We start from the raw sequence: 55,908 nt of genomic DNA, 5'->3' as shown, positions 1-55,908 counted from the left end.
TATTGCTGGTGCCGCGCCAATCGGTTGCCCGCTCCGCATAGGTGAACTGGTCCAGATAATACCCGTTTTCCCGCTCAGCGAGGGCCTGCGCTTCCTGATAGATCGCTGCAGGATCATCAACGAAGTGAATATGCCCGCCATGCTCGCGGATAGCCTCGACCTTGCTTGCGCTGGTCGACCGCGGCAGCACCGCATAAAACTTCAGCCCGAGCAAACGCGCATAATAGGCTTCGCTGACTGCCGTGGAGCCCGACGACGCCTCGACCAGGACCGTATCGGGCCCGATAAGGCCATTGCAGATGCCGTAAACGATCAAAGACTGCGCCAGCCGGTGCTTCAGGCTTCCGGTCGGATGCGCCGATTCGTCCTTGAAATAAAACTCGATCCCCTCAAAGCCCGACAGCGGGAGCGCAATCAACCGAGTGTCCGACGACCGCCCGCCCTCAGCCTCAAGAGTCTCCACCGCCCGCCTGACCCACAACCGGTCCGTTTCTACAATGACGTCGCTCAACGCAATATCCTTCTTATTTATCTCCTAAAGTTAGCATACCATCCTATTTTGTCCATACATCTTAGGTTGCAAGCATTTTGGCCTGCACAGGTCCGGGCGAACATGAGGGTTTGACGGCGCACAAAGGCGCAGCCGGGATGCCTTGGGCAGCACGGGGTGACACGGACGGAGCGTGCGTTCAGGCGGGCATGATCCAGACGGTGCCCGTCCGGGGATTGCGGGTCAGCGTCGCATCGATACGGAACACGTCGGCGAGATTTTCTTCCGACAGAACCGATTCCGGCGTCCCGCAGGCCTGCATCTGCCCATTGTGCAACAGGCAAAGCCGGTCACAGAACATCGCGGCAAGGTTGAGATCGTGCAGCGCGGCGATGACGGTGATGCCCAGATTGCGCACAAAGCGCAGCAGGTTGATCTGGTGGTGGATATCAAGGTGGTTGGTGGGCTCATCGAGCACGAGAATCGAGGGCTGCTGCACAAGGGCGCGGGCCACCAGCACTCTCTGGCGCTCCCCGCCCGACAGCGACCGGAATAACCGGTCCGCAAACGGCTCCAGTTGCAACAGCGCCAGAGCGGCAGCGATCAGCCGCCGATCGTGATCGTTATCCGGCTCCAGCAGCCGTTTATGCGCCGACCGGCCCATGGCGATGACATCGTGGACCGTGAGCGGAAAGTCTGCCGGCATATCCTGAAGCACGGCACCCACCTGCCTTGCGCCCCAACTCGCCGACCGCTTCCAGATGTCTTCATCGTTGATCAGGACCCGCCCCGCGCTGGGGCGGTTGGTGCGATAGATAGTGCGCAGCAGGCTCGACTTGCCCGCACCATTGGGGCCGAGCAGGCCGATCATCTCGCCGGGCGCAACCTCCAGGGAAATGTCCCGCACGAGCGTCTTGCCATTGACCGCATAGCTCACCCGGTCGAGCGTCAGGGTTCCGGGCTGTATCTGTGTCATGCGGGGTGCCCCTGCCCTTTGGCATCGCGTCGCAGCAGCCAGATAAAGAACGGGCCGCCGACCAGCGCGGTTATGATCCCGACCGGCAGTTCGAGGGGCGAGATCACCGCACGCGCGATGAGATCGGCGGCAATGGCAAAGCAGGCCCCCACCAGAGCCACCGTCGGCAGGCCGCGCCGATGATCCGCTCCAACCAGAAAGCGGACGATATGGGGCACGATCAACCCGATAAACCCGATCACCCCGGATACCGCCACCATCATCCCGGTTAATGCCGCGGTCAGAATGAACATCGACTGGCGGAACCGGTGCACATCGAGGCCCAGCGCTGTCGCGCTCTCGTCCCCGGCCATGAGCAGGTTGAGCCTGCGCGCCTGAAACAGCATGATCCCCAATCCGATCACCATGGCCGACACCGGCAACGGCAGCAGCTTCCATTGCGCCGAGGCAAACCCGCCCAAGGTCCAGAACAAGACCCGCGATGCAAGCTGGGGGTCGGGCGAAGTGAGGACCAGGAGGCTGGTCAATGCACTGAGCACGGCGCTCATGGCGATGCCGGCCAGCACCAACCGGGTCGGCGTGATATGTCCACCCGCCCGCGCCACCCAGAACACGATCATCAAGGTGACAAGGGCCCCCACAAAGGCAGAAATATAAAGCGTGAACGCCCCAAATCCGATCAGCCCCCACCGCATGACAATGACCGCCCCGGTCGAAGCGCCATTGGAAACCCCCAGAATGCTTGGCCCGGCGAGCGGGTTTCGGACGATCGCCTGGATGGTCATGCCCGTGGCTGCGAGCGTTGCACCAACGGCAGCGGCCAGGAGCACACGCGGCAAGCGCGTCTGGATGATGATGGTTTCGTAAACGTGCCGCCAGGTGACGGGAATGAGTTCGTGCCCGGTCACCCAGTTGATCAGCACACCCATGGCCGTGGGAGCGGGAACCGAGACCGACCCGAACATCAGTCCCAGAACCGCGAGAAACACCAGCAACACGGTGAGCAGGACAAGGACCACGCCATAGGGCAGCTTCGCCTCGCTGGCCTTTGGCGGCCGCGATGGCGTATCGATCCCTTCGGCCGGAGCTGAGGACGCCGATCGCAGCAGAACCAGAAGCTCGCCGTGATCGCGCCGATCCGAAATGTCCGGCCGAAGGTCATGCATATGGGTTACTCCGCAAACGCGTCGGGATGGAACGCCTTGGCAAAGGCTTCAACCGCATCGAGCGTGCTCGGGCCGGGCTGTCCCTGCACCGAATTGATCAGGATGAAGCGATCGTTGACGATAGCCGGCACATTGGCGATGGCCGGTGTAGCCTTGAGGGTATCGACCCGCGCCTGCCCCAGTTCCGTATCGGGATCTTCCACCAGCTGCCCGCTGGCCGTTCCCGAATAGAAAACAACGATGTATTCGGGCTCACGTTCGGCGATTTGTTCCCAGCTCACCTGACCATAGCGGTTGGCGACTTCGGCAAAGATATTCTCGCCGCCCGCCGCCGCCACGGCCTGGGACATCAGGGTGTTGCCCAGAACGGCATTGGGCGTGGTGTCGCCGCCATTATAGATAAAGACCGGGATCGGCTCGCGCCCGTCGATGGTCTGCGCAACGTCATCCAGACGCGCCTGCAAATCCCCGATCACCTCATGGCCCTTTTCCGTCACGCCGAAAATATCGGCAACCGACTGGATCTCCGCAAAAAGCTCAGAAAACCCGAAAGCCCCGAGGTTGCAGCCTTCGACGTTCAGCCGCGTCTTCATGCCCAGATCGTGAAGCTGATCGCGGGTGTGGCGCGATTCACTGAACCCATCCGGATATCCCGCATAGACGAAATCGGCTTCGACTTCGATCAGCTCTTCGGTGGTGGCAACCAACGGCGAGATGATGGGGATCTGGGCATAGGCCTCTTCATACTGGGGGCTGATCTTGAGATTGGCCATGTATGACGTCCCCGCCATCCGCTCATCCAGCCCCAGCGCAAGCATCAACTCGGTGGCGTTGTTGGACAGGGTAACGGCGCGCTCCGGTGCCGCGTCATAGGTGGTCACCACCCCGCAATTGTCGTCGACATACGGGAAGTGGCCATCTTGAGAGACGGCAGGCGCGCTCGCAAGCAGGCTTGCCGACACTGCGGCCAGAACAAAAGGCGTGGCGTTTCGTAAAAGTCTCACCGGGATATCTCCGTTTTGGGTGAAAGGGCGGGCAAAGCGTGAAGGGCGGGCAGCGCGTCAAGTCCGAACAGCGTGGCCATTGCGTCGGCCCGCTCCTCTGCAATTTCGCCATTGCAGTTGAAAATCAGCCTGATGCTGTCGATGCCTGTCCGATCCCGAAGGGCCGTCAGCTGATCGATGCAATCCCGCGCGTCTCCGGCGATCATCTGCTCGGACAGGAACACGTCCCGATCGATCGGCATGACGGTTGCAGGATCGCGATGTTGTGCGCGGGCATAGCGCAACCGGCGTTCGTAGAGCCGGGGTAGCAATTCATCCACCGCCCTGAGCGCAGCACCGCGCGTCTCCCCGATCATCACATAGCGCGAGATGGAAAAATCCGCCGGATACGGACCGCCTGCCCGTCCGGCCAGGTCATCATAGGTCCGCAACTGCCGCACCTCGTTGGGCTCCAGGCTGAGCAGCAGGGGCATGTCGTTTTCCACGGCGATCGCCACCGTTTCCGGCGTCGATCCGGCGATGTAAACCGGAATGCTGTCGCCCTCGGCCAGCATGGGCCCGACCGCCACCGAAGACGGCGGCCAGACGCTGTCTTGCGGCACCGACGTGGGTTGCCGCCACGCCGACAGCATCACATCCAGCGATTGCCCGAAGCGATCGCGGGTTTCCTCCGCCGGGATACCCAGCGCCTGCAAGGTTGTCGGATGGGTCCCCCGGCCAACGCCGAGGTCAAACCGCCCCCCGCTCTGGGCATGCAGTTGCGCCGCCTGTTCGGCGAGCAGGAACGGATGGTAGAGCGGCAGCACCACAATCGACGTTCCCACCCGTATCCGCTCGGTTCGAGCCAGAATGGCCGAGGCAAGCAGCAGGGTGGAGGGATACGGATCGGGCGGTTGCTGAAAATGGAACTCGTTGAACCACATGCCGTCATAGCCAAGCGCATCCATGCGGCAGCAAAAATCCATGACGGCGCGATGATCCAGAACTTTTGATCCCCGCGTGAAACCGGCAATATCAACGCGCATCGACGCCCCCGCAGCCCTCTCGCACCAGTGTCTTGCCGAGGATCGCTTGAACTGCCTCGGCGATAAATTTTTCGCGCGATGACGCTATCCAGCCGCCCGCCCGAAAACCTGCACGAAGTTTCAGGTTTTCTGCATGTTCCTGTGGCGAGATGCTGTTTGGGCGACGGGCTTGCGCGATTTTTCCCGCACAAAGCCAGCCGCTCTCCCCGCCAAAACCCTGGCGGTCCAAGCACTTCGAGCTGACTTGAAAAGAACTTTCAGGCCGCATGAACCCCTACAACCCAGGAATGGGATGCAGAGACGGTCCGGCGCCTGCGAAGAGATCGCATAATCATATCCTGCCCCGCCGGAACACCTCGTCCGGCTTCATGGTGTGTGCCTGGGCAGGTCTCCTGGCTCGCGGCTCATAACGCGTTTACCGTCTTCCCGAATGAGTGTTCAGTGACGTGGTGGCAAAACGCTTGCCGCTTACAGTTGCGAGGGCAGCCACGGCATTGGCCCCTAATGGGTCGTCCGCACCGTGTTCCCTTTTAATCCGCACTTCACTTGGCGGAACCAAAGCAGGTTCCTGATCGCATATGCCGGAAGGGTTCTCAACCCCAATCTGCCAATCGCACGCGCCCGACCCGTTTTCAAAGGGCCGGTTTCAATTGAGCCGTTCACATTGGGCGTCGCCAATGTCAGGATCGGCCGGCAGAATATTTGCGAGCGAGGACAGCCCGATGCGCACCGACAGCCCCCAGCCATTCGAGGCCGACCATGCACGGTCCTACGCAGACAGAACCCCCAGCCTCGTCCCTGGCTTTGCCGACCTCCATCGCATGACCTCAATGCTGCTGGCAGAGCACGTACCCCCGAAAGGCCGTGTTCTGGTCCTTGGCGCGGGCGGCGGCCTGGAGCTCAGGGCCCTCGCCGACGATCATCCCCACTGGACGTTCGACGGCGTCGATCCCTCAGCTGACATGCTGCGCGCAGCGCAACAGATCGCAGGACCGCATTCTGCGCGCATACACCTCCACCAGGGCTATATCGACACCGCCCCGGAAGGGCCGTTCGATGGCGGCGTCTGCCTGCTGACCCTTCATTTCGTCCCGCGTGAGCACCGCTTGCACACCCTGCGCGAGATCCATCGCCGCCTGGCCCCGGGAGCCCCGTTCGCCGTCGCCCATATCAGCTTTCCCCAGGCCGAGCCCTATCGCTCGATCTGGGCCGCCCGGCATGTCGCCTTTGCCGGGATGGACAAGGCCAGGACCAACGACGCCATCGCGGCCATCAAGACCAGACTGTCCATTCTTTCACCAGAAGAAGACGAAGTGATGCTGCGCGAGGCCGGGTTCACCGATGTCAGCCTGTTTTACGCAGGCCTGAGCTTCAGGGGCTGGATTGGCTACGCCTGATCGTTGAATGCGGACAGATGCGGCATGCGCTCGGGCGTTACAAGGCCGGGCCGCAGACCGTCGAGCACGGCTGCGACGAAGGCGTTTACGGCAGCGGTTACAGCCGTCCCGCCGAGCGGAGTAACAGTGCAACCAGTTCAGCCTGTCGCGTTGTCCCTGTCTTCTGGAAGATATTGCGCACGTGAAAGGCCACAGTGGTCCGGGAAATCCCGAAATCCTTGGCAATCAACCGCAATGACCGGCCTTCGCTCAACGCCCGAGCCACGCGCATCTCGGCCCCCGTCAGCCCGAACCCGGAAGCTTCGTCATCAATGCCGGTACCGGAGGCAGGCGATGATGATCGCAAGCGCTTTATCTGGCGCAAGCGCGCATGAATCGTGACCAGCAGGAGGTCGTAGTCAATCGGCTTGACCAGATAGTCGTCTGCTCCGAGACGCTTGCCCTCGACGATTTCGCGGGGGTCACCGAGCGCCGACAGGAACACGAAGGGGATATCGGCATGATCCGAACCCTTTGCCTGCACCGCGTTCAATATCTCGTACCCATTGAGCCCCGGCATGGAAATGTCGCACAGGATCAGGTCGGGACGGTTCATATGCAGCAGATCAAGAGCTTCCTCGCCATTGCAGGCCTCAATAACCACATACCCGCCTTCGGCGAGTTCATCGGCAATGTCCCGGCGCAGATCTGCTTCATCCTCGACGCACAGAATGACGGGTGCGGTTCCACGAGGCATGGCGGCTTCCATCATGCCGGCACCGCGCGGACAGAGGATGATCGACTGTCCATCTCAACCGCGTCCGGCTGCGGGAGGATCAGAGTGAAGGTGATCCGATCATCGCTGCTGTGGCTCAGTTGCACATCTCCATGCTGCATCCGCGCGAGCGCTCTGGCCATATAGAGGCCGATACCGATGCCGGGATGACCTTCGGCGTTTTGGCCGCGAAAATAGCGTTCGAATACAGCATTGCATTCGGCCTTCGAAGCAATCCTCCCATGATTGGTGACTGCGCATTCGACCCTTTCGCCATTTACCGCGACGACAACAGCAATCGCTGTTCGCGGCGGTGAGTATTTCACGGCGTTGGACACAAGATTGACAAGAATGTTTTCCGCATGAATCGGGTCGCACAGCGCGATCGCGGACCCTGGTTGGGGACGTTCGACCGCAATCCGCCGCTCAGGCATTTGCTCGCCCTGCCGGGCACAGATGTCGGCGGCCAGTTGACCGAGATCGCAAGGCTGACTGCGGATTTCGATCTGGCCGGCATCGAGGCGGGCAGCGTCGAGTGTGCTTTCGACAAGCCTGACCAGGCGGGCGATCGCCTCGCGGGCTTTGCTGCCCCGTTCCTGCACTTCCATCGGCGCCAGCCTGTCGCTCCGCCGCATCAGGCGTTGCAGCGCAGAATCGACGATGGCCAACGGGGTGCGGAACTGGTGCGAGATCATCGTGCCGAAATTGCGGTAAAGCTCGGCCGTCGCCCGTTCGCGCTTCAGGGCCGCGTCAAGCTCCTGAGTGCGGGCCTGCACCAGATGCTCCAGATGGTCACGATGGTCTGCAATCTCCCGCTGCGCAGCCCGCCGTTCCGTAACGTCGGAAACCAGCAGGATCGAGCCGATAATGCCTGGGCCATCACGCAACGAAAAGCAACTCAGATCAACATAAAGGGGCTCGGCCTGTCCGGGTGGAAAGAATGGCTGGTCGAGCAGCGCAGCAGATTGCCCGCCGAGGGCGTTGCCGATGGCTCGTTCGATCTTGTCGATCTGAAAAAAGCCGGAAACGTCGCCAAGCGTCATGCCAATCGTGAGGGCGCCGGATTTGCCGAACAGTCGTTCGGCAGCTTCATTCCAGACCGTACAACGGCAGTCGAGATCGACAGCAATGATGCCCTCGCCGCTGGAGCCGATGAGCAATTGGGAAAATGCCTTCTCCTTGTCCAGAAGGCGGGTGCGCAGTCTTGCGTCTCGTATTGCCAGCAGGAAGTGAATGCAGAGAATTGCACCCGCAACGGATATGCCGATCAGCGAGACGACGATCTGCCAGAGCTGCTCGCGCGACGCGTCCAGCGTATTGCCGAGATCGTCCCATTCGGCGACCATCGCCTTGTTGGCTGCTCGCCCCAGCGCCGTGTCGTAGGGCAGCAGGATCGCCCGGATACGCGGCAGGTCTTCTGGCTTGGCCTCCATCACAAGCGAACCCAGTTCGGACAGGTTGCCGCGCAGGTCATCGAGCGCGCCGCTAAAGCCAAGGTCTTTCATCCGGCGGCGCTGCGGCCCGTCATCGAGCAGTGCCAGGCGGCTCAGAAAGACATTGTAGCGCAAGTCCATCTGCGCGCGATCCACATTCCCCGTGGCCCGCTCGGTGGCGGTGTCGCTGAGCTGGAGGCTCGAAACATGCGCCCGTGAGATCACCCACAGCATATTCTGCGTCGCCTCGATACGCATGTCGCGCTCGATGGTGGACAGGCGCAGCAGGGAGAACGCCAGCAGCACTACGAAGATGACGATAGCCAGAAGCGGCAGAGCAACGCCCAGCAAAGTGCGAACCGACCTGCTCATTTGATGTCGAGCCATCGCAACTGCCATACCCAGCGATAATCGTAGCGGATGTCCTGAAGCTCGGCGTGCTGGTCGCGCGGATAGACGATCCATAGCGGCCCCTTGTCACTGGGCAGCAGCGGCTCGCCGTCCATCTCATAGGCGACGAGGACGTCGTAGCGGTCGAACTCGCTGACAGCAATGTCGATCGCGTAGTCGTTGAGAGCGCTCGCCGTCACGGTGGAACCATGCGCGCCGACCAGTTCCAGCAGATCCCGCATCAGGAAACCCTCGAAGCGGCGCACCCCATCGGTCACAGCCGTGGCCGTTTCCAGCCGGACGGCTGGAAGTGCCTTCAACATCTCCATGTCGAAATGCGCCGCGTCGCCGGAATTGGTCCTTGAAAGAGCGCCGCCGACATCAAGTAGGATTGGGCCTTCCGGAGATGGCAAGTCTGAAAGATCGCGAGCCTGTGCGGTCGCCGAAAGACAAAGCGACGCGGAGACCATTGCTGCTATGAAAAATCCCTGCAAATCGGTTCGCTGCTCCCCCAACAACATTCTCGATCGATTTTATGCCGGCAGCCTGTTCTCCTGCTTCTTCTGGCTGCTGCGCTATTTTGACCATTTATAGCGCAGTTCTCCTCCATGTCCCTATTCAAACGAACGGGGCGCGTCGGCTTTTCTCCTGCTAGGCTTCAAGGAGCAGGGACTACGGAGAGCCACATGTGGGATTTCAGTATCGGCGGCGCGCTGGCGATGATGGCGCGCACCATGCCGTTTATCGTGCTGCGCATGGCAGTCTATTTCGGCATCGCTATTGGCTATGTTCTGGTGACGGGAACCGGGGCCGGCGTCGGCTATGGGGTCGGCGGCTTCGGTGACGAAGGGTTCCAGGCGAACTCGACGCTGTGGGGCGGTGTCATGGGGTTCGGCATCTTCGGCGCCATCATGTACTGGGCCCGTGAATACATCCTCTACATCGTCAAGGCCGGGCATATCGCCGTTCTGGTCGAACTGATCGACGGCAAGCCCATACCGGACGGAAAATCCCAGATCACCCATGCCACCGCAGTGGTGAAACAGCGCTTCGTACAGGCGAGCGTGCTGTTTGCCATCGACCAGCTCATCAAGGGCGTGATCGGCGCGATTACCGGACTAGTGCGTGGCATTCTCTCGATCCTTCCGCTGCCGGGTGTGCGCCAGGTTTCGGGCATCCTGCATGCCTTCCTGCGCGTTGCTGTCGGTTTTATCGACGAGATCATCCTTGCCCATGCGATCCGCACCCGCTCGACCGATCCCTGGGGCTCCGCCAAGGAAGCACTGGTCCTTTATGGCCAGAACTACAAAATCATGCTCAAGAACGCTGCCTGGCTGGCGGTCATCGTCTATCTGCTGAGCTTTGTGGTTTTCCTCGTCATGCTCGCCCCGGCAGCTCTCGTCGTCTATCTGATGCCCGGTGCATGGGCGGCAGGAGGCTTCGTCTTCGCCTTGCTGTTTGCATGGAGCGTCAAGGCCGCGCTGCTGGAGCCGTTCGCCATAACCTGCCTGATGCAGGTCTATTTCAAGACTATCGAGGGCCAGCAACCCGACCCGGAATGGGAGGCGAGGCTGGAACAGATGTCGTCGCATTTCCGCAAGCTCAAGGCCCGCATTACCGGCGGTGTTGCCACGCCCGCTGCGCGCAACGGAGAAATCGCATGAAATCCTTGCTGACGGCGGCCGTAACCGCCCTTGCCCTCACTGCCGCCGGGGTGCCCGCGATAGCGCAGGAGCAGCCCGGAACCATTCTGGTGCTCGATGCGTCCGGTTCGATGTGGGGCCAGATCGACGGGGTGAACAAGATCGTCATCGCCCGCGAAGTCGTCGCCGATATTCTGGCCGATTTCCCCGAAGACCAGAATCTGGGATTCGTCGCCTATGGTCATCGTGAGCGCGGCCAATGCTCCGATATCCAGACCGTGATCGAACCGGCCCCCGGCACCGCTCATGACATCATCAAGATCGTCAACGAGCTGAACCCGCGCGGCATGACGCCGATGACCGATGCCGTCATTACAGCGGCACAGGCGCTGCGTCACACCGAGCAGGCGGCAACCGTCATTCTGGTGTCGGACGGCATCGAAACCTGCAACCCCGACCCCTGCGCCGCCGCCCGGGCATTGGAGCAGGCGGGCATCGACTTCACTGCCCATGTCATCGGCTTCGACGTCAAGGGCGAGGCCGAGGCGTTGCTGCAGATGCAATGCATTGCCGAGGAAACCGGCGGTCGCTTCCTCACCGCCGATAATGCCGCGGAGCTGACCGAAGCGCTGCAACAGGTCGTTGCCGCGCCCCCGATCGCCGTTCCCGCCACGACAGAACTGACGTTGCATGCGGTGATGGATGGCGAGGTCGGATCGCTGGTCGAAACCCCTTTCGTGTGGACCTTCAACGCTGGCGAAGACAGTTTCGAGCTGGAGGGTAATCCCGGCGTCGCCGAATTGCCGGCTGGCGATTGGAATATCACCGGGTACCATGTCGTGCTGGAAAGCGAGCAGACCGCGCAACTGAGCATTTTCGCGGGAGAGCCCCAGACCTATGTGATGGTCTTTGCGGAACCGCAGCCGACCCTGCCCCTGGCCAGTGTCAGCGCCCCGTCCCAGATCGTGGTCGGCTCGGCCTTCCCTGTCACTTGGCAGGCCGAGGGACTCGATCCGCGCGATTACGTTACCATCGTTCCCGCCGGCGCCGAAGCGGGTGCCTATACCGATTATGATCGCGTTGATGGCGCCAGCGAGGGCAGTCTGCGCGCCCCGGCCGAGCCGGGTCTTTATGAAGTGCGCCTCCAGACCGCTGGCGCTGGCGAGGTTCTGGCGACCACCTCGGTTGAAGTGGTCGATATCGCGGTCTCGGTCAGCGCCCCGACCCAGGTTGTGGTCGGCTCCGAATTTGCCGTGACCTGGGTGGCCGAGGGGCTTTTTCCCCGCGATTACGTCACCATCGTGCCCGCCGGTGCTGATGAGGGTTCCTATACCAATTATCACCGCATCGCAGACAAGTCCGAAGGACGCCTCCGTGCCCCCGCCGAGCCGGGTCTTTATGAAGTGCGTTTGCAGATGGAGGGCAGCGGCCGGGTACTGGCCACCACCCCGATCGAAGTGGTGGACACGGACGTGACCGTCTCGGCCCCCGCCCAGGTTCTGGTCGGCTCCGAATTCGCGGTAACCTGGGTGGCCGAAGGGCTCTATCCCCGCGATTACGTCACCATTGTCCCTGCGGGAGCCGACGCCGGCACCTACACTGATTATGCCCGTCTTGAAGGCAAGGCCGAGGGGCGTCTGCGGGCTCCGACCGAACCGGGCCTCTATGAAGTGCGTTTGCAGATGGAGGGCAGCGGCCGGGTACTGGCCACCACTCCCATCGAAGTCCTGGAAGGCAATGTCACCGTTAGCGGCCCGGACCGGGTGCGCGCCGGAGCGGACGTTGCGCTGACCTGGAGCGGTGCCATCTATCCGCGCGACTATATCACCATCGTTCCCGCCGCTGCCGAGGATGGTCAATATGCCGACTATCTCCGCATCGGTGACGCCAGCGAGGGCCGGATGACCGCGCCCGCTGAACCGGGACTTTACGAGATCCGCTATCAGCTGGAGCGCGGCAATCGGGTTATGGCCCGCCAGCCGCTTGAGGTGCTGGCCGCCAATGCTCCGCTCGACGATGGTGCCGGGCTGGTGGTGCCGGCGACCGGCAAGCCGGGCGCAACCATTACCGTGAGCTGGACCGGCGAGGCCGACAGCGCCGATCAGCGGGTGACGCTCGCCCGCACCGATCAGGCCGACTTTAGCTGGATCAGCGCCGAGAGCGCCATCGGTCGCAACAGTCTGGAAATGATCCTGCCTGACACGGCTGGCACTTACGAAGTACGCTTTCTGGACGTAGCGGGCCGCGCGGTGCTCGGGCGGTCGGTGGTGGAGGTGCTGCCATGATGAATAGTCTGCGAACGGCGCTGGTCGCAACCTTGGCGATCGGTCTGGCCCTTGCTGCACCATCGGCCCGGGCCGAGATCGACGGACACGGGCCGGATGCCTGGCGCGTCACCGGCGTTTCGGCAAACGACGTGCTCAATGCGCGCATGGGGCCGGGCACGAATTATCCGGTGATCGAGACTTTCGCCCCCAATGAGCGCGGCCTGATCCAGATCACCTGCGTCCCGTATTTTACACCCGCCATTTACGAGCGGATGACCCAAGCGCAGCTCGATGCGCTGCCGGCGCGCTGGTGCCTGATGCGCAATGCCTCCCTGAGTAAAGCCGGTTGGGTGGCTCAGCGCTATATCACCCCCGACGATACCATCGCCACGCCGGGCCGGACAGAGCGGTCAAGCACCCACCCGGTGCAATCCCCGCCCGAGCCTTATGCGGCGGACCCCGATATCGATCCCGTGGCCCAGGCACAGGATCTGGTGCGCGAAATCTACGAACGCGAGTTCATGGCCGAGGGTGGCGGCATGGCCAGCGCGTTCGACCCATCGGTGGCCCACAATTACTTCACTGAGGACATCGTGGCCTTGTTGGCCTCGGGCAATATCGGTGCACATCCGCTCTATGGCGCGCAGGATTTCGACGGCGCCGTCGGGGAGCCGATGCCCGACCCCGATCAGCCCATGTTTCGCGGCATGATCACCATCAATGTCGACTTCACCAATTTCGGCCAGCCGCAACGCGCGGTTTTCTATCTTCGCGCCGATACCACCAAAGCTGGTGCGCCGCTGCGCATCTTTCGCGTCGAGCATGAGGGCTGGTCCTATCCATGAACCGGAGCCAAAATCCCGTGAGCATTACTTCGAATAGGAGGTCGAGAGCCTTCAGTACCGGCTTGGCTATCTTGTCACTGTTGTTTTTGGCCGGGTGCTCCACGCAAGCGGAAAGCCCTCAATCAGCGACTTCCGACACTGCGATCACAGCATCGGGGGTGCTCGATACGTCAATGGGCATATATCAATTCACACCGAGCAGTTGCGGCGTTCACTACGAAGACGGCGTCCTCGACATTGAAATCGGCGGCCCCGGCACAGCCCCGGACGGAGAAATATTCTATTTCGAACTGTCCTCTATCGCGAACCAGATTATCATCGAACTCGGTGTCGATGGTCCTTTCAAAACGTCCGACCGACAACTTCGGGCGGGTCAGTATACATCGGAGACATTCACCATCGATGTTTCAGACAAGGTCATCTCGGTGTCCAGCCTGGTTCTCGTCGATGAGCAGGGTGACCGCGTCGATGCCAATGCCAACTTGAGGATCGACTGCGACGCGTAAACCAGTGGATTGTGAACCGCCTGGGGATTTCCGGGGCTGTTTGGTTTAACTAGGCGACCGTGGCTAGTTGTTCTGGTGCGACATAGAAGTTCGCCTCGCTGCATCAGCCAACATCAAACCCATCCCGCTGCATTTTCCGCCATAACTTTTTCACATTGCGCGGACACTTCGCATCGCGGCGCAGAGGGAGACCAGATAGTGGAACATCCGACGGCTGCCTCCAGGCCGGGGCATCGTGGCGCCGATGGCCCGATCGAGGCCGACTAGGACTTGTCACCGCATAGCGGATTGATGATCTCGAGCCCCTGAAAATCGCGCTCGTTGTCCGTGACGATCACGCAGTCGTTTGCACCGGCGACAGCGGCAATGATCATATCCAGCGCGCTGCGGACGAGCGTGGCGAGCCGGTGCGCGGACTGCGCGAGATCGACGAAGAGCAGGCGGAGGCTCTTCGGCGGAAGCGGCTTTCACGGCCGAACCCGCCCGAGGAGTGGCAGATCGTCGAAGCTCCCAATCTGCGGATAATCGACAACGACCTTTGGGATGCAGTCCAGACGCGGAAGAAAGCCTATGGCGGTGTGCACAAACGCATGGCGCGCCGACCCGAGCATATGGTCTCGGGCCTCGTGCGGTGCGGCTGCTACGATGCCTCTTTCACAGTCAAGAGCAAGGACCAGCTCGGCTGCGCCGCGCACCGGGACAAGGGCACGTGCAACAATAACCGGACCGTGCGTGTTGCCGATCTGGAGCATCGTATCATCGAAGGCATCAAGCGGCAGTTCCAGTGCACGGAGGCGATCACCGGAGGGGAACGATCGGATCGAAGCCGGCAATCACCTGCGTGATATGGTGCAAGTGATCAAAGTCCATCCAAGCGAGGTGCGCAGGAAGTACGAGCTACGACTTGTCGAGAAATTGGCGGAAATCTTGAACATGCAACACCGCAAGCCCGGTGAACCGCCTAGGACTGTAATGGTGGTAGCGGAGGACCGTAGCACACGAATACCCCCAGTCAGGTTCGGGCGCTTCGTGGCTTAGAAGCGCGCCACTAAGCCTATTCTATGACGAACTGGGCCTGAAATCGAAAAGTCCAGCATAAAATATGCTCGGCACACTGTTTAGGCGGCGCAATTGACCGGGACGGGTTTATTGTTTTTTTCCACGAGGCCCCTATGCAGGGCGATCACCGCCCTCTCGAAATCATCCTCCTCGACCATGACCTGCAGATCGACCTTGCGCACCATGTCAGTAATCCCCACTGGCTCGATCCCTGCTTCATCGAGAGCCTCAATTGCCCGCGCGAGAATGCGGGCGCCGGAAAGATCGCGACCGATTGCCGATACCACGGCGAGCTTGCGCAACGTGGTCGTTGCAGTGGGAAAGGACGCAGCCAGTTCGGTCTCGACCCGCTTGATCGCCTTCATCGACCCTTTGAGATAGTGGGTGATGGTATTGGCGTTCGACGTTTTTGAAAGGATCGACACCTTGTGTCGCGTCAGGGCCGCAAGGATTCCTGCGTCATACCCTTTCACGCCGACCATGTCCTGATCGTAGAACTCAAGTGCAAAGACGCCTTTGAGCCCCGTTACAATCTCCGCACCTGGCCTTGTGGGTGCCAGATCGCTCATGATCACCGTGCCGGGGTGGTCAGGCTCGAACGCATTGGTGACGCGCAGCGGAATCCCTGCCTGCCGGAGTGATTTGGCAGCGCGGGGATGGATCGCTTCCATCCCCATATTGGAAAGCTGGTCGGCTACATCATAGTTGGTTTCCCCGATCACACGCACCTTGTCCGTCCCCACTAGCCGGGGATCGGCTGAAGACAGATGAAATTCTTTATGAATGATCGCCTCGGACGCGCCGGTGACGACCGCAACCCGCGAAAGCGTGACCTCTGAATAGCCGCGATCATAAGTCTTGATCAGCTGTTCGGTGCATTGCGCGTAGCCGGTTACGATGGGCAATTCGCGGGACAGGTCAATCTGCTTGAACTGGTTGGCAATGTGTTCATCGAGCGGCAAGGCGCCATCTTGGCGCCAACCCGTCAAATCCACGAAGCGTGCATTCACCCCGTGTTGGTTGAGTAGCAGCGCCGTGTTGAATGCCGACTGCGCTTCGCCCAGAGAAGAAAGCATTTCCCGCACCGTGAGAAGGTGGGATTCGAGCTGGAAATGACCGAACGAGCACAGCCGGGACAGATCGACAAGACAGGAACGCACGCCTTCGATCCGCTCGCGGATGAAGCGATCGGCTTCCTCACGGCGTGCAGCATCGGGAAAGATATCAGCGTTCTTTTGCTCCATTGTCGAAGCTACTGCCGAAAGAGCCTCATTCCATTGAGATCCGCCCTCGGCGCTCGCAAATAGCCCATAAACACCCGCCTCACCGGACTTTTTGTGCTCAAGGAGAAGGTCGGTCATCCCCGCATAGGCTGAAACGACAAAAACGCGGTTGTAGAGTTCGCTGTCCTTGCGCTTGAATATGGTGTCGAGCAGTTCGTGACTGCGCGACATGGAAGTCCCGCCGATCTTTTCCACGGTGTGAGGATGTTGCATCGTCGATTTATCTCTGGTGGTTTGAATGTTTACGCCGATCTGCCTATTCGAGGGGGCCTGAAACGATCTCGATCGGGCCCTGGGGGGCGCGGCTGGAAAGAAAAGCCGGGCGCGGCTTGCTGGCCGCATAGGGTGCTTCCAGACGGTTGGACCAGGCATTGTAAACGAAAAAGGCATTCGAGCGCGGAAACGGCGTAATGTTCCCGTTTGAGCCGTGCATGGTGTTGCTGTCGAAAAGAACCACCGTGCCTGCCTTGCCCGAAGCGTATTCGATACCGAACTTCTGGGCCATTTGCGTCAAGGCGTCCGGGCTCGGAACACCCACTTCCTGCTTACGAAGCGAGGACTTGTGGTTATCCTCCGGGGTTTCTCCAGCGCAGGATACGAAGTGCATGTGCGAGCCGGGCATCAGCATCAACGGCCCGTTGAGCGCGTCATTGTCGGTCAGGAGGACCGAGGCTGAGATGGCCCGCATGCGCGGCATGCCATCCTCAGCGTGCCAGGTCTCGAAGTCCGAATGCCAGTAGAATTCCTTGCCGGTGAAGCCCGGCTTGTAGTTCAGCCGACTCTGATGAAGATAAAGATCGTCATCGAGGAGGAACTTGACCTTCCCGGCAATCCGCTCGTCGCGCGCCATGCGGTTGAACAAGGCGCTTTCCTCTTCGAGACGAAAGATCGTCCGCACGGCCTCCGAACCGGGTTCGGTCACGACATTTTCGGCTTTGAGGTGGGCGCTTCCAGAGCGCAGACGACGCGATTCATCCTGAAGCCGGGCCACCTCGCCGGCAGAAAAAACACCCTTGAGGACGAGAAAGCCTTTTTTCCCGAACTCTTCGGTCTGCGCGCGGGTAAGGGGCGCTTCGGGGCTCCATTTGCCCCAAAGAACCGGGTCCTTGCGCTCTTGCCATGCTTCCTGTGTTTGGCGAGTGGGATACGCATCTGATCGGGAGTGAGCTACGGAAAGTGTCATTGCTTCCTCTAATCGTTTGTCGGGGATCAGGCGCTTGCCTCAAGTTCTTCGGCTGGCGCGTAGGATCCGTCCGGGCGATGCACTTCGGACCCGGTGACGGGCGGGTTGAAGCAGCAGGCCAGCACCAGTTCTTGGCGCGCCGAGAGCCTGTGATGATCGTTTTTGTCGAGTGCGTACATAACGCCGGGTCCAATATCGTGGGTCTCTCCGGTCTCGAGGTCCTCGATCTCGCCGCTCCCCGAAATGCAATAAACGCTTTCGAAATGGTGCTTGTAATGAAATTCGTGGCTGGTGCCCGATGCGATACGGGTAATGTGGAACGAAAAGCCCATTCCATCACTGGCCAGCAGCAGGCGGGTTGAGTCCCAGCCGTCGGCCGTAACGAGCCTTTCGCCCTTGCGAGCGTCGTTGAGGTTGCGAACAATCATGATTGTCTCCTGGCTTTCACTGAGCAGCAGTACGAGAAATGTCCTGGGCAAGAATCGTCTCGAAAGCATCCTCGATGATGTCGAGCCCCTTATCGAGTTCCGCCATTTCAATGGTGAGAGGGCAAAGAACCTTGACCACTTCGTCGCGGCTCCCTGAAGTCTCGATGACAAGGCCCAGTTCGAAGCATCGTGCGCAGATCGCCGATGCAATCTCGCCGCTCTCGGTGTTGATGCCCATCATCATGCCACGGCCGCGCAGGTTCAGATCATGTTGAGCGGCAATAGCGCCAAGCCGAAGTTTCAGGTGCTCGCCCTTGGCCTTAACCGATTCACTAAACGCTTCGTCACGCCAGAACTTTTCCAGCGCTATTCGCGCCGTCACAAACGCATGGTTGTTGCCCCGGAAGGTGCCGTTATGCTCAGCCGGTGCCCAGATATCGTATTCGGGCTTGATCAGTGTCAGGGCCAGAGGCAGTCCCATTCCTGACAGCGACTTGGCCTGGGTAATGATGTCGGGAGACAGACCGAACTCCTCGAAAGAAAAGAAGGCTCCCGTGCGTCCGCATCCAGCCTGGATATCGTCGACAATGAAAAGCGCGTCATGCTTTCTGGCAATGGCCTCGATTTTTTTGAGCCATTCGGGTGACGCGACATTGAGCCCACCCTCTCCCTGAACCGGCTCGACCAGAATTGCTGCCGGCGCATCGATGCCCGCGGACGGGTCACTCAGCATCTGGTCCAGCATCTCGGCAGTATCGATTTCGGGCCCGAAATAGCCGTCGAACGGGGCTTGGTAGACGCCATTGAGCGCAATGCCGCCGCCCTTGCGCTTGCTTGCGTTACCCGTCGCTGCCAGTGCTCCCAGCGTCATGCCGTGGAACCCGTTGGTAAACGCGATGATATTGGAGCGGCGTTTGACCTTGCGGGCCAGCTTGAGGGCGGCCTCCACGGCATTGGTTCCTGTTGGGCCTGTGAACATAAGCTTGTAATTCATGCCACGCGGCTTGAGGATAATGTCCTCGTAGGCTGCGAGGAATTGTTCCTTGGCATCGGTGAACATATCGAGCCCGTGAGCAATACCATCCGCAGTGACATACTCGACCAGAGCCGCCTGCATGTCAGGATCGTTGTGTCCGTAATTGAGTGAGGAGCACCCGGCCAGAAAGTCGATATAGGCCTTGCCGTCCTCAGAAAAGATTGTCGCACCTTTCGCCTTGTTAAACAGCTTTGGGAAGCTGCGCGAATAAGAGCGCACTTCACTCTCCATGCGATCGAAAGTGGCGGTTTTGTCGGCGGTCATGCACTGTCTCCTTTGAGGGACGGCGTGAAAGGGAAATAGGGGAAGGCGGATATGCATCGTGACGGCTTCAGGCGACTTCGCGCACAGGAAGCGTTTCGCGCTCGAAAGGGCCGATCGTCACGAGGAATTCTGTATCGTGCTTGCCGGCAAAGTGATCGTCGCGCCGGAAATAGGGCTGACGCACCAGATCGGCATCCAGCGTCTCCGCAACAGATCCAAACAGAGCCCATGAGGGGCGGTTGTCACTCGTGATCGTCGATTGTATCCGGCGTATGCCGCTACAGACATTTCGAGCGAGAACAGCATTGATCAGCCGCTTGGCCAGTCCCCGGCCACGCGCCTTTTCAGCGACGCAGACCTGCCAGACAAAGTAGGTATCAGGATGCTCGGGCGCGATATAGCCCGACAGCCAACCCACCACCTCGCCATCGATCTCGGCAATCGCACAGGTCGAAGCGAAATGGCTGCATTGAAGCAGATTGCAGTACATCGAATTGTCGTCGAGCGAAGCCGTGTCAGCCACGAGTTGCCATACGGTAGCGCCGTCTTCTCGCTCGGGACGGCGAATCGTGATTGCCGCCAGCGCCGCCGGGGGGGTTGGGTCGCTCGCAGTGGCGAGTTCCATCTGTATCCTCCGTGTTCGGTTGCCGGATACTTAGGGGAATCAAACTAATTGTCAACGCGCAGAGACCGCGATGCATCGCGTGATATGCCTGTATCGCCCGTAGGATAGGCGCTTCAGCCGGTAAAAATAATTTCTAGAGCGTGCACCATGTGCCGTAGTGCAACGCAAATTAGTTAGTGTTCTCTAATTGATTTCCCGCTCGGACGCGGAGGGGGCTTGGGAACGCAAGCAAGTACAGATAAAAGGATGGGTAAACTCTTTTCCGGAGCCCGACCGCGCCGTGCCAGCCTCGACAAAGATCGCGCTATCCGCCTTGCGCAAAATACTGCGCAAGACCGAGGTCAATTCCAGAGCTTTAATGCGCGAAACTGGTTTGACGCCTTCGCAACTGGTGTTCATGCAGCTTCTCGATGATGGGGCAGAACATACTGCTGGCGCAGTCGCCATGCGCATGGGCATCACCCAGGCCACCACGACCTCGCTCATTCACAAGCTCGAAGCCTTGGGCATGGTGATCCGGCGCAGAAGGGACACCGACCGCCGGCAGGTGTGGCTCAGTTTAACCGACAATGGTCGCAAGATGCTCGACATCGCCCCTGACGGCGCACACGCACAGTTTCATGCGCAATTTTCAAAACTCGCCGAATGGGAGCAACTCATGCTTATCTCGGCGCTCGAGCGTGTAGCCGCGATGCTGGGAACCCAAGATGAAGCCGCCGCCGTCCTTACGTCGGACGCGGATCTTGCTCCTGATACTGAAAAGGAAATTTGAGCGCCAGTCTCCCAGATGGATCAGTCCTTTTCCCCACGTTCCATAAGGACATAATCTTCGTTCCTCTCTACCGGACGTTTATCCGTAATTTCGGCCGGAAGGTTGTGGTTCCTTCCCGTTTTCCCTAAGCTTATGGGACCGATGCCGACGACACTTAAAATCCGGTTCCCTGCGCATTTTTCATTATGCAACCCAAAACCGGACTGGACTGAGGACGGAATATTGACCGACAAAATAACACCTAAAGCCGACACCGAAACTTCCGAAGATGCCGTCCCGCCGCCAGAAGGCACCACCGAAATTATCGATACCGATTACGAGATCGGCCAGGACAACATCAATTATCGAAGACGCCTCGTCCTCGAATTCGACGTCCATAACCCGGTCTTCGGCATATCCGCCCTAACCATTGTCGCCTTTACGGTGTTGACGCTGATCTTTCAGAACACCCTTGGCCCCTTCTTTTTAGCCACCCGGGACTTCCTAACAGCGAATCTCGACTGGTTCTTCATCATCGCCGGCAACATATTCGTCCTTCTCTGTGCAGTTCTGATTATGCTTCCTCTGGGGAAAGTCCGGCTTGGCGGTCCAGACGCAACGCCCGAATATAATTACATCTCCTGGTTCTCGATGCTGTTTGCTGCAGGTATGGGCATCGGCCTGATGTTCTACGGCGTCTCAGAACCATTGGGTAATTTCACCGCCGCGTTCGAAGGTCCAGTTACGGGACCGGACGGGGTGCGCACCGATTGGGCGCCGCTTGGTGGAATGGTCGGCGATGCCGAAGGTGCACGGCGTCTTGCAATGGCGGCCACAATCTTCCACTGGGCGCTGCATCCTTGGGCGATCTATGCCGTTGTTGCCCTCTCTCTTGCGCTATTTGCCTTTAACAAGGGTTTGCCCCTCACCCTTCGCTCCGTCTTCTATCCAATTTTCGGCGAGCGCATCTGGGGATGGCCAGGACATGTCATCGATATTCTTGCCATTCTCGCAACGCTGTTCGGACTTGCCACCTCGCTCGGCATCGGAGCGCAGCAGGCTAGTGCTGGTCTCGACTTTCTCTTTGGCCTGCCATCGACCACCGGCAGCATGATCGCTTTAATCATCGTGATCACCGCGATTGCCACTGTTTCTGTCGTCGCCGGAATGGATAAAGGCGTAAAGCGCCTGTCTGAACTTAATATGGGCTTAGCGTTCCTGCTCTTGCTGTTCGTCATCGTGGTCGGTCCGACCTGGCAGATTATCACCGGTTTTTTCAAGAACCTGCTGGCCTATGTCGAATACTTGCCCGCGCTCTCGAACCCAATCGGGCGCACTGATGACAATTTCCGGCACGGCTGGACCGCCTTCTACTGGGCGTGGTGGATCAGTTGGTCGCCCTTTGTTGGCATGTTCATCGCCCGCGTTAGCCGGGGACGAACAGTGCGTGAGTTCATCATCGCTGTGCTCCTTATTCCCTCCATCGTCTCGACCATATGGATGACGGCGCTTGGCGGCACAGCAATCAGCCAAGTCGTTGATCAGGGTATGACTTCGGTTCAGTCCGCTGTCCTAGAACTTCAGCTCTTTGAAATGCTGGCCGGCCTTCCTCTGACGGCGTTCACTTCGTTAGTCGGCATTATTCTGGTTACCGTATTTTTTGTAACTTCCTCGGATTCCGGATCGCTCGTTATTGACACGATCGGTGCAGGCGGCAAGATGAACGCGCCTACGCCACAACGGGTATTCTGGGCAACTTTCGAAGGGCTGGTCGCCATTGCGTTGCTTCTTGGCGGCGGCCTTGCCGCCTTGCAGGCCATGGCAGTCTCCACGGGATTTCCGTTCACCATCGTTCTGCTCGGGGCATGTTTCGCCCTGGTGAAGGGACTGATGGCCGAGCCACGCTAATCTTCGAAGGGCCAGCGTGCTGGCCCTTCGTTATGCGCATTGTGGGGCACATCCCACCGCCGAACGTCTTTAGCACGACTTTTCAGGAGCGACACCGCGCAAACTTTTTTCTATGCGCGCGCGGGAAGGTTGGTTGGAATTCCGGTGCTTTGTACCCATCGCGAATATCATAATTAAACGGAAGCTCTGCACCTTTCTTCTGTGACGGGGTATGACCACGACGACGGCCACCTGAAGGTCTGTTTTGGAGCCGTCGCTTCCTGTTGTGAACAACCTATTCAGGTTCGTAAGTAGCCGCTCGCTCGCTACGCCCCATCCCTCCCCCCCCAACTCCTCACTTCTTCCCCACATCCCTCCACGCCCGCAGCGGATCCTTGCTGATCATCAACAGCCACACAATCAAATTGCGCCCCGAGATCCCCAGCACTCCCGCCACGGCATAGGCGGCGTTGTCCTTGAGGTTGAGGAATTCGATCACCGGCTCGGTGGCCGCATAGGCGACCAGGGCGCCAGACAGCAGCGCGATCAGCGCTGTCACCCAGGTGTGTCGGCGGAACTCGATGAGCACCGCCAGCCCTGCCCCGATGATCGCCGGGATGACGGTGGCGGGCTTGAGCGCGGCAAGGTTGGCAAGCCAATGATCCATCAGGGCCTCCATCCGCAGGTGGTCGCGCCGAACTGGTTGTGCACGAGGATCTGTCGCGCCGTGCCTTCGGTCAGGTGATCTTCAGTCGAGGGCCGGATCGGTGCGGACACCTCGCAGAAGCTGCCCGCCGTTGTGCAGGCCGAGAGCAGCAGGATGGCCAGTGCGGCCACGATCAATCTCGGTTCCATTTGCCCAACTCCCGTTCCACGTCCTCGATGCCCATCGCGCCGACGCCCTGCTCGACGCGCTCCCCAGCGGCGCATTTACGTCTTATTAAGACTCTCTGCTTTGTATGGGGTGGGGGACTCGAGTTGGAATTTGGATCCTGGGAGGAAAATATGAAACTAAGATTGTCCCTCAATGGCTTGCTCGCTTCATCCGCGATCTTTGCGCAGACGCCGGCGATAGCAGCCGATCCTCTCGAACTGTTCGATAATTTTGCCGTTCCACCCGCAAGCGCGCCCAGCAGCCTGCGCGATCAGTGCCTAGCCCTTTTGAGTGGAGCCATCACGCCTTCCGTCCTCGACAAACTGCAGGCGGCAAACTGCTGTGCCACCGTAAATTCCCTGACGCAGGACCGCTCAATGCAGATCGTTGCCAAGCGGATGCAATGCGATGGGGGTCCTGGCATAATTGAACGCCCTGACCGACCCGATCGGGACGATCCAACCGCTCCGGCATCGCCCACTACACCAGCGACGCCTCCGACGACCACTTCCACTGTGCCACCAACAACGCCCACAGGGACGACGCCGACGACTACCACGCCAACCACGCCCACAGGGACAACGCCGACGAGCACCCCACCAACCACGCCCACAGCAACGACGTCTCCCACAGCGTCTTCTCCGACCTTGCCCACATCGTCTGTCGACCTTTCAAAGCAACTCAGATCCATCGGAATGCTGAGCATTCTCGCCGCCTGATCTAACATTTCAGACGGCGTTAAATAGTACTTGGCCACCCCAGCACTGGTGTGAGCGTCACTTTTGGGTCGGATAGAATATGTCTCCAGTTGAACTGGATGGCAGAGCTTCTGCTCCCCATCCTTCTGATGTGCAGTCGGGTCTCGATCTCATGCGGCGCGGGAAACCTAAAAAAGCGATCGCGGTGTTTCAGCGCGTCTTGGAACATCACCCCGCCGATCCGATTGCCAATGCAGCAATGGGCGAACTGATGGTGGCAGAGAAACAGTTTTCTGCTGCGAAAACCTATCTCGCCTACGCCTGCACCTTCGACCAGGACAATCCGAGCCTTCTTAACAATCTCGGCTATGCTCACGTTCTGGACGGAACGCCCGATGAGGGAATTGTCTTTCTTTTGAGAGCCGATGAACTCTTGCCGGATACGGCCGCGATTAAACTGAATATCGCGAGGAGTTATGACCGCCAGGGCCTCTCGGAACTGGCCCTACCGTTCTGCCGCGAAGCGTTCGAACTGGTGCCAGAGGATGCGACCGTGCGTCAGCTCCTCGCCCATCTACTGGGTGCCAATGGCCATTTTGAGGAAGCCATTGAGCACTACCAATATCTGGTTTCTTGTGGCATCCGCGTAGCTCGTAATATCCAGGCGATCGTTTTGCTGCGTAAGCAGACGCCGCAAGACAATCTCCTGCCGACAATCGAAGAAAATCTCCAATCCGCCCAATCGAAAGGCGACTTGAACAATCTGCACTTTGCAGCAGGGAAAACCCACCTGGATCTGGGAAATTACGCCGAAGGGCTGTCTCACATCATCAGCGCAAAAGTGGCGCGGGGCGAAAAATTCAAGCGGGCCGGAGTGCTTCGCAACCTCGAAAAGTCGACCGAAGTTTTTACCCAGTCCTATCTCAAAGAACGAGAACATTTCGGCAGCTCATCCGAGAGGCCAGTATTTATCATCGGCATGCCCCGCTCGGGCTCGACGCTGACCGAACAAATACTCAATGGGCACCCAGCTATCGCCGGCGCGGGCGAGCGCAACCTGTTTTCAGACGTCCTGACGGCGCTGGGCCACAATCTCGGCAACGACCTGTTCGTTCAACAGATGCTGAATCTCAAAGAAGTCGATGTGCGTGGTTTCTCGTCCCGATATCTTCGGGCCATAGCGGCCTTCGGGCCGGACAAACGCTATATAGCCAACAAGTTCCTCCATAACTTTCTGGCTATGCCGTTGATTTCACTGTTATTTCCGAATGCCACTTTCATCTACTGCAAGCGAGATCCGATGGATTGCTGTCTGTCGATTTTTACCAATCCACTGGATTGGGGGCATAAATATTCACTGCGCCTTGATGATCTTGGATGGTACTTCCGTTTTCACGAACATGTCGTCAGGCACTGGCGTTCCATCATCCCCAACCGAATAATTGATATTCAGTATGAGGATACGGTTCAGAATTTGCGAGGGACGGTTGAACGTGTCCTGTCAGAACTGGATCTCGAATGGCACGATGATTGTGCCAGCTTCCATGAGCGCACCCGCAGTGTGCAGACCTGTTCGAAATGGCAAGTCCGGCAGCCGCTCTATTCAAGTTCCGTCGGGCGTCACAAATTGTTTGGAGAAGCCCTTGCGCCTCTGGCAGATGCGCTTGCCAAATACGAGGATAGCTTTCAGAAACATTTGGGTTAGCGTCGCACAATCAGGCTGTAATGGCGCTGTTTCATGATCGTTGGCATAGGACGAGTTACTTCTTCCCCACATCCCTCCATGCCCGCAACGGATCCTTGCTGATCATCAACAGCCACACGATCAGATTGCGGCCCGAGATCCCCAGCACGCCGGCGACGGCATAGGCGGCATTGTCCTTGAGGTTGAGGAACTCAATCACCGGTTCGGTGGCAGCATAGGCGACGAGGGCCCCTGAGAGCAGCGCGATCAGCGCTGTCACCCAGGTGTGCCGGCGGAACTCGATCAGTACCGCCAGCCCTGCCCCGATGATCGCCGGGATCACCGTGGCGGGCTTGAGCGCGGCGAGGTTGGCAAGCCAATGGTCCATCAGGGTCTCCATCCGCAGGTGGTCGCGCCGAACTGGTTGTGCACGAGGAGTTGCCGCGCCGTGCCTTCGGTCAGGTGATCTTCAGTTGAGGGCCGGATCGGGGCCGACACCTCACAGAAGCTGCCCGCCGTGGTGCAGGCCGTCAGCAGCAGGATGGCCAGCGCGGCCACGATCAATCTCGGTTCCATTTTCCCAGCTCCCGCTCAACGTCCTCGATGCCCATCGCGCCGACGCTCTGCTCGACGCGCTCCCGGTCCTGCCGGGCGCGGTCGGCCCGCTGGCGCTGCTTGGCCCGCTCAGCCTCCTGCCGCTTGCGATATAGCCCTACCCCTGCTCCCAGCGTGGCGACGGCCAGCGCCAAGCGCCAGCCGCCGACGATGTACGCGCCCAGTACCGCCCCAAGGGCGAGCACCAGCCACCAGTGCTGGAACATCCAGCCCAGAACGCTAAGCATTCTCCCCTCCCCGCTTGCGGCGGATGAACCAGACAATGGCGGCCATGAACCCGATGACGGCAATCAGCCCGATCGCCCATTGCACCGGACCATCGCCCTGGGCCACGGCGCTGCCGCCGACAATCACCGGGGTCACCACCGGCCCCAGCTCCTTGACCGTCTCCACCAGGCCGTCGGGACGCGCGGGCGGGGTAAAGCCCGGCGTGGCCGGGTCTGCCGCGAACCAGGCATTGTTGCGCCCGGCGCCCTTCCAACGGGCCGGGGTGGCGCGGGTGTCGATGTGCATGAAGTTTGACGCCGGGTAATGACCGAACCCGGTGAACCCGACCGCCCTTGCTGCGGCTTCGAACGCCACCGGGTCGTGGTTTGCCATCACCACGTCGAACGCCTTGCCATAGAGGTGCTGGCTGGTCTTGGCCCCGCCCACGGCGGCATTGTGCTGGGGCGAGCGATAGGCGCTGGTGATGATCAGCGGCTTGCCCAGCCGCGAGCGCAGCGCCTGGAGCTTGTCGAGGCTTGCCGCATCGATCTTCACCCGTCCGGTGCCCTTGCAGGCGATTTCCTGGGCGCTGAAATTGGGCCAGCGCCAGACGCTGGCTGGAACGTCCTGCCAGTGGGCATAGTCGAGTGCCATGACGGCCTCCTGTCACTGTTGGATTTTATGAAAACTTGCGCTGCCGCGCATACGGCGTGGCGACGGCGTGCCGCTACGCTCCCACCGTAGGAGGTGCGCCATGCGTTCTGTGAAGCGGTTGATGTCCAATATCGGGATTGTGCTGGCGGCGGGTGCCGTCGGCTTTGCCGGGGTTTATGGCTTTAGCGGCGATGCGCCGTTTGCCGACCAGGTTTTCGCCATGCTGTCCGACGAATGCACCATCAAGGGCAATATCAGCATCGGCTCTGGCGAGCGCATCTATCACGTCCCCGGGCAGCGCTATTATGGCGACACGATCATCCGGCCCGAGTTTGGCGAGCGCTGGTTCTGTTCGGAAGCGGACGCGCAGGCGGCGGGCTGGAGACGCTCTGGAGTTTGAGGCAACCTCTGGGCCATCGCGCCCGGATGCTTACGTGCCCTCCGCCCGTTCAGTTTGACTTAACCGAATTGGGCCTTAATGTGTCGACTCTGTCACATTTGGGGGATGAAGCAGCGTGCCTCTACAAATCAATACGCTCTTTCGCAATGCTTTGGCTGTTATTCTGGTTGCTGGCGCTACGGTGTATCTGGGCTGGTTCTGGATCTCGACGTTCAAGACCGCATCCACCATTGTTGTAGCCGCTTTAGGTTGAGCGTGCTTGGGCAAGTCTGAAGCTCCAAGGCCTCGATGAAGTATTACGCCAGCATATTTTTGACGTGGCTGTGCGCCATGGCTCGGCTTTCGCCCATTTCATTCTGAGCACTTACAGCGCAAAAATCCTGATTATAGCCCCAGCCGTCGGTATCAGTGGCAGCGCCCATGCCTTTGAGCATCGCAAACAGCCGCAGCCGCGTCGCCTCATCAACACTGACCATACGCTTGATACACAGGCCTATGATAAAGAGGTTGCGCACCAGGACAAGATTTGGGGTGCCCGAGCCGTCGGTGCTGTGAAAGTCGGTCACCGGCACACGCCAGCCGCCGTAGTTCTCCGTCAGATACCGGTCGAAATCCTCGGGCCCCAGCACCGTGTGCCCGCGAAAGTCATAGGACTTGAGATCGAACGCACTGTTATTCCACCGGTTGATCGCCGATCCATGCCAGCAGGTCTCGCCTTCCCTGTGGTGGATGAACACATCGAACGGCACCCCGTTCCGGTGGGTGAGCTTAATGCATGCCGGCACCTCCTCGATGCCGACATCCCCATTCGGACCGAAAAACCGCACCTGCCGGTCAAACTTTTCCAGCGTGAACACGCCCCCGGCGACCAGGGTCTCGATCAAGACCTGGCCGGGAAAGTCATCCATCATGATGCCAACATCGATGTCGTAATCATGGGCCAGCCAACCGCCTTCGCGCACAATACCGAGCAGCGTGCCGGAGACAACGAACCACTCCACACCCTGCTCCTGGCAGGCGGCATCAAAATCCTTGAGTGCAGCGTCGGCATCTTCAGCGGTAACGAAGCGCGCCTGCTGCCCGATTTCATCGGCGAGGCGCTTCTGATTGATCCGTATGTGCTCGACCGCCGGCAGCGCGTCCCCGGCCTCCCGGGCATGGAGCGCATGCCAATGGCGATAGCGGTTTCGATCGCCGGCCAGCAGCGCCGCCTGGGCCAGGTTGGCATAGATGCAGATGAGGTCTGACGCCGAGATCCACAGCGGCACCCTTTCGCGCCGTTTTTCCACCCGGGCGGCGAGGTTCCCGATTTCATCGACATCCAAAAACAGGGTGCAAATGAACAGCGGATCGTGGGCCACCTGCTTTTTGAGCCAGCCGTATTGAACCGACCAGGCCAGAAAGCGCAGCCCGATCTTGAAGCGATTGCCGAAAAAATGCTGTGCAGCGAGACGGGCAAAAACAGGATCGAGGGTGAGGACCAGACAAACGAACCAGGCCCCGGCCCCGAATACCATGCGAACGATGCGCGGTTGTGGCCCCCCAAGGGCAATAAAGGCCTGACCGAGCAGCCGCCGCATTAGAGGTTCGCCGCTCTCACCGAGGCGAGGATTTCCGTGGTCGAGATGTTGTCGGTGCGCGGCAGATACACCACATCGCACAACCGCTTGAATTCATCGAACCGACCGACCCAATCGTCGCCCATCACAAGAATATCGGCTTTATGCGTGGTGATGTATTCGCCCTTCCACTCAAGGCTTTCCTCGGTGAACACCTCATCGACACAGGCTAGGCCAGCCACGATGGCCATCCGGTCGGCCTCCTTGAAGACTGGGTAGCGCCCTTTTTTTTTGAAGTTCAGACGATCACTGGAAACACCGACCACGAGCCTGTCGCCCAACGCTGCTGCCCGCTCAAGAATGCGTAAATGCCCGATATGAAACACGTCGAATGTGCCAAATGTGATGACCGTCTTGCCCAAGATACCCCTACCCCCGGAAGCCAAACCAAGGCTTTTCTATGTCATAAAATTGTCATGCGGGCAACATGCTGGACGCAAGTCGATCAAATTAGTGCTTTAATCAGCATCGACTAGAAACAACCGAAGCCGTTTATTACCCAGTAGCCCTAAGTTCCGCTACCGAGCGAGCAATCACTTCGTCAGCGCTGCTCGCTGCAAAGGTAATAGCTCCGGCCTCAAGCGACCCTTGAAACTTGCAGATAGCTGGGCAGTGACGTACCCAACATCAATCCCAAGCCCACCATCGCTGCGCTTGCCGAAAGCTGCACGTTTGTCATAAATCTATCACGACCGCGGGTGGCATCGAGAGCAACTTCATGGCTGTGTTGACTGCAAGAAAAGGACAGATTAGACGCCTAATCAGCCGTCGCGAAGCTTGTCCTGAGCGACCCATCAACATTTCTCGCTTATCGGCCTCAATGCAGAGCCGTGCCAATCTGGAGATTAGTTAGGTGTTTTCCAAAATTCACCGACACCATTTGGGTCATTACTTTCCCATTCTGGTATTAGCCACGACGTGCACGGGACTACTTGGAACAATAATTTTTCCTCATAATGCGGTATACGTCGCAATAGGAACGTTCATTGCAATTGTTGCAATCATAATCACAGGCCCAGCACAGGAATTTCGGGAAAAAATAGCTTCATTTAGAATCATGCGTGGCAAAGCATCGAAAATTCCTAAACAAAACATTCCTTTTTCTTTAATAGCTATTTTTACTACAATTCCACTAATTTCTTCACTATCATGGATAACTTTAGCGGCAACAGTGATTCCACTGGGATTATACCTTGCTCCATTCGCTCTAGACGCAATATTCGACATACTGTTTTTTCGGCGGCTTAGGAGGGAGGCAAAAGAGGCGTTTACGGCCCTTTCGCCTCAACTCATCTTATATCTAAGCGGACCTGAAGATACCTTTTATCAGGTCAATCAATGGATTCCAGTTCTAGAGCGCTTAGAACTTAAATGTGCAATCGTTCTCAGGAATGCGCCTGTCTTTAGACAGATGTCGGCTACCGAAATTCCCGTCTTCTTTATTCGGACCAGCCGCGATCTGGAATGGGCATATTCGCAGGGCCCACGGATTGTCCTATATCCAAACAATCGAGAGAAAAACGTTAATTCCCTACGACATTCAGGACTGACCCACATTTTCATTAACCACGGGGAGTCAGATAAGAGTGTCAATCAAAGCAAGATGCTTATGGCGTATGACCATCTCTTCGTGGGAGGGCGGCTGGCCGAAGAACGCCTCAGTGAAGCAGAACTGCCGCTACGGCCTCAACAAGTCGTTCATGTTGGCCGCCCTCAAGCTGAGCTTGCTTTGGAGTATCGGCACCAAACGAATAAAATTAAAAGAATTTTGTATGCGCCGACCTGGGAAGGCGGGATATCTGCTACTAGCTATAGCTCCGTCAATTCGGTTGGCCTGAGCTTGCTCCAGCAACTGGCAGATTCGAAACAATACGAAATCAGGATTAAGCCCCACCCGTTAACCGGCACTTCTCAACCCAGTGCAGCTGCAGCTCTCGCAAAAATGCGCAATATGCCCGCTGTCGATTTCTACGATGCCTCTAGTTCAATTCACGACCTGATGAACTGGAGTGATATCATCATATGCGATGTTTCAGCAGTACTTAATGAATATCTTGTAACAGGAAAACCTATAGTACTTTGCAACATTCTCGGCAAAGATTTATGCCTTGAAGAGCTGTCTCGAGCATACCCTTCATCGAAGGCTGCGTACGTATTACAACCAGCCGGATCAATTATCGATATCCTCGAGGAGATCGAAAGCGGCGACCCGCTGCTGGACGAAAGACGAGAGACGAGATTGCATTCGATGGGAGAAGGCGGCGCACTACAGCGGTTCGAAAGCGCACTACTCAAATGCCTGTCAAACGCCTGAAATTTAGACAGCTCGGCTATCAATGTTGAATAGCATTCGGAATAATATTAGGACGTTCAGGGCCTACACTCGAGCAACGATAAAATATTATCGACTTGCTGGTCAAATTCCAATCGCACTATTATTTCTGGAAACGCTCGCTCCCTTCTTAAGGAGAGCGGTTACGCTTCTGGTTCTCTTCTCAGCCTTTCGTTTGTACGTTGCAAATATCCAGACAGCCAAGGCTTCAGATTCATTCCTGCATTTGGCCATGCCCATATTCATCGGCATCGCTGTCTACCTAACACTCCCGCCATTAACGGGAGCGGCGATTTTTTTTCTGCGCCGACGCCTCCCCAAGCGGCTCCGCGCCGCAGGCTTAAATAAAATTGCCGATGATTTTGGAATTCCTCCCGATCATTTTACATCTTTCATATACCGGCATCGGCGATTTTCGTCATATGCCATTGCGGCACCATTCATCTACCTAACTTTATATCTGTGTGGAGAATATGTCCTCCTATCATTTATTATATCGGAGCTACTATTCTGGGTAGGACTTTCATTAGTTAAGGTACTGCCGCTTCACAGAAGCCTATCGCACAGGGTTCTTCATATAGAAGGATTTTTCTACCTCTCCTTTGCGTTATATCTATTGCTTCTCGCAATTTTTCTCTATTTCGGACCCCATGAGTTCTCACCCGAGCTACTCGTAATTGTAATTATGTTGCCACGAGTACAAAGCCGCAATATGCGAGGAGCGGCCCGCGCTTTGATGTTGCGCAGACTTAGCGTCTAACAAATGGGCGCCCAGTGAACGAACTTTTCGAATAAGGGGTACCACCCGCACTCAGTTCGAGGAGTCTTTTTACGCATTTTTGAGAATAACGTTTTTCGCAGGCATCAAAAGGACCGTTCAGTGATTGAAGTTGATGGCAAGATCCCGATGCGTTGGTGGGATAATGAAAAGAATTTTGGCGACCTTCTCGGGCCATGGCTCGCCGAGAAAATGACGGGGAAACCTGTTGTCTGGGCCAACAAAGACGAGCCCCACTACCTGACAATCGGTTCCATCTTGTCCCGCGTCAGCCCGACCTCTGTAATGTGGGGCATAGGATCCTTTGGCACAGAAGGGAAGATGCGGGTCAAGGGAGCTGGGACGCCCTTGGCTGTGCGCGGGCCGCTTACCCGCGCGCGATTCGAAATGTTTGGCGGCAAAGCTCCTCGCGTCTATGGAGACCCTGCCCTCCTGGTGGCGGATTACTACCATCCGACAATTGAAAAACAGTACGAGCTTGGAGTGGTATTGCGCTGGTCAGAAAGAAAACGAATTGAAAATCTTAAGTTGGATGGCGTTCTTGTAATCGACTTACTTACTGACGACATTGAGGGTACGATAGATGCATTCCTTTCCTGCAAGCGCATTTTGACGACGTCGCTTCACGGATTGATCGTGTCAGACGCATACGGCATTCCCAACGCATGGCTCACGGCCGACACTGGTCGTGGCAAGGAACATAAATTTTGGGATTATCTTCTTTCAGTAGGTAAAGAGCGCCAACCCGTCGAATTTGACTTCGGTGACAACGATCTCACTGTAGACAAGCTTGTTTCCGTTTTCAATTTTGATAGTCGACCAATAAGCTTGGATTTAGAACCGCTGCGCGCTTCGTGCCCATTTATTGCCTCTAGCGCTGTCATTGCTAAGGCTGAGGCTAACGCGCTCGACCAGAGCAAACAAAGTGAAATTCTGCGTCTCGAACGCCAAAAATGGTGGAAGCCTAATAATTGGCGCTATTACATGGGTTCTGGTTCAAAAAGCATCAAATCGCCCCCAAATCGCCGATCGTCAAAGAGTCAATGAACAGAGATACCGCTTAGCCTTTCAAGCGCTCTACTTCTCGTCAGGATCGCTCCGGCCAGATAGCCTGACCGGTATTTCTGTGCTCTCCGGCAGGTCCCGCAAGTCCTGCCGGTAGGCCAGCAGTTCGGCGTATTCAGATGCCGATAGCGAAGTCGGGCGACCCAAGAGCAGTTCCTCAGAGTGCCGCTCGACCAGCCAGCGGGTTTCTTCGAACCGGCGGTCTCGCTCCGCCCACAGCGCGGTCCGGGTCTGCTCTTGCAGCGCAGCAGCTTTCTGCTCAGCCGTGATGATGATCGAGGGATCAGGCGTCCAGGTCATCTTCGTCCTCCTTGGGATCATGGGGCAGAACAAGGGGCCCGTCAGCAGGATCGACCAGCGGATCGGGGAATGCGACAGCTGGGCTTGGGTTCGGCCCATGCGGCAATAACATTGTCAGGTGCAACTCGCCGTTAATGCGTTCGATCGGGCTGGTAATCCACGGGCTAGGACTATTTTCTACTGCGATTGTTGCGCCATCGGGCAGCGTGGAAAAATCGAAGACATCGCCGTTGATAGTGAGGGTGTCGCCCTGGCGGGATGCGGCAAGTGTGTCGTCTCTCCTCTGAGGAGAAAAATATATAAGCATTAGAACCACCTTCCGATTGCCATTACCTGCAAGTAGGCCCCGGTTACATCGCTGGACACGGCTATGATGCAGAGACCCCTTATATGGGCCCCCGTGATGTTATGTGTTGTAGCCCCAGCCCACGTCAAACCACCGCCAGTGGCTCCCCTGTTAACTGCTGTTGTGCAGCGGGGGACTCCGCTAAATGCGGCAGGAAAATCCCATTGAGGTATTTCTTTGAACCGGAAGCCCCCTGAGGAACCGTCAACGTTAACACCTCCAATACTATGCCAACAAATCTGTACCCCATCTGCAAACCTCACATATTCGCCGTTGACATTACTACCTCGTTCAATGATGCCTCCAGTCGGTATACCTTCATCCTCCCCGACCGGATCGAGGATGTTTGCTCGACGATAGACGTCGGCTGGAACCGCAGGCGCGAGGGCAGCAATCGCCTGGGCAATGCGCTCGGGGCTCCAGGAGCGAATCTCAGCAATCGCCCCGGCCTCGGCGTCGGATTGACTTACAGGCTGTTGCTCAGGCTCATAGTCACCGGCAATCTGAGCATTTAGCCCAAGCCGCGCTGCTTCCGCATCACCATCCGCTCCCAGCCGCGATACCCAGAATGGCGTCACCCCATCGATATCGCCGGTCGGACCTCGCGGGATGGCCAGATCAAGCCGGAACCCACCCTCCACCGGAACAAAATCGGCCTGCGCCGGCTGGCCAGGCTCCAGCGTGGTGGTGGTGCCGGGAAACAGTCGCATGCCTTCCGGAATGACGAAGCTCATGTCATAGCCGCCCGGGCGGGGCGAAAGCGTCACGTCGGGCGCGCTGCCAAACGGGGCGTCAACCACCGAGGCAACGTCCAACTCAATCGCCGGGCCCGAGAACATCGCTGGCTCGGACCAGTCTCCATCCGCTGAGCTGTTTTTGGAATAGATCGCCGCGCGACCATCGCCGATATCGGAGACCAGAACCCGGAACCGCGCCGGGCGGGCGTCGAACGCATCCCGGTCCGCTAGCGTATCGACCTGCATGTCGAAATAGGCTTTCACATCGCCCAGTTGTTCCAGCACCCGGCGCGTCTGCGCCGTCGAGCGCTCGATGATGCCGACATAGCGGATTTCGTAGGGCGCATCCGTGATCGTCGTGCCGGGCCACGGGGCCCAGAGCTCCAACACGTTGTCCGCTGTTACTTCCCGGACCCGCTGGGGCGGGACAAGCGGTTGGGCGGGATCGCAGAACAAATCCCCGGGCATAATGGCGTCATCGCCCCAGAACAGGTTTTCGCCGGTTACGGTCGTGCTGCCGCCATCCACCGACACGGTGCCGGTAGAGTACCAAGTTACAAGAGCCATGGCTGGTCTATGTCCTGATGTAGCCAGGCCGGATCACGATCTGGCCGGTATAGGTGGAAGAAAAGTCGTGGGCGCTGTTGTTGATCGAGCAGGCGTTGAAGCGGCGCGGGTGCTTGCCGCCATATTGCGGCGTGTCCCCACCCAGCCCACCATTGGCACTGGGTGGTTTGTGCTGGATCAGCGCCGCAGGGTGCCCCTTGCGGTAAGAGCCAGCAAACGTACTGCCAGAAATCCAGCCCCAGCCTTGGTAGCTGCTCTGCCCCCAAGGGTCGCCGCCCGCCCCCGACAAGGGCAACCGACCATTGTCCTGCGGGCTGCCAGGCTGTTGCGCCGAGACCGGCCCCGGATCGATCACTGACTGTCGGCGGACCAACTGCACTTCATTTCCAGACAGAACGATATCGAATGAGCGCCGCCAGATCTCGGTGGCCTCAACCAGGCACGAGCCGCCCGGCAGGCTCACCCATTCATTGGGGATCAGCGGGGGCACGCCCTGGTCGCGGAAAGTGTACGGGGATTTGGTGCGGTTCAGCCGCACCCGCACATCGATATAATTGGCCCCCGCCGGGATGGTGCCGATGGTCGTCGGTCCCAACACCCGGTTCTCCGGCTCGATCATCGTCAGAGAGACGCAGGTGTCCTGCGACGTGCTCGGCCGCCACGGCCCCGTGCCCGGCCAGGAGGGCGGGTTGTACCACCGGTTGTGGCTGTAATTGACGAACTTGGAGAAATCCGGGAACGCCACGCTGAGGCTGGTATCGATCCAGTCGGCCTCCGGCAGCAAGTTGACCGGCGGGAACTCGGACGACCAGCGGACCTCCCCGCCGTCGCCCTCTACCGTGATGACGCCGGGCTTTTCGTTGTGAACCCTGCCCATTACACCCCCACCGGCACAAAGGGCGGTGCCGTGAACGCGCCGCCATAACCCGCCTCTGTCGTGACCGAACCGCCGGTGGCAATCCGCGCCCGGCCATTGTTAAGGTCCACAGTGCGGGCCTGATCGATGTTGAAGGGGCTCGCGCCGCCGCCTTCCCGGCGCGCATAGGTGCGGCTGGTTCGGACCTTGCCGCGCCCGATGATCGTTTCGCCGCCACCCCCACTGAACAGCGGCAGCGATGCGTCCTCGACCGGCACCCGAAACACCATCACCTGATACGCCCGGCTGACTGCGCCCAGCCCCGAGGACGAGGAATTATAGACCTCCCGCAGCCCCACAGCGCCCGGGGTGATGTAGGGCGAGACGAAACGGCTGCGACCAGCGCTGGCCGTCTGCACCGCCACCCCGGGCATGAGCATGCGGCCACCATAGGCAACGAAGGCCAGCGGCACATAGTCCAGCCCGTGATTGACAAGAGTGTGCGAGGCCGTCGCCACCCGTCCGGGCACGAGATACCCGGTCGTTGAGACCGGGTTGTTGCCGTCATAAACGAGGTTATAGCCCCAATAGATCGAGCGCCCCGCCAGAGCCGGATGCTCCACCGTCACCGTCTGGATCGGCATGGCCAACTCGTACTGGAAGAACTCCGAATGCCAATGGACACGGGACACATGCGCAGCGGGATTTTTCGCCGGCGCATTGCGGGGCGCATTGATGTCCCGCCAGTCACCGCCGCCGGGGGCCTCGTCGAAACACGCAACGATGCCCTCGGCGGGAAAGCCACGAAGAACTGCTATCATCTACCCAAAGCTGAATGCGCCGCCGCCGTCTTGCAGCATCGAGATTTTGACGGTGCCGGTCGGGTTGCGGAAATCGCCATTGGCATCAAACAGCGCCACCGGCGTGCCATCGGCGAGAAAGAACGCCACGTTGTCAGCCATAAAGCCGATGCGGGTCGCCTCATTGGGGTCTTCGGGCACGTCGAGGAACATGGTGGCCAGCCGCAGTGAACCATCACTGGCCATCACCTGGATGGCATAGCGGGCCGAAAAGCCCGCAGGTGCAGCCTGAGTGTCCCACATGACATTGATCTCAGACGAACTTCCGCCCAGCGCCGACCGAAGCGATTGAATGGCCCGCCCCAGCGCTGAATCGGCTTCCGGGTTGAGCGCCACTTCGATCACTTCGGTGAAGCTCGCCTCCAGCCCTTCCAGCTCAACGGTAATCTCGCGGAACAGGGCTTCACGCTTGGTGTAGTTTTCCCGGTCCACCTCTTCGAGCAAGGTACCAAGCTGCTTGAACCGCTCGACCAGTTCACGCGGCTTGAGGCCCATCTGGTCGAGCACGTCGCGGGCGAGGTTCGAAAGATCAACGTCCAGCCAGTGGCTGGGGATTCTGATATCGGGCACCTCCCCGGCCAGAAACTCCCGGATCACCCACGGGCCCTGGACCGTTCCGATCGCGGCCACCCGCAGGGTCAGGAGCTGCGGCAGCACCGGGACGACAAACCGGTTGGCCTCACCCTGGAAAATCGGCGTCCAGCTCTCCTCACCATCATAGCTGACCTCGGCCACATAGCCTGTCGCGCCAATGGCTGGCTGCCAGGCGGCATCGAGCTCCAACCCGGCGCCGGTGGCGCGCAGCTCGGCCGAAAGCCCCAAAATGATCGGGCGTAGCGGCACCGCCGGCGGCAGGGTTGGCGGCGTCCAGGGTGAGGGCATTACCTCCTCGCCATCGGCCATATAGACTTCCGGCGCATCGATCACGGTGACGATATCGACCCGGTCCGGCCCGTTGGGCGCAGCGGAGACCACCAGCCCGTTGAAAGGGCGCGTCTCTCCGGCACAGATCAACACATGCGCCGGCTCCTGCCGCGCACCAGCCAGCAAGCCATCAAGGCTGCCCATCTGATTATGCACCGTAACCAGATCATCGGCATCGAGGACAAGAGTGCGCCCTTCAAACGCCTCAATGCGGCACGGGCCCCACTCCCGCCCCCGCTTGTCGCGCAGGATCACATAGCGCTCGGGGCTAGCCCCCTCCCAAGGGTCGAGGTCAAACCACAGCGCGCTATCGTCCCACACATCGCCGGCATAGTCCCGATCGATGGTCAGCGTGCGGCCGACACGATCCACTAGCGCCGCGGTCGCCACTTCCTCGATGAATGGATGCTGGACAAGCACCGGATCGCCCCGCACCAGCATCTTGCCTTCCCATTCCGCCGTGAAGGCGACCAGCTCACGCTGATAGGCATTGATGGCGGCGTCGGTCACCGCTTCGCGCCAGGCGTGATCGTGATCGGTGATCCCGAAATATTCGATCCGCTGCGGCGCGTCCGAGCCGATAGCGGCCAGCGATGCGCGCACCTCGCGCGTGTCCCAAACGGAGCGGTCGCGATATTCGCCAACCACATGGTCGGGCTTGTCCTCATCAAACAGCACCAGCTCGTGCTGAAAGCTGCCGCGCACCACGTTGCGGGGCGTAAACACCGCCCGCTTGATGTGTTTTGGCTCCAGCCGGGTAAAGCCGATCTTGCCGCCAATCCGCACCGGCTGCGCCCTCCCCACCCGCAATACAGCACGCAAAGCGTCCGACGCGGTCCAGGAGCGGTCGAACACCCCATTGAATTCATCGCCCCGGCCGGCCCACAGATCAGCCTTGCTGGCCAGCCAATCGAGATCATATTGCGTGTCGGGCAGCCCGATCGAATAATCCTCGTTGCGCAAGATGTCGGCGGCGGCCCAGGCGATCGAGGCGGTCTTTTGCTCGATCCACGCGCCCTGCGAGCGGCTCCAGACTTCGAGGTAGCGCGATGCGGTCACCCTGATCTGGCTGGCCGAGGCCTGGCTGAGCTGTTCATTGGCGCGGATTTTCAGGGCCAGCAGGGTGCAATTGGGCGGCGTTACAAACCCGGTGAGATAGCCCCGCAACCCGGCCCATTGCACGGTCGAAATCACCTTGTCGGACTTCGAAAATGCCTGGGTCGCGTCAAACCGCACCCGATAGCGTCCGGCGGTAACCTTGACCGAGCGCGAAAGACGCTGGGGCGTGCGTGTCGCCTTTTCAAAGCGCGAGGCAAAGAGTGTGCTCCAGCCGCCGATCGGAGCGCCGGCGTCGTCGATCCGCTGATATTGCGCGCGCAGGCTGACCGCGTGTTTCTTGATCTTGCCGTTGTCACCATAGGCAAACAGCCCGCCAGGGAACATGAAATCCACAGCAATCCGGTCGATCTCGGTTCCCGCCGCGTTGACGACGAACGGCCCCAGCACGTCGGGCGGATCGGGCACGGTCTGGTTGGCGACTTCGGTCGAGGTGATCACATTGGCCGGAAACAGCGTCACCGCCTCGCCGGGCTGGATAATCTCGATTTCCAGATCGGAAAAGCTCGGGCTATAGCCCCCATCGGCGTTCCAGGCTTCGGTCTCCCCGATATCGATGCGCTCGATATCGGCCTTGCCCAGCGTGATGGCGAACAGCTGATAGAGGAACTGATCGTTCCCCTGAAATTCGGAATAGGGCCGCGCGGCAAAACGGGGCGGGAAGCGCTCGCGGCCATAGAGCACCGGGATCGTCTCAAAGGGCGTCGCCTGGTTCGAAGCCGCATTGGCGAGATAGACCTGTTGCGGGCGCTTTTCCGGGCCGGGATCGACGGGCGGGAACAGCATGTTGACCAGGAACGACCCCCCGGCCAGCACCAGCCCCGACACAAGGCTCGACCCGATGGTGAAGGCCGATCCGGTCAGCCCCATCACGCTGCCGGCCACCCAGCCGCCCACCATGGGCGCGGCAATGGCCAGCGCGATCGCCGCCACCAGCCCGATGATCTGCTTGCCCCCGCCGCCCGAATTGCCCGGAATGGCGACAAAGCCCAAAACATCGCTGGCCCGCATCATGCGCACGGCCCATTGGGTGCGCAGCACCGGCTCGCCATCCATGATGGCGATGGTGGGCAGGCGAAAATTGAGGCCATGCAGCGCGACGATTTCCGCGATGGTCATGGGGCGGGGCAGACCGATCACGCGGTCGGGCGCGCCAAACGGGCCGGTAAACAGCACGGCTTTGCCGCCCGCACAGCATGCAGGAAGAGAAATGCTCATCGGAATTTTGATCCTTATGCCGGCAGATGGAACCGGAATTTGCGCCAGCCCTCGGCCTCCAGCTCGATCAGCCGGGAAGCGACGACGCCTGCCGATTCAACGGCGTGAATGACCAGGCCATCATCGTCGGCCAGCCAGACGCCCATGTGATAGCCCTGCTGGTGGCGGGCCATGGTCACCAGCGCCCCATCTTCGGGCGCTCCGATCTCGATCCAGTTTTCGCGTTCGGAATGGGCGGCGATCGCCGCCGCGATAGCCCAGCGCCCCGCCGTGCCGGGGATGGCGAATCTGGGCATGTCGCGCCCGAACAGCCCGCGCTGCAGCGCCCGTGCCGCGCCATAGCAGTCATAGGCCTCCGGCCCCTGCGCCCCGAGCCTGTAGGGGCAGCCAAGCAGCGCGGCAAGGACCGCCGCCCGCTCCGCCTCAGCCATCATTGTGGCCTTCCAGCGCATGGATGATCTCATTGATCGCGGCGCGCACCTCAGCCAGCAGCGCGCCGTTCTCGATCTGCGGCAGCGAGAGATCAGCGGAGATCTGGTTCAGCGCCATGCGCACCTGACCGTAATTTTCCAGCCCGCCGGCCGCACCAGCGCCGAGCCCCTTTTCGATCACCGCTTCGATCGCGGCGACAAAGGCGGCCCGCGGCGCCCCGTTCTCAATTCTGGTGATCGCCATCAAGTGCTCACCCCGTGCAGGCCCGGAAAGCTGTCGCGGTCAAAACTGCGGCGCGGAAAGGCCTTGTTGAGCAAATCCACAAAGCCGGCCGTGCCCGAAAGCTGCAGCTGGGTGGCGCGCACCACCTTCATGGTCAGTTGGTCATAAATCATGTCAGGCGGGCCGTCGCAGGCATAGGTACCGGTGCCCAGATCGCGCACCGCCACCCATTGCCGAAAGATTACCGTGGCTGAAGCGCGCACCCGCGCCGCCTTTTGCAGATAGGGCCAGATCGAGCGCGGGACGTTGTCGAGCTTTAATTCCAGCGTCCCGAAACTGGTCTCGCTCTGCTCGGGTAGCCGGATATCCATGGCCAGCGGGTCGTAGCGCTTTTGCTTCCCGCCAAACAGCGGGGCCATGGCTTCGTGCTCCAGCGTCCAGGCCCGCTCATCGAGCGCGATCCGGATCGAATCCTGATTGTCTTCGAAATCGACGAACTGGGGATGGATCAGCTCCAGCCCGGAAATGATGAACGTATCGGCGGGCGCAGAGGCCAGCGCTTCCTCATAGGCAGTGGTCCAGTCGCTCATCAGTAATCCTCGACATCGAGCACAACAGACACCCGGTGCCGCAGGCCATGACCGGGGTTGTCCCGATAGGGCTCCCGCAAGCGGCAGGTGCGCGTCACATAGGCCCCGCCCTTCCAGACGGGCATGGAAAACGGCAGCACGCCCTGGACGAGATCGGCGTCCACCCAGGCGGCAAAGATGTCGAACGCCTCATTGCTCATCCGGATCGAGAACCGCAGCGTGGCGATTTTCAGCGTCGAGCGCGGTCGGGCACGGATTGGCCCGTCTTCCATTTCGGTGGCGAGTGGCGCGCGAAAGGCATCGCCCTGAAAGGAATTGGCGAGCGGTTCATGGGGCACATCGGCGGGCCAGATCTCCATCAGCGCCCACCTCGCTTCAACCCGAACACACTGCGCAGCGATCCATCGAGATCACCACGCACAAGTCCGGAATTGACGGTGCCGATAATGACACGGTCGATATCGATGCCATCGGCACCGGTGCTCGTTTCGTGCTGCACCTCGGCTCCGGTGTGATTGTGGATCTCCACCCGGTTGCCCTGCTGGACACCGGAGCGCCCAATCGCGCTTTCAAGGGCGCGCATCATCCCGCGAAACAGCGCATCGGCATTATCCATCTGGCGCGGCGTAAAAATGCCCTCCCCTTCCTCGGCAACCACAAGGCGTTCGCGCCGGTTGAGCCCGCCCATGTGGAACCGGTCGAGCCCGGCCAGCGCAGCCCGCGTGGCGGGCGGGTTTCCCCGAGCCACCGTCCATCCAGAGTGAGCGACCGGCACGCCAATCGGGGCAAAGCCCGCACCCCCGCCCCCAAACATATTCCCCAAGAACCCGGCAATCGGGCCGGTGATCCCCTGACGGATGGCGATCCGCAACAGATCGGCAATGATCGAATTGGCGAGGTCTTTCACATCGGCTTTCCCGGTGGTCACCAGCGAAACCAGCGCATCCTCTGCCTTGGAGAACGCCGAGGCCCAGGCATCGCCCACCTGGGCGGCCAGGTCCCGGTTCTGCTCGACGATCCGCAACATCCCGAACTGGAACCCTGCCGTCCAATCGTTCTGGGCCTCCAGCCGCCGCCGGGTCATCTCCTCGACGGTCTCGGTATATTGGGCTTCGGTGAGGATCCCGTCGGCGAGCGCCTTTTGCACCAGCGCGAGGGCATGGGCATAATCGGCCTCGGTATCGACCGCCTCGGCGCGCTTGAGCACTGCTTCGGCCACGGCGCGATTATAGGTTTCCTGATCGATCAGCCCCCGCGCCAGCATGGCGTTGAGCTGGTCCATGGTGCGCGCATATTCGTCCGAGGCGGAGCGCAAACGCTCGATCAAGCGCTCTGCCTGCTGCGCCAGTTCATCCGTCCCGCCGGCACTAGCTGTACGCGTTGGAGCCGTAACCGGTGCCGATCGCTCGGACTCCCGGCCCTCCAGAATGGCCATGATCCGGTGCTCTTCTTCCTCGATCGCCTTCAGGCCATTTTCCAGAGCAGTCATGCGATTGGTTTGGGCCTGGGCGGCGATCTCGCCGGCGGTGCCGAACGGATCGTTAACCGGTCGCCAGTCGTCGGTTTGCAGCGAGAGAAGCTCCCCCTCCATTTCCACCCGCTCACCACCCAGCTGGATCAGCCGAACTTCCAGATTCCGGGTTGAAAGCTTGTCTATTTCCCCGCGCATAAAGGCGATGGCGTCGGCAATGTCGCGAATGACGCTGGCAACCCAGACGATGAAGTTTCCCGTCTCCACGATAATGGGGGTCAGCTCCATGAAGGCAGACTTCAATTGCGTGTCGATCACCCTCGAAACGGTGGCGAACTTGGTCTCGACCTCGCGCGCGCGTTCAAACATGTCCTTGTGCATCACGATCCCGAGCTCTTGGGCATCGGCTCGAAACCGGGCAATCGCCGCCGCCCCGGCATCGATCATGGAGATGAACTCTTCACCCCCCTGCCCGCCGAAGATCTGCCCCGACATCCGCAACTGATCGGGACGCCCGAATTCGCCCAGCCGCGTGATGATGTTATCGAACAGCTTTTCGGTGTCTTTCAGACCCTCCCGCACATCAGCCTGGGACAGGCCAATCTGGCGGAACGCCTCTGCCGCCGCCCCACCCCCGGAAACGGCAAATTCGCCCGCCCGGATGGAGAGCTCACGAAAGCCATCCTTGACGGCGTCCTGGCTGACATTGAGCTGGGAGGCGGCATAGGTCATTTCCTGGAAGGCCTCGACGCCCAGCCCCGATCGGCGCGCCTCCTCCTCGATCTCGCGCAGCTCGCGGGAGACCTCCACCACCTTATTGCCCAGCAGCACCAACCCGCCAATCAGCCCGGCGATACCCAGCCCCAGCAGGCCGCCACGCGACAGGAGGCGCCCCAGCGTGCCGGCCTCTCCGGCCAGTCCCTTGAGCGAATCCTGAGCGCCCTGTGCCGCCGAATTGACGAGTTTGAGGCTATCGGATGCGGGCCGGCCGGCCTTTTCGATTTCCTCAAGGGCCTTCGACCCCTCCTTGCCGAAATGCTGCAGGCTGCGGGTCGCCACCTCCTTGTCCTTGACGGAAAGGCGGATGCCGACTTCTTTCTCACCCTTGGTCATCGCCATCCTTCTCGTTCACCGCCGCAACGAACCCCATCTCGCAGGCCACTAGCAGATCCTGCGCCAGAGGGCGCCCGACACCGGCTTGGGTCAGCTGCTCGATCGGCATGTCGAGTTCAACGCCAACGACAGCGCCCAGCCCGGCCACCCGAGCCCGCCAGCAATTATCCTTGAACAGGCCCCAGGCCATCCGCCCGGCATCGGTTTGCGGCGCGCTGCGCGCATACATGCAGCTGCCGGGCGCTGTGGTGGCGCAGGCCTCGCCCGCCGCCTTGCACCCGGCGCAATAATCCTCGCCACGGCCCTTGCCAAAATGCCAATGGGCAAGGGCCGTCAGACGTTTTTTTCCGTTTCCTTCTTGCGATAAGGGGCCATGGCCTGGCTGACATACAGATCCGCCGCCCGGGCATCGAGCATCAGATGGACGATGTTATCCGCCTTGAACGGCAGGTCCTTTCCGTCCTCGTCCACGATGCCGTCCCAGCCGATGATCTGCATTTCGGCCAGCGACAGGGCAAACATCGCGTCCCAGACGCCCTGCCGCTCGATGGGGTCGGACAGGTCGGGAACGCCCAGCACATGTCCGCCGGCCCTGGTCACCGCCTCCCCGCTTTCCGACAGCACCACGATCAGCGCATCGGCCCGCGCCCGTGCCGCATAGACGACGGGCGAGCTGACCGGCAGGCTCATCACCACCCCGCCATCATAGAGCGGGATGGCCACCGGGCTTGTGGAGGGTTGCACCGAAATCCGCATCAGTACGCCTCAACGTCGTTGATCAGCGTGACGCCGAGCAGATAGCCAAGATCGGCATCGTGAGCCGCGCGCCATTGCCAGCTTTGCGAAATTCCGCCCGGCCCGGTGATCGGGATTTTGGGATTGGACAGAAACACCCGAGGCAGCGAAAAGACCAGACGACGGGTGGGGTACTGGCGCAGGGCAAAGGCAAATTGCAGCGCGCAGGGCGTTTTGGCATCGGCCAGGTCCTCAAGCGTGGCGTCGATACCAAACCGTGCGTCGAGAGAGCCCGAGGCCGTCCGTTCGCCCTCGTCGATCCCGTCGATCACCCCATCGGCGCGAATGGTCTCGACCGGCTCCAACCCATTGGAGAACGCGAACCGCGCCGCGGTGACACTGGCCAGCGGATCGCCATCGACGGTGATCGAGCCGGTGATGTTATCAAACGGCAGATAATCGAACTGGAGAGGCGTCGCATCGCGCGCACCGGTCAGATCCTTGATCTGCTTTTGCCCGATCAGCGGGATTTCCAGCAGCGCGCGCCCTGTCCGGCTCATGTCGAAATTGATGCCCCCGGCCTTGACGCCGAGCACCGTCCGCCATTTGGGCACCGACAGTTTGGGGTGGCCGGTCTGGATGGAAAAGCTGGGCAATTCCTGGCCCGAGGCAAAAACGTGGGTATAGGTGTCGTCCTGATTATCTTCAGTATCGGGACTGCCCAAAATCAGCGCCAGCGCCGCGCCGATGGCGCGTGAACAGGCCGGCATGATCATGTTGTCAGAGACCGTGATCGGCCCTTCCACCGGATCGCCGGCGTCCGGGGTGCCCCGGTTCCAGGTGGGATCCTCTTCGAGCGAGGTTTCCGGCGACAGCCCATAGGATCGCATGGGCAAACGGGCATAGACTCCGCCGCCGACACCATCGGGCGCGGTGCCATAGTCAGATTCCCTGGCGATAAGCTGGACGGCATCGGCTCCGACCGCGCGCGGTTTGGTCATTGTCCAATCCTTTCAGAAAAAAACATCCGGCCCAATGCCGGTGAGAATATGCAGCGCCGCGATCAGCCCTCGCGGCGGTCGCTCCAGTAGTCGATCTCAAAGGCGATATCGCAGCCCTTCATGCCGGCGGCGCCCATGATCTCATGGGTGGTGAATTCGGGTGGCAGCATGCGCCAGTCCATCACCTCATCCGGCCAGTCCGAGATGGCAGAAAAGGCCACGCTGATCGCCTCGATCAGCCCGTCCAGGGCCTCATCACGGGCCGCAGCATCTTCAGGGTTAAAGCTGGTTTCCGGCACAGCGCTCAGCACCAGCAGGGTGAGTTTCGGGCGCAGCGAAAATTCAAAGCGCTCGGGGTTGAAATATTCCTCGATCAGCTCAGTCGATCCATCCGAGAGCGACAGAAAACGCCCACCTAGATCATGGATCGGCGCATTGCGCAGGATCGGCCGGTCAGGGGCCGCAAGGCCCGATTGCAGCGTCGCAAAAATCCGCTCTCGCACCGATCTCATTGCCAGGCCTCAATGATGAACCGGATCATGTCGTCACCCGCCTTCTGGTATTCATGCTCCAGATCCCAAAGCTGCTTGAGCCGGACAAAGGGCACGAGAAAAAACATCACCACCGTGCTCCACCCCTTGCGGTATTTTCCGGTTTTGGTGAGCCCATCATTGGCGATACGGCGCGAAATCTTCCCTGATGCCGTACGCCGAACCGCATCGACAACCAGCAAGGAGGGTCCGGTGCGGCGATAAACGAACCGCAAGGGGCCGTATCGTTCCTCGTTCCAATTCGAGGGCGACACCGGTTTGCCCATGTACTGTTTGGGCGCGTCCGGACTGGGAATGGCAAGAAAAAACCCGTTGGGGCTGCGGACCATTTGGGTCCGGGAGAATGCTTCGATGATATGGGGCGCATTCGACCAGACCAGCCCGGTGGGGCCCAGCGATCGCGCCGGCGGGCGCGGATAGATGGAACTGCGCCAGGCATTGGCAACCCGCCGCGACCCCATGCTGGCAAGGACCAGCTGGCGCAGGCGCAGCTTGAGCGCTTCTGTCGCCTGGGCCGTTCCAAAGGTCACCGCCCGGGCAGCTTCGGCTTGTTCATGCGCTATCTGCTCTTCGAGCTTTCCGAAATTGGCCGCAACCAGTCGCATCAGATCCTCACCAGCGCCATGACGATTTCCACCCGCCCATCCCCGGCAAATTCGAAATCGATCACTTGCCAGCGCGCGCCATCATCGATGATGTCTCCGCGCCGCAAATCGGGAAAGGCCGCCCGCGCCGCCCGGGTTAGATGGCTCGCCGTCCGCAGCTTTTCGCCAAACACCTCGAAGCGCTCCGAGCGCGGCTCGATGCCGGCGATGGCATGGTGCAGCACCACTGGCTCGCCTCCGACCGGGGTATAGACAACGTCCTCGAACAGCTCCTCACGGATCGTTTGGTAGCTGTCGAGGACGAGATCGCGGCGCATGGCCTAGCCGCCTGCCCGTTGCAGTTTTCCGGCTGTGCGGAAATCGTCGAGCGTTGCCCGCCGCGCCTTGCCTTCAGCCCGCAACCCATCTGCCGCATCGGCCTCGATGCTGACGATGGTGCCCCGGGATCCGTGCTGCTTGTCATCGACCAGCAGCACCACCGACCGACGCGGCCCGCTGGGCTTTTTGGACTTTGCGCGCCGCTTGCGCGTTGCAGGCCTCTTGCCCTCTTCGCCGGCGGCATCGGTCTGGGCCGGCGGCTCACCCTGCTCCTCTGAGGCGGAATCCTCGACACGTTTCTGCGCTTCTTCGATCCAGCCGGCCAAATCCTCGGCCCGGAACAGTGCTGCATCGACAAATTTGTCAGGCTCGGTAATCGCGGCCAGCGCCGCAATGGTGGCGATGCCCAGCTTGCCCAGGGCCTCGGCATGAGCCGGCCCGATTCCCTTGATGATCTTGAGGTCTTCCATCGATCTGTCTCACCTTCTCGAAAAACGTTAAGAGGCGCCAATGGCGCCCCTGCTCATCGCGTTTTGCCCGCCTAGTTCGGTCCGGCAGAAGCCGAGATCTCGACCATCACTTCGGGGCGCTTGGGCACCACCAGCGGATTGGATTCCGAGTGCAGTTCGATGCCCTTGCCGTGCTTGAGGATTTCGGGAGAAATGTAGATTTCCTCGCCGATGGTGTTGACGAACCGCACGTCGTCGGCAGGCGCGAACCAGGTCTTGAACGTGTCCATGGTCCCGATCGGGTAGCCATGGCCCATGCCCGGCGCGATGAAGCGCTCATTGACCACTTCGTTGTTGGCGTTGCGCACCGGGGCCGAGCCGTAATATTCGCGGAACAGGATCGAGTGGAACTCGAACACCCGGCCCCACTGCCCGCCCAACCGCTCACGCTCGGCGCGCGCAATGGCCTGGATGCCTTCCTGGTGGCCGAGCCAGAACTTTTCGACCTTGGGGTGCTGGATGAAGGTGTTGATGAACTCGCGCGACACCAGAACCTCGACGCCCGACATGGTCTCGCCGCGCAGATTGTCGGCGACATGGCCGAACACTTCATCGCATTTGGAGATGATATCGGTGTTGGGATTGGCGAGGTCGAAATAGACGGTCTTCTTGGTCCGCCCGAACACCTCGTAAAGGTCGTAGAGCAGAACACCATTGCCGTCGCGCAGCTCGCCCTTGAGCGCGCACATCCGCAGATATTCGAGCGTGATGTCGTGATTGTTGCGGATATTGGCGAGGCGCTTGACCATCTCATCGTCGAGGGTGGCCGGACGCTTGGCGCGCCCCACAAGGATCATCAGGTTCTGGATATCCTGCGGGGTGATCAGATCGTCATGGGGGAAGTGGGGCACTTCCATGAAGATGGTCTTGCCCTTCTCGCGGCCCGCCGGCGTGCCCGGAGCGCCCCGTTCCTTGGCGGGCAACACGCGCAGAATGCCGTCCTCGAGCCGGATTTCGACAAGGGTGGAAATCACCCCTTCGGTGTCGAACAGCCCCATGGCCCGCAACAGGCCGAAGGAATTGGGGATGCGATTGACCTGTTCGGTGAGGTCCGTCGCGGTATAGGGAAAGTTGAAATCTTGCGGATCCATTTTTCAACGGTCCTTTTCTCATCAGGAAAAAAGCGAAAGGCTGATCGCGACGGACCGCCCGGTGAGCCGTCGCGGGATCAGCCGCGACGGACCTTGATGCCCTTGGCCAAAGCCGCTGCGATCAGCGCCGCGCGATGCTCGGCAGGCAGATCGGCGGGAAAGACGATCTCGTCTTCGAGCACGATCGCCGGGCCGCATTCCAGGGCGAGCACCGCGCTGTTCTGGCCAACCGGCGCACTGGCGCGCATCAGCGCAAAGCCATGGAAAATCTGGCTGCCATCGGTGGCTTCGGGGTCCCATTCCTTGGCCATGGTGCCGATCGGCACACGGATTTCGAAGGTGTCGCCCTCGGCAAAATCCTCGTCGCCATCGGCAATGGTGAATTTGACAACCCCATCGAAGGGATCGCCAACCTCGGCAGTCCCGACGGAAACATCGGCTGGATCGAACACCTCGAATGTGCCGCCATCGGCATCCGTTGCCGTGCACACAGCCCGGTAGATGCCGGGCACCACGCCCGTTGCCAAAGCCGGGGCAGCGAGGGTCAGGACCCCGTTGCCGACATTATCCGCGACAGCGAGAACACTGGGATCGCCGCTGGCAGCAAGCCCCAGCGGGGTGCCGATCTCGATGCTGCGTTTTGCCAGCGTACCGGCCAGCACAGGCAGCGTTTCGCGGGTGAACTGGGGGTCAACCTCGAATTTGAGAAAAGCGGTCTGCAGCTTGGGGGCTGCGACCGAAAACGATTTGCCAAGCATGGCGTCAATCCTTGTGGTGATGAACACAAAAGACCCGCCCGGCAAGCGCGCGGGGCGGGTCAGAGCGGGAGTGCGAAAAGGCTATTTGCGGCGGGCGTTGAACCGATCGACCGCCGAGGCGAGCCCCCTGGCCGAGGCCGCCGCCCCGCCATGGGAGGCTCCGGGGTTCTTGTCGCGCCCGGCCATGGCATTGCCCAGGCGCGATCCCTTGGGCGCTGCGGCTAGCATTTTGCGCGCCTCGCCATAGGTCAGTTTCTTGGCCCCGACCTTGCGGCCGAGCTCCCGTGCAAGCCCGTCACGCCCCCTGGCCTCGGAACAGCCGAGCAGGGCAAAGCCGGCTTTCGTTCCGGTTGCATGGGCGGCGGGATCTTCCTCGTCGTCCTCGGCCTCTTCGTCTTCGGTTTCCGCTTCGGGATCCTCGTCGTCCCCTTCCGCTTCCTCGTCCTCGGTTTCGGCTTCCGGATCGTCTTCGGTCTCGGCCTCACGATCGTCCTCATCGGTCTCGGATTCGGGGTCGTCGCCCTTTTCCGCCCGAAGCCGGACGCCAAGCGATTTGAGCTGGCGCCTGGCGGCAGCGTCGCCCCTGGCGGCCCTCGACCGCAGGGCCGCAATCTGGTCTGCAAGAGACATATCTGCTTCCTCTTCTGTCGTAATAGCGGCCCCTGCCGCCGGTGCCCCCGATGTGTCGAGGGATTGATGCAGCGCGGCAAAGGCCGCACGTTCGGTTGCGATGCCATCGACTAGGCCGAGGGCAAGCCCGCTCATGTCGGGGTCATCGTGTTCGGCGAGATACCAGCGCGCTTCGGTGGCGCGAATCTGGTCTTCGGTCATCGGACGCCCATCGGCGACCGTCGCTACGAACCGCCGGGCGATCTGATCGACAACGCCCTTGAGATGGGCACGGGCATCGTCGGACAGCGGCTTCCATTCGGCCCCATCGGTCTTGCGCGCGCCCGACTGGATGGCCTCGACCTTGATGCCCCATTCGGCCAGCATGTCGGAAATATCGTAATGGGTGATCAGAACCCCGATCGACCCGACATCCCCCTCGCGCGGCGCGTCGATCCGGTCGGCGGTCGAGGCCAGCGCATAGGCCGCAGAGCAGGCCATATGGGCATGGACGTGAAAGGGTTTGGCGCGCGCGGCCAGCTGATCGCAGAGATCGAAACACCCATCGACCAACCCGCCGGGCGAATTGACCCGGGCAAAGATCGCCCGCACCCGGTCGTCCTCCTCGGCGGCGGCGAAACTCGCGCCGATCTGGGCATACCCGCCCGTCCAGCGATCTTCCCACCAATCGTAATGACCGTTGGGGGTCATCACCCCGGCAATGTCCATTACGGCAATGCCGTCAACGATCAGATACCCCTCGCCCTGCTCGGCAGTCTCGGCCCAGGGCAGCGATGGCAGACTCAACACCTGTGGGCGTTCCGGGATATCGCTGCTGGCGGATGGGCGCAGCCCTAGCGCCGACAGCGCGTTGCCGATCAGCCCGCGCCCCGGGCGCTGGGCCGTCAGCATGCGATCGAGAAGGCCCAGCGCATGGGTGCGTTCGAGCAGCAGGATTTGTCCCGGACGCCGCAGCGCCAGGTCGAGATCGGTCATGTCGGAAAATCCTAGTTTGCGTTGGCGCGCTGGTCGTCGAGGTCGCTGCGCGGCACGATCGTCAGATCGGCCTGGGGCTCAGACAGGCCGTAGCGCTCTAGCTCGTCGCGCTCGCGGGCCTGCTGTTCGAGCACCAGCTCCCAATCGAGCCCCTGTTCGGCGGCCTCACGCTCCAGCGTCGATGTGCGCCCCCGAATCCGCTCGGAGCTCGCCTGTGCCTCCTTGACCGGATCGATATAGCCCCGGCCCGGCCCGATCCATTCGGCGCGCAGCCAGGCTGCAGGCCGGTCATAAAAATCTGCACAGCCCTTGGGGATCTCGATCATGTCGTTGTCGAGCGCGTCTTCAAGCACCGTCGCAAACACAGGCAGGGCAAAGCCATAGATCAGGACCGACCGCAGCCGCTGGATGCCGCGCCAGACCTCATTGAGTGCCGCCCGCGCCGAGGAATAGTTGGTCTGGCTCCAGTCCATCGACAGCTGCTCATAGGAGATGCCGAGCGAAGCGGCGAACGATTGCAGAAAGGACCGCGCGAATGCCGGATAGCCCGCCGTCTGGCGGGGCTGGGTGTTGAGATCGAGCCGATCGGTTGGAAACAGCGTCAACAGCCGCGCATCGTTGAGGATAGAGCGATCGGAATAGAATTCGCTGCGCTGGGTATTGAACGCGCCCCAGTCGGTGCCGTGCAGATCATCGGTCCCCAGACGTTCTGCAGCATAATCGGCACCAAGCTGGGTATAGATCGCTCCGATGATCGACCCGTTGATGGCCGCCGCCCGCACCTCGTTTTCCGAATAGCGATTGAGCATGCGGGTTTTGACAAGGCTGGACACGAGCCGCGACACGCCGCGCGACTGCCCCGGACGGCGCTTGTCATAAAGGTGGATCACACCCGGCCTCTGCCAGCCATTTTCGGTGTCGTGCCAGCGCTCGAAATAATCCCAAGTGAACGGGTCCGATGTCATGCCGAACACATCGGCGGGATGCCCGCGCCGGATGTGGTACCCGATCGGGGCCCCGTCCTCATCCTTGGCCACGCCCTTGCGCAAAAACTCCGTGTCCGGCAGGCCGGCGGGATTGGACAGCCGGTCGGGGTCGACCATGTGGATGGACGTCCGATAGGACCAGCCCGGCATGTCCCGGAACCGCATGACGGCAAGCCCTTCCCCCACCCCGACAAATTCGCGCGCCGCCATGGCCGCAAGGCCGTTGAAAGGCAGTTGGCGCTCGGCATCGCAGCGGAAAATCGGATCATCGGCCCAGCCACGAAACATCGACTGGATGGATTTCCCCAAGGCGTGCGCGGCATCGGCGGAAATGCCCAGCGCTTTATGATCGGGCTTGGAATTGAGCCGCAGCGCCGCGCCCACCAGCATATCGACCTGCCGGTCGATCCCCGCCGAGACCGTGCCGTCATTGCGCTCAAGGTCACGGATCCGGGCAACCGACACATCCCGATCGCGCAGCCATTCTGCATCCGCCGATTGCATCGGCGGCATCCAGCCGCCCAGCGCGGAATGACCCTGATCGGCAGCGGCATAGGCCGTGCGCGGCGCAGCGGCCACCGGGCGCAGCGATGCCCCGACACTGTCACCGGCCCGTACCCGAACGCGAGGCTTGCTCATGGACGATCTCCAAACCCGATACGCACCGGGCCCAGATTGCTCCGCTGCCCGGTTACCCGCGACAATTCCAGTTCCAAAAGCGCAATCGCCTGGTTGATCTCTTCGAGCGTGACCACTTCCTTTTTGGTGCCGCCGCTGGCATGGGTCACTTCGACCACGGCCCCGCCAATCAGACGCTTGCGGCGCGCCGCATAGAGCTGGGCCAGGTCAGCCTCGATCTCGACTCTCGAACGCACGATCCGCATCTCCTATCGATTGAGTTTGGCGAGGGCGCCGAGCCCATCGTCTTTGGGGCCGCAACCAACGGAGCGGGCTGGGGCTTCAGTGGCCGGTTCAACCGGCACGACACCGGGAACGGCGGCGACCGACGGGCCGAACAGATCGCGTTCCGCCGAAGCGGTCATCTCGGCCAGCTCACGGGCGCGCTTTTCCCACTGGCTTTCGTCCCAGTTCCACAGCCCGACGAAATGGGTGAGCGCCCAGCCATAGACGTTGCAGTCCAGCCAGTGGTTGGCGTAACGCGCTTTCCAGCGGCGGCGCTTTTCCCCGTTCACCTCTTCGGTCATCACATATTCGGAGACCAGCTGGCGGAAATATTCTTCCTCGGCGTCTGCCGGATAGTGCTGATAGCCCACCGGAAACCCGGTCTCGCCCTCTTTGGGCAACCGGCCCAGATAATGCATCAAAGCGCCCTTGATGCCCCAGGTGCCCACTAGCCAGACCTTGATGCCGAACTTTTTGGCCTTGCCGGCGGAGAGGCCCGTCTTGCGGATTTCGGCAGACTGGGCGCGGGAAATCGGCAGCTTCGTCCAGCCATCCTCACCCTTGAGCGCCAGGGCATTGTGACGGCGTTTGACCCAGGCATAGACCGGTTCGGAATTGTACCCGCTATCGACGCCGATCATGTCGGCGGCAACCCGAACCCCGGCAAAATCAATACCCCGATCGGCAATCGCATCGAGCTTGGGCCACGCGCCCTCGAAAGCCACATCGGTGGTTCCGGCGCAAAAACCGGCATCGAGGTGCCAGACCTGCTTATTCGGCCCCCAGCCGAGGAACGCCCAGTACATCCCATCGCCCTGCACGTCGACGGTCAGGGTCACATAGAGCACGCCCGCAGGGGCGACGCCCCGTTGCCAATCGCCCTCGCGCCGGGACGACAGCGATTCCCAATCGGGTACATCGGTCTTGGGTTTGTACGGCCGCCCCAGATCGGAGTTCTGGAAGGGCTGCAATTTGGCCGGATCGTCCCCGGCTTCCTTTTCCCGCGCGACAAGGTTGTCCCAGCGCTCGAAGATCGACATCTCGCCGGTGATCACGAACCCCACGATCAGATGCACACCGGTATCGCGGGTACGCCAGACCTCGATCTCGGCGGCGGGGATCGTCTTGGGCGGCACTTCTCCGGTTTCTGGGTCGGGCCGCGTCGGGATCCACGCGCCCGCCGCGATCATCTCGGGCTTGTCGTGCTCGAAATGGGCTTCGCCGCACTCGGGGCACAGGAAATGGGAGCGGTAAGGCGCAACCTCATTGCGCACGAGATCCTCAAACACCAGATCCGTCAGCGCCCCGCATTTCTTGCAGGCCATGTAGAAGCGCCGCATGTCCGAGCGCTGATAGTCGGCATCGATATCGGCACCCTCGAATTTGGGCGTCGACACGTCATATACCTTGCTCATCCCGAAAATGCGGTACGTCTTGAGCCGGGCGTCGGACAGATCCTTGGGATCGCCTTCCCCATCGGCATTGTCGGTCCAGGCCGAGCGATCGTCGCGCACCATGTAGCGGATCGAGTGCTGGCGCAGGCTTGCCGCCGAGTTCGCCCCCGCAAGGTTCATGAACCCGCCCCGGAACCGGATACGCTCCGAGGTCGAGCCCTCACCCGAACGGGACTTTTGCGGGATCACAGCGCCCCCGCGTTTGGGATCGAGCACCGGGGTGGCTTCGATCGTGGGCTGGAGCTTTTCCTGATGCCAGTCTTTCGCCGCCTTGACCGTCGCCTGAACGTACATCATCGGCCCCGGTGTGCGGTGCATCACAAAGCCGATCCAGTTTTCGGCCACCGCCGAACCGCCCGACTGCGAACACTTCATGTTCACCACCTGCTCGCACGGGTGATCGGGCGAGAGGCAATCCATGATCTCGACAAGGTAGGGCGCGGTCTCATTGCGCCAGGGTCCCGGTTTCGATCCCATCTCGGGCACGATGCGGTGCTTCTGCGCCCATTCCGACACCTTCTCGCGCGGATCGGGCAAAATCCCGCTGGCCGCCCCGCGAAAGACAACCCGCCCGGCTGCCCGGATCACCCGCTCGCTGGTGGCGTGCAGATCACTCGTCATCGGCCTCATCCGCCCCAAGGGCATCGAGCTCATGGGCGGCAGCTTCGAGCACCGCGCGGATTTCCTTATCGAGCGCCACCCGCATCGAGGCGGCATCGGGTTGCGCGATCAGCCGATCGGCCAACGTGGCCGGCAGCGACAACAGCCGATCGCGGATCTTGCGGAACGCGGTCATCGTGCGGTCCTCGACATCGTCACGATCGACCAGCCGCCCGATGCGCTCTTCCAGATCGAGCCGGGCGTTCTCGGCGTTGAAGGCTTCCCGCCGGGCCCGCGCCTGCTGGTAGCTCGCGCCATCCGAGAGCGGGCCGTCGGGCAGCGGATCGGTCGTGTCCAGGCGCGGATCCTCGTCCGGCTCGGCAAACAGCGGCGCGTCGATGCCGTTGCGCAGATACTGAGCCGGGTCGGTTTCTTCCCGCACCGCCCGCATATACGCAACCAGGTTGATCAGCACCGTCCCGCGCGGTCCCGGTCGCGTCGAGAGCCTGCCGGCGCTGACCAGATCGCGCACCCGCTTGTGCACGGCCTGGCGGCTGACCTTTTGATGTTTGGCGGCCTCGGCCAGCGACACCCAGACATTGTCGGGCGCCCCGGCGTCAACCGTAACGCTGGCGTCCGTCAACGGCGTCAACCCTGTCAATTTTGATCGAAACTAAAAAACCCCCGCCCTCAGACGCCCCG

59 protein-coding genes, 1 pseudogene and 1 riboswitch (1 of these 61 only partly in view) are annotated in these 55,908 nt (G+C 60.5%); of the genes and pseudogenes, 12 read left to right on the top strand and 48 right to left on the bottom strand.

Features of this window, described 5'->3' with window-relative positions; all coding sequences use genetic code 11:
• From VNS12_RS15005 to VNS12_RS14985, 5 genes are all read right to left on the bottom strand, one after another.
• Positions 1-511: the start of a PLP-dependent cysteine synthase family protein gene (locus VNS12_RS15005; protein ID WP_325488660.1), read on the bottom strand. The gene continues 641 nt to the left of window position 1, outside the view; 511 of the gene's 1,152 nt are visible here — the first part of the coding sequence; its start codon is at positions 509-511; the stop codon falls past the left edge of the window.
• A 178-nt stretch (positions 512-689) separates the two neighbouring features.
• A complete protein-coding gene (locus VNS12_RS15000) occupies positions 690-1,466 on the bottom strand; it encodes an ABC transporter ATP-binding protein (RefSeq protein WP_325488659.1) in 777 nt (258 codons plus the stop codon).
• On the bottom strand, positions 1,463-2,632 hold the full coding sequence (locus tag VNS12_RS14995; RefSeq protein WP_325488658.1) for a FecCD family ABC transporter permease: 1,170 nt from the start codon (positions 2,630-2,632) through the stop codon (positions 1,463-1,465). Before VNS12_RS14995 ends, VNS12_RS15000 begins: the two co-directional genes overlap by 4 nt.
• A 5-nt stretch (positions 2,633-2,637) precedes the next feature.
• Positions 2,638-3,636: an ABC transporter substrate-binding protein gene (locus VNS12_RS14990; RefSeq protein ID WP_325488657.1), complete on the bottom strand. Its 999-nt coding sequence runs from the start codon at positions 3,634-3,636 to the stop codon at positions 2,638-2,640.
• A complete protein-coding gene (locus tag VNS12_RS14985; protein WP_325488656.1) occupies positions 3,633-4,661 on the bottom strand; it encodes an LLM class flavin-dependent oxidoreductase in 1,029 nt (342 codons plus the stop codon). The genes VNS12_RS14990 and VNS12_RS14985 overlap by 4 nt, the downstream gene beginning before the upstream one ends.
• A 365-nt stretch (positions 4,662-5,026) precedes the next feature.
• Positions 5,027-5,236: riboswitch (cobalamin riboswitch) on the bottom strand.
• A 147-nt stretch (positions 5,237-5,383) separates the two neighbouring features.
• Between VNS12_RS14985 and VNS12_RS14980 the strand changes: the two genes are divergently transcribed.
• Entirely contained in the window at positions 5,384-6,058 is a 675-nt protein-coding gene (locus VNS12_RS14980; RefSeq protein ID WP_325488655.1) for a class I SAM-dependent methyltransferase, read from the top strand.
• 97 nt (positions 6,059-6,155) lie between these two features.
• Here the strand turns inward: VNS12_RS14980 and VNS12_RS14975 are convergent, their stop codons facing one another.
• The 3 genes from VNS12_RS14975 to VNS12_RS14965 are packed head-to-tail and all read right to left on the bottom strand — an operon-like array spanning position 6,156 to position 9,129.
• Entirely contained in the window at positions 6,156-6,794 is a 639-nt protein-coding gene (locus VNS12_RS14975; RefSeq protein WP_325488654.1) for a response regulator, read from the bottom strand.
• An 11-nt stretch (positions 6,795-6,805) separates the two neighbouring features.
• Entirely contained in the window at positions 6,806-8,617 is a 1,812-nt protein-coding gene (locus VNS12_RS14970; RefSeq protein WP_325488653.1) for a sensor histidine kinase, read from the bottom strand.
• Positions 8,614-9,129 (bottom strand): putative pterin-binding protein, encoded by a 516-nt coding sequence (locus tag VNS12_RS14965; protein WP_325488652.1) that lies wholly within the window; start codon positions 9,127-9,129, stop codon positions 8,614-8,616. The genes VNS12_RS14970 and VNS12_RS14965 overlap by 4 nt, the downstream gene beginning before the upstream one ends.
• Positions 9,130-9,321: 192 nt before the next feature.
• Between VNS12_RS14965 and VNS12_RS14960 the strand changes: the two genes are divergently transcribed.
• The 4 genes from VNS12_RS14960 to VNS12_RS14945 all read left to right on the top strand — a co-directional run bounded on the left by VNS12_RS14960 (position 9,322) and on the right by VNS12_RS14945 (position 13,896).
• Entirely contained in the window at positions 9,322-10,299 is a 978-nt protein-coding gene (locus VNS12_RS14960; RefSeq protein WP_325488651.1) for a hypothetical protein, read from the top strand.
• Positions 10,296-12,563, top strand: coding sequence for a VWA domain-containing protein (locus tag VNS12_RS14955; RefSeq protein WP_325488650.1), 2,268 nt, complete (start codon positions 10,296-10,298; stop codon positions 12,561-12,563). Before VNS12_RS14960 ends, VNS12_RS14955 begins: the two co-directional genes overlap by 4 nt.
• Positions 12,560-13,390 (top strand): SH3 domain-containing protein, encoded by an 831-nt coding sequence (locus VNS12_RS14950; protein WP_325488649.1) that lies wholly within the window; start codon positions 12,560-12,562, stop codon positions 13,388-13,390. Before VNS12_RS14955 ends, VNS12_RS14950 begins: the two co-directional genes overlap by 4 nt.
• Positions 13,391-13,461: 71 nt before the next feature.
• Positions 13,462-13,896, top strand: coding sequence for a hypothetical protein (locus tag VNS12_RS14945; RefSeq protein WP_325488648.1), 435 nt, complete (start codon positions 13,462-13,464; stop codon positions 13,894-13,896).
• A 263-nt stretch (positions 13,897-14,159) separates the two neighbouring features.
• Here VNS12_RS14945 and VNS12_RS14940 read toward each other — a convergent pair.
• Positions 14,160-14,285: pseudogene (locus VNS12_RS14940) on the bottom strand (VapC toxin family PIN domain ribonuclease); the annotation flags it as partial.
• A gap of 18 nt (positions 14,286-14,303) precedes the next feature.
• Here VNS12_RS14940 and VNS12_RS14935 point away from each other — a divergent pair.
• Entirely contained in the window at positions 14,304-14,741 is a 438-nt protein-coding gene (locus VNS12_RS14935) for a recombinase zinc beta ribbon domain-containing protein (protein ID WP_325488647.1), read from the top strand.
• A 273-nt stretch (positions 14,742-15,014) separates the two neighbouring features.
• Here VNS12_RS14935 and VNS12_RS14930 read toward each other — a convergent pair whose 3' ends face one another.
• Genes VNS12_RS14930 through ectA form a run of 5 tightly spaced genes read right to left on the bottom strand, consistent with a single transcriptional unit; the run spans position 15,015 to position 19,774 of the window.
• On the bottom strand, positions 15,015-16,451 hold the full coding sequence (locus VNS12_RS14930; protein ID WP_325488646.1) for an aspartate kinase: 1,437 nt from the start codon (positions 16,449-16,451) through the stop codon (positions 15,015-15,017).
• A 43-nt stretch (positions 16,452-16,494) separates the two neighbouring features.
• Positions 16,495-17,421, bottom strand: coding sequence for an ectoine hydroxylase (gene thpD / locus VNS12_RS14925; protein ID WP_325488645.1), 927 nt, complete (start codon positions 17,419-17,421; stop codon positions 16,495-16,497).
• Positions 17,422-17,447: 26 nt separating this feature from the next.
• Positions 17,448-17,849, bottom strand: a complete 402-nt coding sequence (locus VNS12_RS14920) for an ectoine synthase (RefSeq protein WP_325488644.1) — start codon at positions 17,847-17,849, stop codon at positions 17,448-17,450.
• Between the two features lie 16 nt (positions 17,850-17,865).
• The gene (gene ectB / locus VNS12_RS14915; protein ID WP_414693129.1) at positions 17,866-19,206 is read right to left on the bottom strand and encodes a diaminobutyrate--2-oxoglutarate transaminase; all 1,341 of its coding nucleotides are present in this window, start codon (positions 19,204-19,206) and stop codon (positions 17,866-17,868) included.
• Positions 19,207-19,216: 10 nt separating this feature from the next.
• Positions 19,217-19,774, bottom strand: coding sequence for a diaminobutyrate acetyltransferase (gene ectA, locus VNS12_RS14910; RefSeq protein WP_325488643.1), 558 nt, complete (start codon positions 19,772-19,774; stop codon positions 19,217-19,219).
• Positions 19,775-19,961: 187 nt separating this feature from the next.
• Here ectA and VNS12_RS14905 point away from each other — a divergent pair, with 187 nt between their 5' ends.
• Together VNS12_RS14905 and VNS12_RS14900 are read left to right on the top strand one after the other, a co-directional pair.
• The gene (locus VNS12_RS14905) at positions 19,962-20,546 is read left to right on the top strand and encodes a MarR family winged helix-turn-helix transcriptional regulator (protein WP_325488642.1); all 585 of its coding nucleotides are present in this window, start codon (positions 19,962-19,964) and stop codon (positions 20,544-20,546) included.
• 222 nt (positions 20,547-20,768) lie between these two features.
• Positions 20,769-22,433 (top strand): BCCT family transporter, encoded by a 1,665-nt coding sequence (locus tag VNS12_RS14900; RefSeq protein WP_325488641.1) that lies wholly within the window; start codon positions 20,769-20,771, stop codon positions 22,431-22,433.
• A gap of 334 nt (positions 22,434-22,767) precedes the next feature.
• On the opposite strand, the gene VNS12_RS14895 is transcribed toward VNS12_RS14900, so the two are convergent.
• Together VNS12_RS14895 and VNS12_RS14890 are read right to left on the bottom strand one after the other, a co-directional pair.
• Entirely contained in the window at positions 22,768-23,079 is a 312-nt protein-coding gene (locus VNS12_RS14895; RefSeq protein WP_325488638.1) for a hypothetical protein, read from the bottom strand.
• Positions 23,079-23,267 (bottom strand): hypothetical protein, encoded by a 189-nt coding sequence (locus tag VNS12_RS14890; RefSeq protein WP_325488640.1) that lies wholly within the window; start codon positions 23,265-23,267, stop codon positions 23,079-23,081. The genes VNS12_RS14895 and VNS12_RS14890 overlap by 1 nt, the downstream gene beginning before the upstream one ends.
• Before the next feature lie 817 nt (positions 23,268-24,084).
• Here VNS12_RS14890 and VNS12_RS14885 point away from each other — a divergent pair.
• Positions 24,085-25,689 (top strand): tetratricopeptide repeat-containing sulfotransferase family protein, encoded by a 1,605-nt coding sequence (locus VNS12_RS14885; RefSeq protein WP_325488639.1) that lies wholly within the window; start codon positions 24,085-24,087, stop codon positions 25,687-25,689.
• Between the two features lie 55 nt (positions 25,690-25,744).
• Here VNS12_RS14885 and VNS12_RS14880 read toward each other — a convergent pair whose 3' ends face one another.
• Genes VNS12_RS14880 through VNS12_RS14865 form a run of 4 tightly spaced genes read right to left on the bottom strand, consistent with a single transcriptional unit; the run spans position 25,745 to position 27,144 of the window.
• Positions 25,745-26,056 (bottom strand): hypothetical protein, encoded by a 312-nt coding sequence (locus VNS12_RS14880; protein ID WP_325488638.1) that lies wholly within the window; start codon positions 26,054-26,056, stop codon positions 25,745-25,747.
• A complete protein-coding gene (locus tag VNS12_RS14875; RefSeq protein ID WP_325488637.1) occupies positions 26,056-26,244 on the bottom strand; it encodes a hypothetical protein in 189 nt (62 codons plus the stop codon). Before VNS12_RS14875 ends, VNS12_RS14880 begins: the two co-directional genes overlap by 1 nt.
• A complete protein-coding gene (locus tag VNS12_RS14870) occupies positions 26,229-26,510 on the bottom strand; it encodes a hypothetical protein (protein ID WP_325488636.1) in 282 nt (93 codons plus the stop codon). Before VNS12_RS14870 ends, VNS12_RS14875 begins: the two co-directional genes overlap by 16 nt.
• Positions 26,503-27,144, bottom strand: a complete 642-nt coding sequence (locus tag VNS12_RS14865; protein WP_325488635.1) for a YcbK family protein — start codon at positions 27,142-27,144, stop codon at positions 26,503-26,505. Before VNS12_RS14865 ends, VNS12_RS14870 begins: the two co-directional genes overlap by 8 nt.
• A 100-nt stretch (positions 27,145-27,244) precedes the next feature.
• Between VNS12_RS14865 and VNS12_RS14860 the strand changes: the two genes are divergently transcribed.
• Positions 27,245-27,544 carry a sunset domain-containing protein gene (locus tag VNS12_RS14860; RefSeq protein ID WP_325488634.1) on the top strand — a complete coding sequence of 100 codons (300 nt, stop codon included), beginning with the start codon at positions 27,245-27,247 and terminating at the stop codon, positions 27,542-27,544.
• 296 nt (positions 27,545-27,840) lie between these two features.
• Here the strand turns inward: VNS12_RS14860 and VNS12_RS14855 are convergent, their stop codons facing one another.
• From VNS12_RS14855 to VNS12_RS14845, 3 genes are all read right to left on the bottom strand, one after another.
• Positions 27,841-29,124, bottom strand: a complete 1,284-nt coding sequence (locus VNS12_RS14855) for a LicD family protein (RefSeq protein WP_325488633.1) — start codon at positions 29,122-29,124, stop codon at positions 27,841-27,843.
• Positions 29,124-29,525, bottom strand: a complete 402-nt coding sequence (locus VNS12_RS14850) for an FAD synthase family protein (protein ID WP_325488632.1) — start codon at positions 29,523-29,525, stop codon at positions 29,124-29,126. The genes VNS12_RS14855 and VNS12_RS14850 overlap by 1 nt, the downstream gene beginning before the upstream one ends.
• Positions 29,526-30,114: 589 nt before the next feature.
• The gene (locus VNS12_RS14845) at positions 30,115-30,390 is read right to left on the bottom strand and encodes a hypothetical protein (RefSeq protein ID WP_325488631.1); all 276 of its coding nucleotides are present in this window, start codon (positions 30,388-30,390) and stop codon (positions 30,115-30,117) included.
• A 184-nt stretch (positions 30,391-30,574) separates the two neighbouring features.
• On the opposite strand from VNS12_RS14845, the gene VNS12_RS14840 reads away from it, so the two are divergent.
• Positions 30,575-31,477 (top strand): CDP-glycerol glycerophosphotransferase family protein, encoded by a 903-nt coding sequence (locus VNS12_RS14840; RefSeq protein WP_325488630.1) that lies wholly within the window; start codon positions 30,575-30,577, stop codon positions 31,475-31,477.
• An 898-nt stretch (positions 31,478-32,375) separates the two neighbouring features.
• Positions 32,376-33,320 carry a polysaccharide pyruvyl transferase family protein gene (locus VNS12_RS14835; protein ID WP_325488629.1) on the top strand — a complete coding sequence of 315 codons (945 nt, stop codon included), beginning with the start codon at positions 32,376-32,378 and terminating at the stop codon, positions 33,318-33,320.
• A gap of 30 nt (positions 33,321-33,350) precedes the next feature.
• Here the strand turns inward: VNS12_RS14835 and VNS12_RS14830 are convergent, their stop codons facing one another.
• From VNS12_RS14830 to VNS12_RS14710, 25 genes are all read right to left on the bottom strand, one after another.
• On the bottom strand, positions 33,351-33,638 hold the full coding sequence (locus VNS12_RS14830) for a tail fiber assembly protein (protein ID WP_325488628.1): 288 nt from the start codon (positions 33,636-33,638) through the stop codon (positions 33,351-33,353).
• Positions 33,622-33,945, bottom strand: a complete 324-nt coding sequence (locus tag VNS12_RS14825; protein ID WP_325488627.1) for a hypothetical protein — start codon at positions 33,943-33,945, stop codon at positions 33,622-33,624. Before VNS12_RS14825 ends, VNS12_RS14830 begins: the two co-directional genes overlap by 17 nt.
• On the bottom strand, positions 33,945-35,288 hold the full coding sequence (locus VNS12_RS14820) for a hypothetical protein (RefSeq protein WP_325488626.1): 1,344 nt from the start codon (positions 35,286-35,288) through the stop codon (positions 33,945-33,947). The genes VNS12_RS14825 and VNS12_RS14820 overlap by 1 nt, the downstream gene beginning before the upstream one ends.
• A 7-nt stretch (positions 35,289-35,295) precedes the next feature.
• Positions 35,296-36,165 carry a hypothetical protein gene (locus VNS12_RS14815; protein ID WP_325488625.1) on the bottom strand — a complete coding sequence of 290 codons (870 nt, stop codon included), beginning with the start codon at positions 36,163-36,165 and terminating at the stop codon, positions 35,296-35,298.
• Entirely contained in the window at positions 36,165-36,965 is an 801-nt protein-coding gene (locus VNS12_RS14810; protein WP_325488624.1) for a hypothetical protein, read from the bottom strand. Before VNS12_RS14810 ends, VNS12_RS14815 begins: the two co-directional genes overlap by 1 nt.
• Positions 36,966-40,262: a host specificity factor TipJ family phage tail protein gene (locus VNS12_RS14805; protein WP_325488623.1), complete on the bottom strand. Its 3,297-nt coding sequence runs from the start codon at positions 40,260-40,262 to the stop codon at positions 36,966-36,968. It lies immediately after the preceding gene.
• Between the two features lie 14 nt (positions 40,263-40,276).
• Complete coding sequence (locus VNS12_RS14800; protein WP_325488622.1) at positions 40,277-40,696, bottom strand: NlpC/P60 family protein; 420 nt, start codon at positions 40,694-40,696, stop codon at positions 40,277-40,279.
• Complete coding sequence (locus VNS12_RS14795; RefSeq protein ID WP_325488621.1) at positions 40,686-40,937, bottom strand: hypothetical protein; 252 nt, start codon at positions 40,935-40,937, stop codon at positions 40,686-40,688. Before VNS12_RS14795 ends, VNS12_RS14800 begins: the two co-directional genes overlap by 11 nt.
• A complete protein-coding gene (locus VNS12_RS14790; protein WP_325488620.1) occupies positions 40,937-41,506 on the bottom strand; it encodes a DUF1833 family protein in 570 nt (189 codons plus the stop codon). Before VNS12_RS14790 ends, VNS12_RS14795 begins: the two co-directional genes overlap by 1 nt.
• Positions 41,506-41,865, bottom strand: coding sequence for a hypothetical protein (locus VNS12_RS14785; RefSeq protein WP_325488619.1), 360 nt, complete (start codon positions 41,863-41,865; stop codon positions 41,506-41,508). Before VNS12_RS14785 ends, VNS12_RS14790 begins: the two co-directional genes overlap by 1 nt.
• Positions 41,865-44,090, bottom strand: coding sequence for a phage tail tape measure C-terminal domain-containing protein (locus VNS12_RS14780; protein WP_325488618.1), 2,226 nt, complete (start codon positions 44,088-44,090; stop codon positions 41,865-41,867). Before VNS12_RS14780 ends, VNS12_RS14785 begins: the two co-directional genes overlap by 1 nt.
• Complete coding sequence (locus VNS12_RS14775; protein WP_325488617.1) at positions 44,077-44,319, bottom strand: hypothetical protein; 243 nt, start codon at positions 44,317-44,319, stop codon at positions 44,077-44,079. The genes VNS12_RS14780 and VNS12_RS14775 overlap by 14 nt, the downstream gene beginning before the upstream one ends.
• Positions 44,320-44,423: 104 nt before the next feature.
• Positions 44,424-44,846: a hypothetical protein gene (locus VNS12_RS14770; protein ID WP_325488616.1), complete on the bottom strand. Its 423-nt coding sequence runs from the start codon at positions 44,844-44,846 to the stop codon at positions 44,424-44,426.
• Entirely contained in the window at positions 44,846-45,826 is a 981-nt protein-coding gene (locus tag VNS12_RS14765; protein ID WP_325488615.1) for a phage tail tube protein, read from the bottom strand. Before VNS12_RS14765 ends, VNS12_RS14770 begins: the two co-directional genes overlap by 1 nt.
• Before the next feature lie 62 nt (positions 45,827-45,888).
• A complete protein-coding gene (locus VNS12_RS14760) occupies positions 45,889-46,338 on the bottom strand; it encodes a hypothetical protein (RefSeq protein ID WP_325488614.1) in 450 nt (149 codons plus the stop codon).
• Positions 46,335-46,982 (bottom strand): DUF6441 family protein, encoded by a 648-nt coding sequence (locus tag VNS12_RS14755; protein WP_325488613.1) that lies wholly within the window; start codon positions 46,980-46,982, stop codon positions 46,335-46,337. The genes VNS12_RS14760 and VNS12_RS14755 overlap by 4 nt, the downstream gene beginning before the upstream one ends.
• Positions 46,982-47,299, bottom strand: coding sequence for a hypothetical protein (locus VNS12_RS14750; protein WP_325488612.1), 318 nt, complete (start codon positions 47,297-47,299; stop codon positions 46,982-46,984). The genes VNS12_RS14755 and VNS12_RS14750 overlap by 1 nt, the downstream gene beginning before the upstream one ends.
• A gap of 3 nt (positions 47,300-47,302) precedes the next feature.
• Complete coding sequence (locus tag VNS12_RS14745) at positions 47,303-47,770, bottom strand: hypothetical protein (RefSeq protein ID WP_325488611.1); 468 nt, start codon at positions 47,768-47,770, stop codon at positions 47,303-47,305.
• A 71-nt stretch (positions 47,771-47,841) separates the two neighbouring features.
• Positions 47,842-48,900 (bottom strand): major capsid protein, encoded by a 1,059-nt coding sequence (locus tag VNS12_RS14740; protein ID WP_325488610.1) that lies wholly within the window; start codon positions 48,898-48,900, stop codon positions 47,842-47,844.
• Between the two features lie 77 nt (positions 48,901-48,977).
• Positions 48,978-49,658, bottom strand: a complete 681-nt coding sequence (locus VNS12_RS14735) for a head decoration protein (RefSeq protein ID WP_325488609.1) — start codon at positions 49,656-49,658, stop codon at positions 48,978-48,980.
• 81 nt (positions 49,659-49,739) lie between these two features.
• Positions 49,740-51,263 carry a S49 family peptidase gene (locus VNS12_RS14730; RefSeq protein ID WP_325488608.1) on the bottom strand — a complete coding sequence of 508 codons (1,524 nt, stop codon included), beginning with the start codon at positions 51,261-51,263 and terminating at the stop codon, positions 49,740-49,742.
• A gap of 11 nt (positions 51,264-51,274) precedes the next feature.
• On the bottom strand, positions 51,275-52,888 hold the full coding sequence (locus tag VNS12_RS14725; RefSeq protein WP_325488607.1) for a phage portal protein: 1,614 nt from the start codon (positions 52,886-52,888) through the stop codon (positions 51,275-51,277).
• Positions 52,885-53,124, bottom strand: a complete 240-nt coding sequence (locus tag VNS12_RS14720) for a hypothetical protein (protein ID WP_325488606.1) — start codon at positions 53,122-53,124, stop codon at positions 52,885-52,887. Before VNS12_RS14720 ends, VNS12_RS14725 begins: the two co-directional genes overlap by 4 nt.
• Before the next feature lie 12 nt (positions 53,125-53,136).
• On the bottom strand, positions 53,137-55,227 hold the full coding sequence (locus tag VNS12_RS14715) for a phage terminase large subunit family protein (RefSeq protein ID WP_325488605.1): 2,091 nt from the start codon (positions 55,225-55,227) through the stop codon (positions 53,137-53,139).
• Positions 55,217-55,849, bottom strand: a complete 633-nt coding sequence (locus VNS12_RS14710; protein WP_325488604.1) for a hypothetical protein — start codon at positions 55,847-55,849, stop codon at positions 55,217-55,219. The genes VNS12_RS14715 and VNS12_RS14710 overlap by 11 nt, the downstream gene beginning before the upstream one ends.
• Between the last annotated feature and the right edge of the window lie 59 nt (positions 55,850-55,908).

The sequence above is a fragment of the Pelagibacterium sp. genome (assembly GCF_035555455.1).
In the GTDB taxonomy this organism is placed as follows: Bacteria; Pseudomonadota; Alphaproteobacteria; order Rhizobiales; family Devosiaceae; genus Pelagibacterium.
The sequence above is the reverse complement of the archived record's forward strand: the minus strand, read 5'-3'. Positions and strand labels throughout refer to the sequence as shown.

Bases quoted from the DNA above. Each gene is read 5' to 3' on its own strand.
- VNS12_RS15000 (WP_325488659.1), bottom strand. From the start codon at position 1,466: ATGACACAGATACAGCCCGGAACCCTGACGCTCGACCGGGTGAGCTAT.
- VNS12_RS14995 (WP_325488658.1), bottom strand. From the start codon at position 2,632: ATGCATGACCTTCGGCCGGACATTTCGGATCGGCGCGATCACGGCGAG.
- VNS12_RS14985 (WP_325488656.1), bottom strand. From the start codon at position 4,661: ATGCGCGTTGATATTGCCGGTTTCACGCGGGGATCAAAAGTTCTGGAT.
- VNS12_RS14980 (WP_325488655.1), top strand. From the start codon at position 5,384: ATGCGCACCGACAGCCCCCAGCCATTCGAGGCCGACCATGCACGGTCC.
- VNS12_RS14975 (WP_325488654.1), bottom strand. From the start codon at position 6,794: ATGCCTCGTGGAACCGCACCCGTCATTCTGTGCGTCGAGGATGAAGCA.
- VNS12_RS14970 (WP_325488653.1), bottom strand. From the start codon at position 8,617: ATGAGCAGGTCGGTTCGCACTTTGCTGGGCGTTGCTCTGCCGCTTCTG.
- VNS12_RS14960 (WP_325488651.1), top strand. From the start codon at position 9,322: ATGTGGGATTTCAGTATCGGCGGCGCGCTGGCGATGATGGCGCGCACC.
- VNS12_RS14955 (WP_325488650.1), top strand. From the start codon at position 10,296: ATGAAATCCTTGCTGACGGCGGCCGTAACCGCCCTTGCCCTCACTGCC.
- VNS12_RS14950 (WP_325488649.1), top strand. From the start codon at position 12,560: ATGATGAATAGTCTGCGAACGGCGCTGGTCGCAACCTTGGCGATCGGT.
- VNS12_RS14930 (WP_325488646.1), bottom strand. From the start codon at position 16,451: ATGCAACATCCTCACACCGTGGAAAAGATCGGCGGGACTTCCATGTCG.
- thpD (WP_325488645.1), bottom strand. From the start codon at position 17,421: ATGACACTTTCCGTAGCTCACTCCCGATCAGATGCGTATCCCACTCGC.
- VNS12_RS14920 (WP_325488644.1), bottom strand. From the start codon at position 17,849: ATGATTGTTCGCAACCTCAACGACGCTCGCAAGGGCGAAAGGCTCGTT.
- ectB (WP_414693129.1), bottom strand. From the start codon at position 19,206: ATGCATATCCGCCTTCCCCTATTTCCCTTTCACGCCGTCCCTCAAAGG.
- ectA (WP_325488643.1), bottom strand. From the start codon at position 19,774: ATGGAACTCGCCACTGCGAGCGACCCAACCCCCCCGGCGGCGCTGGCG.
- VNS12_RS14895 (WP_325488638.1), bottom strand. From the start codon at position 23,079: ATGGATCATTGGCTTGCCAACCTTGCCGCGCTCAAGCCCGCCACCGTC.
- VNS12_RS14890 (WP_325488640.1), bottom strand. From the start codon at position 23,267: ATGGAACCGAGATTGATCGTGGCCGCACTGGCCATCCTGCTGCTCTCG.
- VNS12_RS14885 (WP_325488639.1), top strand. From the start codon at position 24,085: ATGTCTCCAGTTGAACTGGATGGCAGAGCTTCTGCTCCCCATCCTTCT.
- VNS12_RS14880 (WP_325488638.1), bottom strand. From the start codon at position 26,056: ATGGACCATTGGCTTGCCAACCTCGCCGCGCTCAAGCCCGCCACGGTG.
- VNS12_RS14875 (WP_325488637.1), bottom strand. From the start codon at position 26,244: ATGGAACCGAGATTGATCGTGGCCGCGCTGGCCATCCTGCTGCTGACG.
- VNS12_RS14870 (WP_325488636.1), bottom strand. From the start codon at position 26,510: ATGCTTAGCGTTCTGGGCTGGATGTTCCAGCACTGGTGGCTGGTGCTC.
- VNS12_RS14865 (WP_325488635.1), bottom strand. From the start codon at position 27,144: ATGGCACTCGACTATGCCCACTGGCAGGACGTTCCAGCCAGCGTCTGG.
- VNS12_RS14860 (WP_325488634.1), top strand. From the start codon at position 27,245: ATGCGTTCTGTGAAGCGGTTGATGTCCAATATCGGGATTGTGCTGGCG.
- VNS12_RS14855 (WP_325488633.1), bottom strand. From the start codon at position 29,124: ATGCGGCGGCTGCTCGGTCAGGCCTTTATTGCCCTTGGGGGGCCACAA.
- VNS12_RS14845 (WP_325488631.1), bottom strand. From the start codon at position 30,390: ATGTCGAATATTGCGTCTAGAGCGAATGGAGCAAGGTATAATCCCAGT.
- VNS12_RS14840 (WP_325488630.1), top strand. From the start codon at position 30,575: ATGTCGGCTACCGAAATTCCCGTCTTCTTTATTCGGACCAGCCGCGAT.
- VNS12_RS14830 (WP_325488628.1), bottom strand. From the start codon at position 33,638: ATGACCTGGACGCCTGATCCCTCGATCATCATCACGGCTGAGCAGAAA.
- VNS12_RS14825 (WP_325488627.1), bottom strand. From the start codon at position 33,945: ATGCTTATATATTTTTCTCCTCAGAGGAGAGACGACACACTTGCCGCA.
- VNS12_RS14820 (WP_325488626.1), bottom strand. From the start codon at position 35,288: ATGGCTCTTGTAACTTGGTACTCTACCGGCACCGTGTCGGTGGATGGC.
- VNS12_RS14815 (WP_325488625.1), bottom strand. From the start codon at position 36,165: ATGGGCAGGGTTCACAACGAAAAGCCCGGCGTCATCACGGTAGAGGGC.
- VNS12_RS14810 (WP_325488624.1), bottom strand. From the start codon at position 36,965: ATGATAGCAGTTCTTCGTGGCTTTCCCGCCGAGGGCATCGTTGCGTGT.
- VNS12_RS14805 (WP_325488623.1), bottom strand. From the start codon at position 40,262: ATGAGCATTTCTCTTCCTGCATGCTGTGCGGGCGGCAAAGCCGTGCTG.
- VNS12_RS14800 (WP_325488622.1), bottom strand. From the start codon at position 40,696: ATGATGGCTGAGGCGGAGCGGGCGGCGGTCCTTGCCGCGCTGCTTGGC.
- VNS12_RS14795 (WP_325488621.1), bottom strand. From the start codon at position 40,937: ATGGCGATCACCAGAATTGAGAACGGGGCGCCGCGGGCCGCCTTTGTC.
- VNS12_RS14790 (WP_325488620.1), bottom strand. From the start codon at position 41,506: ATGAGCGACTGGACCACTGCCTATGAGGAAGCGCTGGCCTCTGCGCCC.
- VNS12_RS14785 (WP_325488619.1), bottom strand. From the start codon at position 41,865: ATGGAGATCTGGCCCGCCGATGTGCCCCATGAACCGCTCGCCAATTCC.
- VNS12_RS14780 (WP_325488618.1), bottom strand. From the start codon at position 44,090: ATGACCAAGGGTGAGAAAGAAGTCGGCATCCGCCTTTCCGTCAAGGAC.
- VNS12_RS14775 (WP_325488617.1), bottom strand. From the start codon at position 44,319: ATGTATGCGCGCAGCGCGCCGCAAACCGATGCCGGGCGGATGGCCTGG.
- VNS12_RS14770 (WP_325488616.1), bottom strand. From the start codon at position 44,846: ATGCGGATTTCGGTGCAACCCTCCACAAGCCCGGTGGCCATCCCGCTC.
- VNS12_RS14765 (WP_325488615.1), bottom strand. From the start codon at position 45,826: ATGACCAAACCGCGCGCGGTCGGAGCCGATGCCGTCCAGCTTATCGCC.
- VNS12_RS14760 (WP_325488614.1), bottom strand. From the start codon at position 46,338: ATGAGATCGGTGCGAGAGCGGATTTTTGCGACGCTGCAATCGGGCCTT.
- VNS12_RS14755 (WP_325488613.1), bottom strand. From the start codon at position 46,982: ATGCGACTGGTTGCGGCCAATTTCGGAAAGCTCGAAGAGCAGATAGCG.
- VNS12_RS14750 (WP_325488612.1), bottom strand. From the start codon at position 47,299: ATGCGCCGCGATCTCGTCCTCGACAGCTACCAAACGATCCGTGAGGAG.
- VNS12_RS14745 (WP_325488611.1), bottom strand. From the start codon at position 47,770: ATGGAAGACCTCAAGATCATCAAGGGAATCGGGCCGGCTCATGCCGAG.
- VNS12_RS14740 (WP_325488610.1), bottom strand. From the start codon at position 48,900: ATGGATCCGCAAGATTTCAACTTTCCCTATACCGCGACGGACCTCACC.
- VNS12_RS14735 (WP_325488609.1), bottom strand. From the start codon at position 49,658: ATGCTTGGCAAATCGTTTTCGGTCGCAGCCCCCAAGCTGCAGACCGCT.
- VNS12_RS14730 (WP_325488608.1), bottom strand. From the start codon at position 51,263: ATGACCGATCTCGACCTGGCGCTGCGGCGTCCGGGACAAATCCTGCTG.
- VNS12_RS14725 (WP_325488607.1), bottom strand. From the start codon at position 52,888: ATGAGCAAGCCTCGCGTTCGGGTACGGGCCGGTGACAGTGTCGGGGCA.
- VNS12_RS14715 (WP_325488605.1), bottom strand. From the start codon at position 55,227: ATGACGAGTGATCTGCACGCCACCAGCGAGCGGGTGATCCGGGCAGCC.